At 60.9% G+C, this 56,959-nt stretch carries 54 protein-coding genes, 2 tRNA genes and 1 pseudogene (1 of these 57 cut by a window edge); 26 read left to right on the top strand and 31 right to left on the bottom strand.

The annotated features are described in order from the left end of the window. The 10 genes from tig to BMZ91_RS16120 form a co-directional block, all read right to left on the bottom strand. Positions 1–648 carry the beginning of a trigger factor gene (tig, locus tag BMZ91_RS16165; protein WP_092841106.1) on the bottom strand. The gene continues 684 nt to the left of window position 1, outside the view, so 648 of the gene's 1,332 nt are visible here — the first part of the coding sequence; the start codon lies at positions 646–648; the stop codon falls past the left edge of the window. A 209-nt stretch (positions 649–857) separates the two neighbouring features. Continuing rightward, positions 858–1,460, bottom strand: coding sequence for an ANTAR domain-containing response regulator (locus tag BMZ91_RS16160; protein ID WP_092841104.1), 603 nt, complete (start codon positions 1,458–1,460; stop codon positions 858–860). A gap of 3 nt (positions 1,461–1,463) precedes the next feature. After that, the gene (locus tag BMZ91_RS16155) at positions 1,464–2,624 is read right to left on the bottom strand and encodes a transporter substrate-binding domain-containing protein (RefSeq protein WP_092841101.1); all 1,161 of its coding nucleotides are present in this window, start codon (positions 2,622–2,624) and stop codon (positions 1,464–1,466) included. 15 nt (positions 2,625–2,639) lie between these two features. Next, positions 2,640–3,761, bottom strand: a complete 1,122-nt coding sequence (locus tag BMZ91_RS16150; RefSeq protein WP_092841100.1) for an AAA family ATPase — start codon at positions 3,759–3,761, stop codon at positions 2,640–2,642. Positions 3,762–3,838: 77 nt separating this feature from the next. Continuing rightward, the gene (locus tag BMZ91_RS16145) at positions 3,839–4,882 is read right to left on the bottom strand and encodes an aliphatic amidase (RefSeq protein WP_092841098.1); all 1,044 of its coding nucleotides are present in this window, start codon (positions 4,880–4,882) and stop codon (positions 3,839–3,841) included. Between the two features lie 52 nt (positions 4,883–4,934). Beyond that, on the bottom strand, positions 4,935–5,636 hold the full coding sequence (gene urtE / locus BMZ91_RS16140; protein WP_092841097.1) for an urea ABC transporter ATP-binding subunit UrtE: 702 nt from the start codon (positions 5,634–5,636) through the stop codon (positions 4,935–4,937). Positions 5,637–5,639: 3 nt separating this feature from the next. Continuing rightward, entirely contained in the window at positions 5,640–6,368 is a 729-nt protein-coding gene (urtD, locus tag BMZ91_RS16135; protein WP_143076367.1) for an urea ABC transporter ATP-binding protein UrtD, read from the bottom strand. Positions 6,369–6,370: 2 nt separating this feature from the next. Then, positions 6,371–7,471, bottom strand: a complete 1,101-nt coding sequence (urtC, locus tag BMZ91_RS16130; RefSeq protein WP_092841095.1) for an urea ABC transporter permease subunit UrtC — start codon at positions 7,469–7,471, stop codon at positions 6,371–6,373. A gap of 11 nt (positions 7,472–7,482) precedes the next feature. Next, entirely contained in the window at positions 7,483–8,352 is an 870-nt protein-coding gene (urtB, locus tag BMZ91_RS16125; RefSeq protein ID WP_092841093.1) for an urea ABC transporter permease subunit UrtB, read from the bottom strand. A gap of 84 nt (positions 8,353–8,436) precedes the next feature. Beyond that, positions 8,437–9,681 (bottom strand): transporter substrate-binding domain-containing protein, encoded by a 1,245-nt coding sequence (locus BMZ91_RS16120; RefSeq protein ID WP_092841205.1) that lies wholly within the window; start codon positions 9,679–9,681, stop codon positions 8,437–8,439. Positions 9,682–10,158: 477 nt separating this feature from the next. On the opposite strand from BMZ91_RS16120, the gene BMZ91_RS16115 reads away from it, so the two are divergent. Continuing rightward, positions 10,159–13,356, top strand: a complete 3,198-nt coding sequence (locus BMZ91_RS16115) for a type 2 lanthipeptide synthetase LanM family protein (RefSeq protein WP_092841091.1) — start codon at positions 10,159–10,161, stop codon at positions 13,354–13,356. Positions 13,357–13,518: 162 nt separating this feature from the next. Here BMZ91_RS16115 and BMZ91_RS16110 read toward each other — a convergent pair whose 3' ends face one another. Both BMZ91_RS16110 and BMZ91_RS16105 read right to left on the bottom strand, forming a co-directional pair. Next, positions 13,519–13,776, bottom strand: coding sequence for a Nif11-like leader peptide family RiPP precursor (locus BMZ91_RS16110; RefSeq protein WP_092841089.1), 258 nt, complete (start codon positions 13,774–13,776; stop codon positions 13,519–13,521). A gap of 153 nt (positions 13,777–13,929) precedes the next feature. Beyond that, positions 13,930–14,013 (bottom strand) — tRNA-Leu (locus tag BMZ91_RS16105). 153 nt (positions 14,014–14,166) lie between these two features. Here BMZ91_RS16105 and BMZ91_RS16100 point away from each other — a divergent pair. Beyond that, entirely contained in the window at positions 14,167–14,661 is a 495-nt protein-coding gene (locus BMZ91_RS16100; RefSeq protein ID WP_092841087.1) for a Hint domain-containing protein, read from the top strand. A 206-nt stretch (positions 14,662–14,867) separates the two neighbouring features. On the opposite strand, the gene scpB is transcribed toward BMZ91_RS16100, so the two are convergent. The 8 genes from scpB to BMZ91_RS16060 form a co-directional block, all read right to left on the bottom strand. Continuing rightward, a complete protein-coding gene (scpB, locus tag BMZ91_RS16095; RefSeq protein ID WP_092841085.1) occupies positions 14,868–15,530 on the bottom strand; it encodes an SMC-Scp complex subunit ScpB in 663 nt (220 codons plus the stop codon). Positions 15,531–15,534: 4 nt separating this feature from the next. Next, positions 15,535–16,323: a segregation and condensation protein A gene (locus BMZ91_RS16090; RefSeq protein WP_092841203.1), complete on the bottom strand. Its 789-nt coding sequence runs from the start codon at positions 16,321–16,323 to the stop codon at positions 15,535–15,537. Beyond that, complete coding sequence (gene nagZ, locus BMZ91_RS16085; protein WP_092841083.1) at positions 16,316–17,344, bottom strand: beta-N-acetylhexosaminidase; 1,029 nt, start codon at positions 17,342–17,344, stop codon at positions 16,316–16,318. Before nagZ ends, BMZ91_RS16090 begins: the two co-directional genes overlap by 8 nt. Continuing rightward, on the bottom strand, positions 17,320–18,258 hold the full coding sequence (locus BMZ91_RS16080) for an SPOR domain-containing protein (protein WP_092841081.1): 939 nt from the start codon (positions 18,256–18,258) through the stop codon (positions 17,320–17,322). Before BMZ91_RS16080 ends, nagZ begins: the two co-directional genes overlap by 25 nt. An 84-nt stretch (positions 18,259–18,342) precedes the next feature. After that, entirely contained in the window at positions 18,343–20,088 is a 1,746-nt protein-coding gene (gene argS / locus BMZ91_RS16075) for an arginine--tRNA ligase (protein ID WP_092841079.1), read from the bottom strand. Between the two features lie 75 nt (positions 20,089–20,163). Next, positions 20,164–20,790, bottom strand: a complete 627-nt coding sequence (locus BMZ91_RS16070; RefSeq protein WP_092841077.1) for a hypothetical protein — start codon at positions 20,788–20,790, stop codon at positions 20,164–20,166. Between the two features lie 77 nt (positions 20,791–20,867). After that, positions 20,868–22,685: a cation:proton antiporter gene (locus tag BMZ91_RS16065; protein WP_092841075.1), complete on the bottom strand. Its 1,818-nt coding sequence runs from the start codon at positions 22,683–22,685 to the stop codon at positions 20,868–20,870. Positions 22,686–22,690: 5 nt separating this feature from the next. After that, positions 22,691–23,860, bottom strand: a complete 1,170-nt coding sequence (locus tag BMZ91_RS16060) for a deoxyguanosinetriphosphate triphosphohydrolase (protein WP_092841201.1) — start codon at positions 23,858–23,860, stop codon at positions 22,691–22,693. 79 nt (positions 23,861–23,939) lie between these two features. On the opposite strand from BMZ91_RS16060, the gene BMZ91_RS16055 reads away from it, so the two are divergent. After that, positions 23,940–24,263 (top strand): HesB/IscA family protein, encoded by a 324-nt coding sequence (locus tag BMZ91_RS16055; protein WP_092841073.1) that lies wholly within the window; start codon positions 23,940–23,942, stop codon positions 24,261–24,263. A gap of 149 nt (positions 24,264–24,412) precedes the next feature. After that, a complete protein-coding gene (gene xth / locus BMZ91_RS16050) occupies positions 24,413–25,195 on the top strand; it encodes an exodeoxyribonuclease III (RefSeq protein ID WP_092841071.1) in 783 nt (260 codons plus the stop codon). A 455-nt stretch (positions 25,196–25,650) separates the two neighbouring features. Here the strand turns inward: xth and BMZ91_RS16045 are convergent, their stop codons facing one another. The 3 genes from BMZ91_RS16045 to dksA form a co-directional block, all read right to left on the bottom strand. After that, complete coding sequence (locus tag BMZ91_RS16045; protein WP_143076366.1) at positions 25,651–26,571, bottom strand: porin; 921 nt, start codon at positions 26,569–26,571, stop codon at positions 25,651–25,653. 135 nt (positions 26,572–26,706) lie between these two features. Further along, positions 26,707–27,879: an FAD-dependent monooxygenase gene (locus BMZ91_RS16040; RefSeq protein ID WP_092841199.1), complete on the bottom strand. Its 1,173-nt coding sequence runs from the start codon at positions 27,877–27,879 to the stop codon at positions 26,707–26,709. An 89-nt stretch (positions 27,880–27,968) separates the two neighbouring features. After that, positions 27,969–28,424 (bottom strand): RNA polymerase-binding protein DksA, encoded by a 456-nt coding sequence (gene dksA / locus BMZ91_RS16035; protein WP_092841068.1) that lies wholly within the window; start codon positions 28,422–28,424, stop codon positions 27,969–27,971. Between the two features lie 158 nt (positions 28,425–28,582). Between dksA and BMZ91_RS16030 the strand changes: the two genes are divergently transcribed. The 4 genes from BMZ91_RS16030 to BMZ91_RS16015 all read left to right on the top strand — a co-directional run bounded on the left by BMZ91_RS16030 (position 28,583) and on the right by BMZ91_RS16015 (position 32,435). After that, positions 28,583–29,422, top strand: a complete 840-nt coding sequence (locus BMZ91_RS16030; RefSeq protein WP_092841066.1) for an AAA family ATPase — start codon at positions 28,583–28,585, stop codon at positions 29,420–29,422. A 282-nt stretch (positions 29,423–29,704) separates the two neighbouring features. Further along, positions 29,705–31,072 (top strand): DUF2927 domain-containing protein, encoded by a 1,368-nt coding sequence (locus tag BMZ91_RS16025; protein ID WP_092841064.1) that lies wholly within the window; start codon positions 29,705–29,707, stop codon positions 31,070–31,072. A 3-nt stretch (positions 31,073–31,075) separates the two neighbouring features. Further along, positions 31,076–31,243, top strand: coding sequence for a hypothetical protein (locus BMZ91_RS21525; RefSeq protein ID WP_092841062.1), 168 nt, complete (start codon positions 31,076–31,078; stop codon positions 31,241–31,243). Between the two features lie 7 nt (positions 31,244–31,250). Continuing rightward, positions 31,251–32,435, top strand: a complete 1,185-nt coding sequence (locus tag BMZ91_RS16015) for a vWA domain-containing protein (protein WP_092841060.1) — start codon at positions 31,251–31,253, stop codon at positions 32,433–32,435. A gap of 66 nt (positions 32,436–32,501) precedes the next feature. Here BMZ91_RS16015 and BMZ91_RS16010 read toward each other — a convergent pair whose 3' ends face one another. The 5 genes from BMZ91_RS16010 to BMZ91_RS15990 all read right to left on the bottom strand — a co-directional run bounded on the left by BMZ91_RS16010 (position 32,502) and on the right by BMZ91_RS15990 (position 38,138). Continuing rightward, positions 32,502–33,047: an RSP_2648 family PIN domain-containing protein gene (locus tag BMZ91_RS16010; RefSeq protein ID WP_092841057.1), complete on the bottom strand. Its 546-nt coding sequence runs from the start codon at positions 33,045–33,047 to the stop codon at positions 32,502–32,504. Then, the gene (locus BMZ91_RS16005) at positions 33,044–34,240 is read right to left on the bottom strand and encodes an RSP_2647 family RNA methyltransferase (RefSeq protein ID WP_092841055.1); all 1,197 of its coding nucleotides are present in this window, start codon (positions 34,238–34,240) and stop codon (positions 33,044–33,046) included. Before BMZ91_RS16005 ends, BMZ91_RS16010 begins: the two co-directional genes overlap by 4 nt. Before the next feature lie 45 nt (positions 34,241–34,285). Beyond that, entirely contained in the window at positions 34,286–34,921 is a 636-nt protein-coding gene (locus tag BMZ91_RS16000; protein ID WP_177193896.1) for a DUF6778 family protein, read from the bottom strand. 154 nt (positions 34,922–35,075) lie between these two features. Further along, positions 35,076–35,348, bottom strand: a complete 273-nt coding sequence (locus BMZ91_RS15995; protein ID WP_092841053.1) for a hypothetical protein — start codon at positions 35,346–35,348, stop codon at positions 35,076–35,078. A 3-nt stretch (positions 35,349–35,351) separates the two neighbouring features. After that, positions 35,352–38,138, bottom strand: a complete 2,787-nt coding sequence (locus BMZ91_RS15990) for a [protein-PII] uridylyltransferase family protein (RefSeq protein WP_092841051.1) — start codon at positions 38,136–38,138, stop codon at positions 35,352–35,354. A 79-nt stretch (positions 38,139–38,217) separates the two neighbouring features. Here BMZ91_RS15990 and BMZ91_RS15985 point away from each other — a divergent pair, with 79 nt between their 5' ends. The 3 genes from BMZ91_RS15985 (at position 38,218) to BMZ91_RS15975 (ending at position 40,128) form a co-directional block, all read left to right on the top strand. Beyond that, positions 38,218–38,688 (top strand): YbaK/EbsC family protein, encoded by a 471-nt coding sequence (locus BMZ91_RS15985; RefSeq protein WP_092841049.1) that lies wholly within the window; start codon positions 38,218–38,220, stop codon positions 38,686–38,688. An 81-nt stretch (positions 38,689–38,769) separates the two neighbouring features. Continuing rightward, positions 38,770–39,219 carry an RDD family protein gene (locus tag BMZ91_RS15980; RefSeq protein ID WP_092841195.1) on the top strand — a complete coding sequence of 150 codons (450 nt, stop codon included), beginning with the start codon at positions 38,770–38,772 and terminating at the stop codon, positions 39,217–39,219. Positions 39,220–39,297: 78 nt separating this feature from the next. Next, positions 39,298–40,128, top strand: a complete 831-nt coding sequence (locus BMZ91_RS15975) for an arginyltransferase (RefSeq protein WP_092841047.1) — start codon at positions 39,298–39,300, stop codon at positions 40,126–40,128. 6 nt (positions 40,129–40,134) lie between these two features. Here BMZ91_RS15975 and BMZ91_RS15970 read toward each other — a convergent pair whose 3' ends face one another. Next, positions 40,135–40,944 (bottom strand): protein-disulfide reductase DsbD domain-containing protein, encoded by an 810-nt coding sequence (locus BMZ91_RS15970; protein WP_092841045.1) that lies wholly within the window; start codon positions 40,942–40,944, stop codon positions 40,135–40,137. Positions 40,945–41,090: 146 nt separating this feature from the next. Between BMZ91_RS15970 and BMZ91_RS15965 the strand changes: the two genes are divergently transcribed. The 11 genes from BMZ91_RS15965 to BMZ91_RS15915 all read left to right on the top strand — a co-directional run bounded on the left by BMZ91_RS15965 (position 41,091) and on the right by BMZ91_RS15915 (position 53,243). Beyond that, a complete protein-coding gene (locus tag BMZ91_RS15965) occupies positions 41,091–41,645 on the top strand; it encodes a YqgE/AlgH family protein (protein WP_092841043.1) in 555 nt (184 codons plus the stop codon). A 55-nt stretch (positions 41,646–41,700) separates the two neighbouring features. Further along, positions 41,701–43,479, top strand: coding sequence for a sensor histidine kinase (locus tag BMZ91_RS15960; RefSeq protein WP_092841041.1), 1,779 nt, complete (start codon positions 41,701–41,703; stop codon positions 43,477–43,479). After that, positions 43,476–44,702 (top strand): sigma-54-dependent transcriptional regulator, encoded by a 1,227-nt coding sequence (locus BMZ91_RS15955; RefSeq protein WP_092841039.1) that lies wholly within the window; start codon positions 43,476–43,478, stop codon positions 44,700–44,702. The genes BMZ91_RS15960 and BMZ91_RS15955 overlap by 4 nt, the downstream gene beginning before the upstream one ends. Positions 44,703–44,953: 251 nt before the next feature. Then, positions 44,954–45,955 carry a DctP family TRAP transporter solute-binding subunit gene (locus tag BMZ91_RS15950; RefSeq protein ID WP_092841037.1) on the top strand — a complete coding sequence of 334 codons (1,002 nt, stop codon included), beginning with the start codon at positions 44,954–44,956 and terminating at the stop codon, positions 45,953–45,955. A 113-nt stretch (positions 45,956–46,068) separates the two neighbouring features. Further along, positions 46,069–46,749, top strand: coding sequence for a TRAP transporter small permease (locus tag BMZ91_RS15945; protein ID WP_092841035.1), 681 nt, complete (start codon positions 46,069–46,071; stop codon positions 46,747–46,749). Continuing rightward, the gene (locus BMZ91_RS15940; RefSeq protein ID WP_092841033.1) at positions 46,749–48,122 is read left to right on the top strand and encodes a TRAP transporter large permease; all 1,374 of its coding nucleotides are present in this window, start codon (positions 46,749–46,751) and stop codon (positions 48,120–48,122) included. The genes BMZ91_RS15945 and BMZ91_RS15940 overlap by 1 nt, the downstream gene beginning before the upstream one ends. Positions 48,123–48,378: 256 nt before the next feature. Further along, entirely contained in the window at positions 48,379–48,867 is a 489-nt protein-coding gene (locus BMZ91_RS15935) for a flavin reductase family protein (protein WP_092841031.1), read from the top strand. Positions 48,868–49,079: 212 nt separating this feature from the next. Further along, positions 49,080–49,952 (top strand): TIGR01459 family HAD-type hydrolase, encoded by an 873-nt coding sequence (locus tag BMZ91_RS15930; RefSeq protein WP_092841193.1) that lies wholly within the window; start codon positions 49,080–49,082, stop codon positions 49,950–49,952. A 112-nt stretch (positions 49,953–50,064) separates the two neighbouring features. Further along, positions 50,065–50,508, top strand: coding sequence for a MaoC family dehydratase (locus BMZ91_RS15925; RefSeq protein WP_092841029.1), 444 nt, complete (start codon positions 50,065–50,067; stop codon positions 50,506–50,508). A gap of 59 nt (positions 50,509–50,567) precedes the next feature. Continuing rightward, positions 50,568–51,536 carry a glycosyltransferase family 2 protein gene (locus BMZ91_RS15920; RefSeq protein ID WP_092841026.1) on the top strand — a complete coding sequence of 323 codons (969 nt, stop codon included), beginning with the start codon at positions 50,568–50,570 and terminating at the stop codon, positions 51,534–51,536. Between the two features lie 198 nt (positions 51,537–51,734). Further along, on the top strand, positions 51,735–53,243 hold the full coding sequence (locus BMZ91_RS15915; protein ID WP_092841025.1) for a DEAD/DEAH box helicase: 1,509 nt from the start codon (positions 51,735–51,737) through the stop codon (positions 53,241–53,243). 51 nt (positions 53,244–53,294) lie between these two features. On the opposite strand, the gene BMZ91_RS15910 is transcribed toward BMZ91_RS15915, so the two are convergent. Next, positions 53,295–54,602: an ATP-binding protein gene (locus tag BMZ91_RS15910; protein ID WP_092841023.1), complete on the bottom strand. Its 1,308-nt coding sequence runs from the start codon at positions 54,600–54,602 to the stop codon at positions 53,295–53,297. A gap of 40 nt (positions 54,603–54,642) precedes the next feature. On the opposite strand from BMZ91_RS15910, the gene BMZ91_RS15905 reads away from it, so the two are divergent. After that, positions 54,643–55,575 (top strand): MBL fold metallo-hydrolase, encoded by a 933-nt coding sequence (locus BMZ91_RS15905; protein ID WP_092841021.1) that lies wholly within the window; start codon positions 54,643–54,645, stop codon positions 55,573–55,575. A 59-nt stretch (positions 55,576–55,634) separates the two neighbouring features. Continuing rightward, positions 55,635–55,709: transfer RNA gene (locus BMZ91_RS15900), tRNA-Asn, on the top strand. A gap of 152 nt (positions 55,710–55,861) precedes the next feature. Here BMZ91_RS15900 and BMZ91_RS15895 read toward each other — a convergent pair. After that, positions 55,862–56,326 (bottom strand): hypothetical protein, encoded by a 465-nt coding sequence (locus BMZ91_RS15895; RefSeq protein WP_143076365.1) that lies wholly within the window; start codon positions 56,324–56,326, stop codon positions 55,862–55,864. 69 nt (positions 56,327–56,395) lie between these two features. Between BMZ91_RS15895 and BMZ91_RS21520 the strand changes: the two genes are divergently transcribed. Both BMZ91_RS21520 and BMZ91_RS15885 read left to right on the top strand, forming a co-directional pair. Further along, complete coding sequence (locus BMZ91_RS21520; RefSeq protein WP_177193895.1) at positions 56,396–56,644, top strand: hypothetical protein; 249 nt, start codon at positions 56,396–56,398, stop codon at positions 56,642–56,644. 73 nt (positions 56,645–56,717) lie between these two features. Next, positions 56,718–56,959, top strand: a pseudogene (locus tag BMZ91_RS15885) (IS256 family transposase); the annotation flags it as partial.

The raw sequence follows: 56,959 nt of genomic DNA, 5'->3' as shown, positions 1-56,959 counted from the left end.
GGCCTTTTCTTCTTCGGCCTTCACACCGACCAGCTGTTCCTCGAAACCGGGGATAAAGCTGTTCGAGCCGATCACCAGCGGGTAATCTTCGGCGCTTCCGCCTTCGAAGGCTTCGCCGTCAACCTTGCCGACAAAGTCGATCACTACCTGGTCACCGTCTTTCGATTTCACGCCGGCCTTGCGGTCTTTGAAGTCCTGCGCGCTTTCGGCCAGATTGGCCAGCGCCTCATCAACCGCCGCATCGTCGGCTTTCACCACCAGACGCTCAAGCTTGATGGTTTTCAGGTCCATTTCCGGGATCGGCGGCAGGGCTTCATAGCTCATCTCGACTTCGACGTCGTCGCCTTCTTTCCATTCCTGATTGGTCATTTTGACATCAGGTTCAAACGCCGGGCGCTCCTGTTTTTCTTCGAAATGCTTTTTCATGGCGTCATCGACGGTTTCTTGCATGGCTTCACCAAGCACACGATCGCCAAATTGCTTTTTCAAAAGTGCCAGCGGCACCTTGCCTTTGCGAAACCCTTTCATCTCGACATCGGGTTGGGCTTCTTTCAGCTTTTCCATTACCTTGTCGTCAAGATCTTTCGCCGACAGGGTCATCTTGTAGCTGCGCTTTAGGCCTTCGTTCAGGGTCTCGGTGACCTGCATTGTTCGTCCTCATCCATTGCAATCGGGCCGCGGAGGCGTCCGCAGCGGTCAAAATCAGGGCTCGTTCTAGGTGTGCGGCGCGGGGCTTGCAAGCAGAGTCTTGTCCGCGCGCCCCCGGAACCCGGTTTTGCGATGCGGATCGCGGAAACAAGGCCGCGCATCATCCAAAGCGGCGCGCGACAGAATGCCAGCCGTTTCAAATGGCGGCTTCAACTGTTCCCGATATTGCGCAGGATACCATCCGCGTTGATGATCGACTGTGCGATCTCCAGGGTGGTGGTGCGCTTGGACATCGCCTGTTTACGAATGACGCCGTAGGCCTCCTGGTCGTCGATGCCGTGATGACGCATCAGGATGAATTTCGCGTCGTTTATCTTTTGCAGATTGACCACACGGTCACGCATTTTGGCCAGATCCTTGCGAAACCGCAGCTGTTCGGCCCAGTAGCGTCGCGCCATCAGCATGCTGCCAAGGACGCCCGTCGCACGCACGGGCTTGGTCAGCATCGCATGCGCCCCGATCTCGAAGATCGACTCCAGCGTCGATGGGTTTTCATAGCCGATCAGGGCAATCACGGTGGGCGGCTCGCCCCCGGCGCTATTCAGAAAGCTCTTGATCCGGTCTACCGGCTGGTCTGTGACATCAATAAAGACCAGGTCGAATTTCTTTTGGAGTGTTACAGGGATCGGCCAGGCATTTTCACAATTGCATCCGATGCGGTTTACCTGTTGTAACAGATCATCCCCGCTGCGGTCACGTTGGTGGACAACAAGTGTGTTCAGATCCCTCAGATCCTGAATGAAATCACTCATATGTCATACCGGAAATTGCTTAACCTTCTGTGTCCTGAAGTTCCAATCGTGAATCTTCGGGTAGACCAAATAAGGATCGGGCTTGATCGCGCGCCGTAGTTTGTTTTCTATGATGAACTCTCCCTGTTCGTCCACCCGTGCTATGCGCGATTGCAGGTAGGTATGGTTGTTGTCCGGGTCGATCTTGATCTGGCCCTGGGGGGCGTCGAATGTGGCCCCCAACAGCGCCTCGTGCAGACGATCCGCGTCCATCTCGCCGACCTCTTCAAGAGCGGTGGCAAACAGGTGCATCTGGCTATAGGCCGCCTCACAGCAGCTGGTGACATCACGAACCGAGCCAAACTTGGCGTTGTAGGCTTTCAGAAACTTGCGATTGGCAGGCGAGCTTATGTTGCGAAAATAAGGCGCCGCGGTGATATGCCCAACGGCGGCCTCGGGTCCGATCGCTGCAATTTCGGCCTCGTTGGTGGTCAGACTGGCAATCGGGCATATGCGCCCATCCCCCCCGGCTGCATGATAGGCGCGGTAGAAATCAATGCACATCTGGCCAACAACGGTAGAAAAGATCGCATCGGGCTTCATCTCGACAATCTCGCGGGCCACCTCGGCGAACCCCTCTTCGTCCACGTCGAAGCCATAATAACGCTCTCCAATAACCTCGCCACCGCCCTGACGCAGAACATTACGCATCACGCGATTGGATTCGCGTGGGTAAATGTAATCTGAGCCCACAAAGAAAATGCGCTTTCCGAAAGCACCCATCAGATAGTTGGCCAACGGCACGCTGTTCTGATTGGGGGTTGCGCCACCATAGATCACATTGGGCGAATATTCGAAGCCCTCATAAAGCGTGGGATAGAAGAAAAGCGCATTTCGCCGCTCGACCACCGGCAGCACCTCTTTGCGTGACGACGACATGTAACAGCCAAAAAGCGCGGTGATCTTATCGTCAACGATCAGCCGTTCGGCCATTTCTCCATAACACGACACAACAGAGTCGGGATTGTAACTGATCGGCTCGATAGAGCGGCCACGCACACCGCCGGCCGCATTGATTTCATCAATGGCCAAGAGAGTACCGTTGAGCTGTGACTGCTCAATAATCGAAGTCACGCCCGACGTCGAAAAAAGGACTCCGATTTTCCAGCTCTCTTGAATGCTCACCAAAGCTTTCCCTTTTCAAACATGAGTAAAAACAATCCGGTCGCCAATACGATCCGCAGCCAGCCTTACGGGTCCGGTCGCGTCGGGGTATCCGTCTTTTTCACTTGGCTCCAGCAGGAAGGTGGCCAAGGGGAATTCAAGATGCCGACGCATGGCCCGCCGCAACCCGCGTGCGCCAAAGCGTTTATCATATCCCGTTTCGGAAAGTAAATCTCGGACTGCATGATTGATGGTAACGACAACACCATGCCGTCGCAATCTTCGGTTGAGCCGTTCGAGTTCGACATCGACAAGACTGGGGATCGTGTCGCGGTCGATCCAGTTGAACGTATCCACATGGTCAATGCGGTTGACGAATTCGGGTGGAAACCGTTCCAGCAGGCATTTCATGACGATGTCATGCGCCCGCGTGCGGCGGTCCTTGACCTTGCCTGTCAACTTGGACAACAGACCACCCCGCTTATCGTCAAGCGCCATCAACTCGCGCGCGCCCAAGTTGGATGACATGAAAATGATGGCATTGCGGAACGAATAGGTCCGTTCGCCCGAGGCGACCGTGAGCAAACCGTTGTCAAACACGTTGAGCAGAGCCAGAACCACTTCGTTACTGGCTTTTTCCAGTTCGTCGAACAAAACGATGCCCGGCAGGTTGCGCGTCCCTTCGATCTTTTCCTGATCGAGGATCGTGGTCCCCTCCTTTGATCCGACATAGCCTGGCGGCGCGCCGGTAAATGAGGCGGCGTAATGTTCCTGCGCCAGAGTATTCATATCAATTCGGCACATGGCATCGGCATCGCCATAAAGCGCGCGTGCGACCGTGCGCACGGTTTCCGTCTTGCCAACCCCCGTGGGGCCGCAAAAAAGCAGCGATGCAAGTGGCTTGCGCGGATCGCCGATATCGGCGCGCACAACCTTGAGAATATCGAGAACCTCGTCGATGGCGCTGTCCTGACCGATGATCGAGCTGCGCAATTCCCGCTCGACAACCGCCATGTCGAATGAAAACCGTGAATTCAGAAAACTGGCCGTCGTCGCCCCGTTTGTATGTCTGATGTCACGCGTGTTCTCATCGGCAAGGGCGCTTTTGAGTTGCTGATCTCGTTGCACGGCTTGCAAACGGTCTGTCATGAATGGCATCTGCGCGATCCTTTTGTCCTGTAGTCTTGCCTATACGGCGCGGCACTCGTTGGCACCGCGCCGTCCAGCGAAAGCCGTCAGCCGGCCTCTTTTTCCTTGGCCCCTGTCGGCAGGCTGCCGACGGGACATTGCGCAACGCCGACCGTATCGCGGGTAAACGCCTGTACATCCTCTCGGGTTTTCTCGGCATCGTTCACCCAGTTGCGATAAAACTCGAACGGGCAGTCCGCCACACCCTTGTCTCCGTCGCCCGAGTTGTGCATTCCGGTATATCCGCGATGCAACAGCTTGAAGAGATGGTTCTGCGACTGATCATTCTGACGCGCGTCGCGAATTTGAGAGACCGAAAGCTGAGCATACTGAACGCCCATTTCCTCGGTTCCACATTCGCCCAGGGTGCGCCCGTCAAAGCCGATGAGCGAGGAATGGCCAAAATAGCTATAGACCCCGTCGAAGCCGGACGCGTTGGCAACCGCAACATAGCAGTTGTTCGCCCAGGCCATGCACTTGGCCATTGTGATCTGCTGTTCCTTGGCTGGATACATGTAGCCCTGGCACCGCACGATCAGCTCGGCACCGCGCATCGCGCAATCCCGCCAGATTTCGGGGTAATTACCATCATCACAGATGATAAGGCTGATTTTCATCCCCTTGGGGCCGACGGCCACATGGGTGCTGTCGCCGGGATACCACCCCTCGATCGGACACCAGGGCAGGATCTTGCGATAGGTCTGTACGATCTCGCCCTTGTTGTTCATCAGGATAAGGGTGTTGTAGGGCGCCTTTTTGGGATGCTCTTCGTGACGTTCGCCAGTCAGCGAAAAGACCCCCCAGACATTGGCCTTGCGGCAGGCGCGGGCAAAGACCTCGGTCTCGTCGCCCGGGATGCTGACGGCCGTCTCCATCATCTCGTCGGGGTCATACATGATGCCCTGAAGGCTATATTCGGGGAACACAACCAGGTCCATGCCCGGCAGACCCTGCTTCATGCCGATGATCATGTCGGAAATCTTCTCTGCGTTCTCCATCACCTCTGCCTTGGTGTGCAAACGCGGCATCTTGTAGTTTACGACCGCAACGCCGACTGTATCGTCGCTGCTCGAAATATCTCCATGTCTCATGTCTTGTCCTTTCCTGTTGACGGGGTTGATTGCGGTAAGTGGGCCTGCGTTCTCAGAACGTCAGGTGTTCCTCCACGACGGAGTCTGTCAGCTCGGCCGAGGTGCCGTTGAGAACAACACGTCCCTTGTCGAGCACGAGAAAGCGGTCGGATGCGGCACGCGCGAAGGGCACGTTCTGTTCGACCAGAATGACGCCAAGGCCACGTTCTCGATTGAGCTGTATGATTGCATCCTCGATCTGCTTGACGATGTTTGGCTGGATACCCTCGGTGGGTTCGTCCAGGATCAGGATCTTGGGATCCATGGCCAGAGCGCGCGCGATGGCCAGTTGTTGTTGTTGCCCGCCCGACAGATCGCCACCCCGGCGCGAGATGAACTCGCGCAGGATCGGAAACATGTCGAACAGATAGTCGGGAATGTCGCGCTTGCCGTCCGGTCGGGCGAATGTCCCCATCAGAATATTCTCGCGCACGGTAAAGCGGGGAATGATCTCGCGCCCCTGCGGGATATAGGCGATGCCTTTTAATGAGCGCTGCGGGGTGCTGCATTTCAACAGGTCGGTTTCGCCGAATTTCAGATCCCCCTCGCACCGGTCGGTCAGGCCCATGATGCTCTTGAGCAGGGTCGTTTTACCCACGCCGTTGCGCCCAAGCACCGACAGGAATTCACCCGGTTTAAGGTCAAACGACACCCCCTGAAGAACCGGGCTTTTGCCGTAGAATGAGTAAAGATTGGTCGCGGTCAGATTTTCCATCAATCAGTGTCCCAGATATGCGGTCTTGACCGCCTCGTTCGCCTCGATTTCCTGAATCGTGCCTTCTGCCAGTTTGGACCCCTGGTTCATGACGATGATCCGATCCGCCACCGTGCGGACGAAGGACATGTCGTGCTCAACCACGATCAGGGTATGATTTGCGCTAAGAGACCGGAAAATCCGGGCCGTGCGTTCCGTCTCCTGGATGGTCATGCCGGCCGTCGGCTCATCCATCAGGATAAGGCGGCTGTCCTGCGCAATCAGCATGGCGATTTCCAACCACTGCGTTTCGCCATGCGACAGATTGCCGGCCGGTTCGCCCATCTTGTCTTGCAGCCCGACAAGGTCGAGTATGTCCTGCATTTTCGAGCTGCGCCGGATCGCCGGATGGGTCAAAGCGTGCCAGATTCCGGGTTTCATCGAGCGCGCGACCGACAGGTTTTCGGCCACGGTCAGCTCTTTGTAGACGGACGGCACCTGAAACTTGCGGCCAATGCCGAGGCGCGCCCGCTGGAATTCCAACATCCGGGAAATCTCGGTATCCTGAAACCGGATCGAGCCGCCGGTCGGCTGCGTTTTGCCGCAGATCAGGTCCAGCGTCGTCGACTTTCCGGCGCCGTTGGGCCCCAGCAGGCAAAGTATTTCGCCCTGCGCGACATCGAAGTCCATGCCGTCCACCGCGCGCAGGCCACCGAACGTCACCTGCAAATCTCTGACTTGAAGCTGTGACATGCTCAACTCTCCTGCTTTGGATTGAGGGGGGTGTCGAAAGGCAGGGCCTCTTTGGTCGAGGCGGGTTTGCGTCGCAAAGCGCGCCCCGCATCGACGAGCAGGCCGTAAATGCCGCGCGGCATGAACATGACTACCACTAGGAACATCACGCCGAGGATCATGTGCCAGCCTTCGACGAAAACGTCTGACAGGCGCCCTTCGGCCAGGTTCACGAGGATCGCCCCGACAGCGGCAGCGAGAACGGATTCCCGCCCGCCGACGGCGCACCAGATGACGATGGCAAGGCTGAACGATACGCTCATGTAGGTGGGCGATGCGAATTCCAGCACCAACGCATAGAGCATCCCCGCCCATCCGGCGAGCCCCGCCGATATGCAGAAAATGACCGTCTGATAGTTGGCGACGTTATAGCCGAAATACCGCGTACGCTCGGCATCCTCACGGATGGCGCGCAGGACCAGCCCGAATTTGCTATGCGTGAGGTAGAGGCCGAATATCAGGGCCGCCATAAGGCACCCGCCGACCATGTAGTAGAAAGACACGCTGTAGATATCAATCTTCCAGCCGAAGAGAACCAGCTGCGCCAGCCCGGTCAGCCCGTTCTGACCGCCGGTCAATCCCTGTTGCTCGATCACCAGCAACTGGAACGCCACGAGAAAAGCCAGAGTGATGATGGCCACGAAGACCCCGGCGATGCGTGCGCGGAACATGAAGATCGCGATCAGCCCGCCCACCGCCGCCGGAATCAGAAGCCCGGCCAGCAAGGTAAAGGTCAGCGATTGAAACGGGCCCCAGATCAAAGGCAGCGTTTCGACGTTGTTCCAGCCCATGAAATCCGGCAGGCCGTCGCCGCTGGCCTTGAGTTTGAGGTGCATCGCCATGGCATAAGAGCCCATGCCGAAGGTCGCCGCCTGCCCCAGGTTCAACAGGCCCGTCGTGCCCCACGACAGCGCCAGCGCCATCGACACGATGGCAAGGCTAAGGTAGCGCGAAAAGGTGTTCAACTCGAAGCCGTCATAGCTGAACAGGGCCGGCACACCGAACAGGATCACCCCGGCAAAGAGGGTCAGCCCGATAATGTCATATGATAGTTTGGTGTTCATCCGCTCGCTCCTCAGTGGCGTATATCGGAAGGGAAAAGACCGCGCGGACGGAACCGGATCAGCAGGATAATCCCGGCCAGAACAGCGATCCGCCCAAGCGTGTCGTTGATCACGATCGAGAACAGTGCCGTGACCTCACCGATCAGCAACGCGGCTGCGGCTGTGCCCATCAGGCTGCCCAGACCACCAACGATCACCACCAGGAAAGCATCCACCACCAGCCCCGTGCCCATCGTCGGGATCGTGCTGAAAAGTGGCGTGATAAGTGCGCCCGCGATGCCCGCCAGCCCCGCGCCATAGGCGAAGGTGACGGAATAGACATTCTTGGCCTCAATCCCGTAGCATTCTGAAATGCCGCGATTTTGAATAACCGCGCGTAGCTTCATCCCGAATTCGGTCCGGGTCATCAGCAGCCATGTGGCCCCAAGGACCATGATCGAGAAGGCGATCACGAAAAGACGGTAGTTGGACATCACCAGAGCGCCAATCTCGATATTGCCCGACAGCCAATGCGGCCCGCTCACGAACCGCGAGTCCGCCCCCACGCCAAGCCGGACGGCCTGTTGCAGGATGATCCCAATGCCCCAGGTCGCCAGAATTGTGTCGAGCGGCCGGGTATAGAGGCGTTGCACGATGACTTTCTCTATGATCCAGCCGACCGCAGCGACGGCGACAAAGACCAGCGGCAGCGCGGTGACAACGCCAAGCCCGGCATAGGTCTGAAGCGCCCAGGTTGCATAGGCCCCGAGCATCACGAATTCGCCATGCGCCAGGTTGATGACGCCCATCGTGCCGTAAATAATGGCCAGACCTAGCGCGATGATCAGCAGGATCGACGCGATGCTTAGCCCGGCAAAGGCCTGATTAAAGACTACGTCCATCGGACAGCCCCTCCGTTGGTCCGGCTCGATCTGCGAGCCGGACGCTGTTGGTTTTTCAGATTTCAGATGCAGAGTGGTCGGCGGTCAGGACTTGACCAGCCCATCACCAGTACAGTCCTGCCCCGGATAGGCCGCATAAGGCTTTGGTGTGATCCGCCCTTCGGATTGCAGAATGACCTTGGCCTGCCCATCAGATTGCCACTGGCCGACCTTGGGCCACAGATGGGTGTGCAGGTTCGGATCAATAAGAATTTCGCCCTGCGGGGCCATCATCGACATGCCTACCGCCGCATCGCGGATCGCGGTCGGACTAAGGTTGGCCGGGTCGAGCTTTTCAAGCGCGGCCTTGAACTGATAGATTTGGAAATAGGCCGCCTCGCTGACGAAGTGGGTCACGCTGTCGGCCCCATACCGCGATTTATAGTTCTCGACGAACCGCTGGTTTTCGGGCGTGTCGTTGCTCATGAAATACGGCGCCGAAGAAAAGTGGCCTGCGGCGGCATCGCCGCCGATCGCCTTCACCTCGACCTCGGAGCGGGTCAGGCTACAGACCGGCATCTTTTCAGGATCGAGTTCCGCCGCGCGATATTGACGCGCAAAGGCCACGTCAGAGTCGCCCACGAGCGTGGAGAAAATCACATCCGGCTCTTGCGCACGGATACGGTTGATCACCGAACTGAAATCCGAATGACCCAGCGGCACATATTCCTCATGTAAGACTTCGCCGCCCAGCTCGTTCAGAAGGATGCGGCAATAGTTGTTTTCTTCTTTTGGATATACGTAGTTGTTGCCGATCATATAAATCCGCTTGCCGAAATTCTCGACCAGCCACGGCAGCAGAATATCTTGCTGTTGGTTGGGCACCGCACCGCCATACATCACGTTGCGCGAGCATTCGCGCCCTTCATAGAGCGTGGGATACCAGTAAAGGTTTTCGCGTTGCTCGGTAACCGGCAGTACCGCCTGACGGCTGGCCGAGGTATAGGATCCAAACACGCTGACGCATTTGTCGCGTATCATCAGACGCCGCGCGCGGTCGGAATATGTCGCCGGATCCGAAGCTGGATCTTCAATGATCGCGCGCAACTGTTTGCCATGGACACCGCCGGCCGCGTTGATCTCGTCAATCGCCATCAGGGCTGCATCGTGCAGAGTATGCTCCACCACGGCCACGGCCCCGGTAAGTGAGAACAGCAGCCCCACCGGAATGTCATCACCCGCCGCATATGCGCGACCGGCACCACTTAACAGGGCCGGCACGGACAACCCACCGGCCAGCCCCATTGTGCCGAAGGCGCCGGCATGCCCCAGAAATTCTCGTCTCTTCATTTTCATTCTCCCTGTTTTTTGATGAGCACGTCATTTTTGAACGCAAAAAAAATAGCTCCCAATCACAGTCGGAACTGCGATTGAGAGCTATTTTGCTCTTATAAATTTCGAACTCGCATTTGAGCTCCATATAATCCTTCACGGAGAATAAAATTATTGCAAGATAATTTTTTCATTTCAGAACAGTGAGTTATAAAATTTCTCATACCAGCCCAACCAAAAACACCCAAAGTCTTACCCCGAAAACCTTATGCCTGAGCAGCCCAGGATTGACGCGATGTGCCGAGGCCTCTGCGCATGTGCTGTCGACCCGCCCCTTTTGCTACAGGCCTCTGGGAAACAGGCATGACCCTGGAGGATAATGACCGCAGGTTGGGGCGGAATTCTTTGCTATTGTCAAAGCGACCGCGCTGCGGCCATTCTAAAATCAGGCAACGGGCTTTGCCTGGTAAATGAATTTGCTGAAAGACCGTCATTTTGTCTCAAACTGCGCATTGGAGTGATCTCTGGAAGCAGGCTATTGCCCCTGACGAGCCGCATAAATTGCAACGCAGGCTTGCCTGGGACAACCTGACAGAGGACGAATTTGAAACGTGGCTGCAAGGGATTTCCACCTCGCGCGACGATGAACCCATTGGCTGGCAGCAGGCCTTGCAGGAGTGTTCCGAAGCGCTCAGATCGTCGTGGGACATGCCATTGCTTCCGGTCGAACATGGTATGGATCGCCCCTTCGTGGATCTTTGGTGGCCAATCCGCTGTCGCGCTGTAGCGCATCTTGAGGATGCGTTTCGATCAGGCACCGGACGCCTTGAAGTCGCCCCCCTGGCCTTTGGCCAGCTTGCCGACGCCCTGCTTGACCGCCTCTGTTCGATCGCAGATCAGGTGTTGTGGGATAGTTTCAGCGCTGACCGCGGTGCCGGTGCGATGTTGATGGCACATCTCGGTGCCGCAGAGGATGCATCCCGTGCCCTCGCGCGTGACCACTATGAGGCTTTCATCCGGCGACATCGGCGCGATGGGCTGACGGAACTGTTGGCCGAATTTCCCGTGCTCGGCCGGTTTGTCGGCACGGCCTATGCCCTTTGGTTTCAGGGGTGCATCGAAATGCTTCAGAGGATCTGCGCCGACCGCGCCGTTCTGAACGCGAAATTCGCGGTCCCGACCGACCTGCCGCTCAGCGCTGTGAAACAAGGGCTGAGCGATCCGCACAATGGCGGGCGGGCGGTGGCCGTTCTGAGCTTTGCCGCGCCGGATGCGGCGCCAGTCAATCTGGTTTACAAGCCCAAGGATATGGGGGTGGATGCCGCCTATCAGGCGGTGTTGTGCGATCTCAATGCCAATAGCGACCTCGCGCCGCTGCGCACGCTCGTCATTCATACCGGCGATGGCTATGGATACATGGAATATGTCCCGCATCGCTTCTGCGCCGATAACGACGAGCTTGATCGCTTCTATACGAACGCAGGACGGCTGACCGCCCTGTTGCATCTTCTTGGATGCACGGATTGTCACTATGAAAACCTGATTGCCTGTGGCGATCAGTTGCTTTTGATTGATACCGAAACACTGCTGGAAGCGGAGCTTCCCGATCATATCGGCGCGGCGTCCTCTCACCCCGAGGCCGCCATCCCATCGGACCTCTGGAAGCGGTTTGACGGCTCGGTACTGCGGTCCGGTTTGATGCCGCAATGGATGTTCGTCGGTGGCGCGCGCCAGCCAATGGACATCAGTGCCCTGGGCATCGCGCCGCCCGACAAGGCTGAAAAACTCGCTGACGGCTGGCTGGGGTTAAACACTGACGGGATGCTGCCCGGTCGCGTCCCTCGCCTTGCCGAGGTTCCCACCAGCCTCCCGGTGGGTGTCGGTCAATCCAACCCCTTCAGTCGGCATCTGGATGCTTTCACCGGCGGTTTTTCGACCCAATGCCATGCCCTGAGCGGTCTGCGAGAGCGTTGGTTGGCAACCGATGGGGTGCTATCCCTTTTCGCGGACTTGCCCCGCCGGATCGTGTTGCGCGCGACACGGGTTTATTTTGCCATCCAGCGCCAACAGCTGGAGCCTGCGGCCCTGCGGTCTTCCTGCGCACAGGCCATGAAACTCGAACAACTGGCGCGCAGTTTTCTGCTGGCGGAAACCAGGCCCCTGCACTGGCCTGTTTTTGCGGCAGAGGTGCAGCAAATGCAGCAGCTCGATATTCCTTTTTTCACCCATAAAATCGATGGGCATGCCCTGACACTCGGCGCCACGGGGCAAAGTCTTCCCGGCTTTATTCGGACAAGCGGCCTGAGAGCCGCCTGTGACCGTCTGCTAAACCTGGATGCGGCTGAGATTGAATTTCAACTCCGCCTGATCCGTGGAACCGTAGAGGCGCATCAGGGGCGGTCACAAACAGAGGCCGCAGCCGGTCCAGAACACGTCGATGACCCGCTTCTGGCGTCAAAGGCATCTTTCCAGGACGCCCGGGAACCTGTCAGACGGATTGCCGAGAGGCTTATGGAGTTGTCGATCCGCGACCCGCGCGGAGATGTGGAATGGCTTGGACTGGATCTGGGAATCGATGGCAAAAGCTTTTCCTATCGCCCCGTGGGCCCTTCGCTCTACAGCGGGTCAATCGGTGTCGCCTGCTTGCTGCATACGCTCCGGGCGCAGTCGGTCCCGGTGGCCAACGCAGACACCGTTTCGGCAGCCATCCTGAAACCGCTGCGTGATCTGGTTGATCAGTCAACCGCAGATGGCCAGAGACGTTGGTGGCGGGATCAGCCGCTTGGGTTGGGCGGTTGTGGTGGTATCCTGCTGGCTCTGGTGCAGCTTGGAGAACAGCGGATTGCACAAAGGCTGCTCGCGGCGGCCCTGCCGAAATATATCGAGGCAGACCGGCAACTGGATGTGATCGGCGGATGCGCGGGCTTAATCGGACCGCTGTTGACACTTGGCACCGAGCAGGCCGTTCAGATGGCAATCCTGGCTGGTGATCAGTTGATCGCGCGACAAAGCGGGCATGGCGCATGGAATTCACCGTCAAAGCACCCTCCGCTCCTGGGGTTTTCCCATGGCACCGCCGGATATAGCGCCGCTTTGGCACGGCTGCATTGCATGACGCAGGAGCCACGATTTCGTATCGCTGCCGCCAAAGCCCTGGCTTATGAAAGGGCGCATTTCAGCACGGAAAATGGCAATTGGCCTGACTTCCGATCGGTTCGCAAAGACGGCGATGCGCCGCATTTCATGGTGGGGTGGTGCCATGGCGCCCCTGGCGTCGCTCTGGGGCGCGCCTGCTTGTGGGGCACTGCGCTTTGGGATGAACACTGTGCGGAGGAGATCGCGATTGCCTTGAAGACCACAGTGGAAAAGCGATCCCTGCGTGCAGATCACCTTTGTTGTGGCACCTTGGGTCTGATGGTTGTTTTAGACGCCCTTGCAACTGGGCCCTGGCCGATCGAGCATGGCCTGCGGTCCCATTGCATCGAGATCGCAGCCGCGCATCGCCAATCGGCCTTACGGCGTTCGATGTCTGATCCTGTCGCCTTGAGGTGTTTTGATACCAATGACGGAAGTTTGACCTTGCCGGGTTTCTTCACCGGGTTGAGCGGAATGAGTCTGGCCCTGCTTGAGGACCGGCAATCCCGGGCTGCTGTTTCACAGCTCATCAGTGCAGGGCTTTGGCCTGATCTGTGACAGGTTTGTTCATAACTTGATCTGGCACCGAGGGCCAAGCGCGCCGCACCCGCGCGGTGCGGCAATCGTTACGCGCCACCTTTGATAGCGAACAGCCCCCGGTCATGCCCCGCAAGAACAGCACCCTGCGCGTGCAGGCGTTTCTGGCGTGTCAGCCGATTGTCACTCGCAGTCCTTGCACAAGCTGATCCCGGTCTTGACGGTGCCGGTACTCGCGCAGCAGCCTTCCAACTCCCATTCCGAAACCTCCATCTGTGCCTTTTTCACCAAATCATCAGCGGAAAAATCAAATCCCATCTGCTTTGCGGCAACGACCACAGAGTCAAGCGTGTCGGTCCCGACGAGGTTTTGCTTGAGGGCTGGATTTGCCTTTACGGCATCAATGAAAGAGCTGAGTTGATCTTGCGTTATTTGGGTCATTTTAAAGAGTCTCCATGAAATATAGGGCAATGATTACCACAATTCACGGTCAATGTCATCACTGGCGCCAACGCTGGTGGATCGCGCATTGCGCCGCAGTGCCCTCGCACCGGAACCAACCTCACGTCGCCAAAACAATAGGTCAACTGAAAATGGTGCGGGTGAAGGGACTCGAACCCCCACGCCAAAGGCGCCAGAACCTAAATCTGGTGCGTCTACCAATTCCGCCACACCCGCACTGGCGCGGTATCTAGCAAAGCCTTTCACCAGATGCGAGGGGAAAATGAGCCAGATGCATCAACTTGGTAAGGCAAAAAAAAGGCAGGACATTAACCCATTCTTGCCATATTATGGTGTCAAAACTGAGGCAGTAACAAAGCGAGAAACGCCATGAAACCGAAAACGGTCGGGCGCTCGGACGGCACAATTGCCGTCATGGCCCCCATGACTCCAGCTGGCCTTGCGGCCGATAGCATCATTCTCACACTCGATGGTGAAAAGCGCGTCGGCGATATTCGCCCCGGCGACCGGGTGATCACCCGCGATAGCGGCATGGCCGTGGTCAAGCGGGTCGATACGCGAACCATCACCACCCGCGCCGTGCGGATCAAGGCCGGATCACTTGGCCATACCCGGCCCGAGCGTGACGTGACCCTGCCGGCCGATCAACAGATCCTGGTGCGCGATTGGCGGGCCAAGGCGCTGTTCGGGGCGACCCAGGCGATGGTGCCTGCCGCGCGGCTGGTGGATGGCGAATTCGTCACCCTGATCGAGGAATGCGAGATGACGCTTTACACTCTCGGGTTTGATCGCACGCATGTGCTTTACGTGGATGGCCTCGAACTGGCCAGCGAAACACTGCGCCCTCTGGCAAAAGCCGCCTAGATATTCAGTCCCGGCATCTGATGGGTTGAACCGAGGTTGAATCTGTCCGGCTCTGTAACGTAGCGGCAGCTTGAATCGGATGCCCCTGCCGGTGAATACGGTATGGATCTTGTTTGGAACAGCACTGATCAGGGCTTCGAGGAAAGCCGTGGTCGTTCCGCGGGTCGCACCATCACTAGCCGGGATCAAACACCTGGCGGCGGCGATCAATCCTCGAACAACTCGTTCTGCCCCTCGGCGGTTTCCTCGGCGCTGTCTTCATCGCCCTCGCCCATTTGCGGCATAAGCCCCGGCGGCGGGCGGTTCTCCAAAAGCCCGGCCGCGCGCAGCTCTTTAAGCCCTGGCAGATCGCGCGCCGATTCAAGGCCGAAGTGATCGAGGAATTCCTGTGTCACCACAAAGGTCACCGGTCGCCCCGGCGTCATCTTGCGCCGTCCGAACCGGATCCATTCCATTTCAAGCAATTGATCGACCGTGCCCCGGCTCACCGAGACGCCGCGAATTTCCTCAATCTCGGCGCGGGTGACGGGTTGGTGATAGGCGATGATCGCCAATGTCTCGATCGCCGCGCGCGACAACTTGCGGGTCTCGACGGTTTCCCGGCTCATCAAGAACCCAAGATCTGGCGCCGTGCGCATCGCCCAGGCATCGCCGATCTTGACCACCCGCACGCCGCGCCCCTCGTAGCGTTTGCGCAGATAGACAAGCGCCTCGGCCGGGTCAGAGCCATGTGGCATCCTCGCCGCAAGCTCTTTGGTGGTCACCGGCACGGCACTGGCGAAAAGGATCGCTTCGACCATGCGCTCCTGTTCGGCAATCGGCGGGGCCTCGAACAGGCTTTCTTCTGTTTTTACATCATCTTGCGGCATGATCTTAATCTCTCCGGCGCAGCTCGATCGGTGCGAATGCATCTGATTGTCGAAGCTCGGCACGCCCCTCTTTCACCAGTTCAAGCGAGGCCGCGAAGGTCGAAGCGGTGGCCGAACGACGCCGCGCGGGATCGGTGGTGAACCCGTCGGGCAGATAGGTTGAAATATCGGTCCAGGTGCCCGCATAGCCGATCAACCCGCGCAGCCGATCAAGCGCCTGTTCCATGGTGAAAATCGCATCGCGGTCCATCACGAAGGGGCGAAATTCGTCGCGGGTGCGGATGCGGGCATAGCCCTGCATCAGATCGAGAAGAGTCGCGGAATAGGTCACGCGGCGCAGGCGGGTCACGTCTTCGGGCAGGCCACGGGCGAAGAAATCGCGCCCAAGGCGATCACGCCCCATCAGGCGCGCGGCGCAATCGCGCATCGCCTGCAATCGCTCTAGCTGAAACGCCAGATGCGCGGCAAGCTCTTCGCCCGATGGCCCCTCTTCGTTCGGGTCCGGCGGCAACAACAGCCGCGATTTCAGAAAGGCGAGCCAGGCCGCCATCACCAAATAATCCGCCGCCAGTTCAAGTCGGAGCGCCTTGGCCTTTTCCACGAAGGTCAGATATTGCCGCGCCAGTTCAAGCACCGAAATCTTGCGCAGATCGACCTTTTGGGTGCGGCTCAGCGTCAGCAACAGATCAAGCGGGCCTTCAAACCCGTCGACATCGACGATCAGCGCCTCGGCGGCCAGCCGTTCGGCCACCTCGCTCGGCTTGTCCGCGTCGCTAAAGTCGTTCTCAGTCATCCACATGCCCGTTTATCAGCGCGTCAAGCTTTGCCGATAGGGCCGGAATGTCAACAGAGTCGGGGGTTTTGCGCGCGCCAAGGGCGCGTTCTGCGCGGCTTTGCGCGACCTCGGTCATACGCCCGGCGGCCTCGGCCACCTCGCGGCGCTCCTCCAGAGTGCCGTTGCAATGCAGGATCACGTCACAACCCGCCTCGATCGAGGCGCGCGACAGATCCGTCAGCGAGCCGCGCAACGCCTTCATCGAAATGTCATCGGTCATGATCAGCCCGTCAAAGCCGATCTCTTCACGGATCAGCCGCATCATCCGCGCCGAGGTGGTGGCGGGGTGCGGATCAATCGCGGAATAGACCAGATGCGCCGTCATCCCCAAAGGCAGGTCATTGAGCGCGGCAAACGGCGCGAAATCGGTTTGCGACAACAGGTCATGGGGCGCATCCACCATCGGCAAATCGAGATGGCTGTCGACCTGCGCGCGGCCATGGCCGGGGATATGCTTGAGCACCGGCAGAACACCGCCATCAAGCAGGCCATTGGCCACTGCCCGCCCGATGCGCGCGACGGTGTCGGCGTCAAATCCGTAACAGCGGTTCTGCAAAAACGGATGGGTGGCGGGGCCGGCCACATCGACCAGAGGCGCGCAATTGCTGTCGATGCCAAGGCTGTGCAATTCATCCGCAATCAGGCGATAGCGCAGATACATCACCGCTTCGGCGTGTTCACCTGCGGCCTTGACCTGATCAAGCGGCGCGGGCCAATCGCGCCAGGTCGGGGCGCGCAGGCGCTGTACGCGCCCGCCTTCCTGATCAATGGTGATCGGGGCCGCGCGCCCGACCGCGTCGCGCATCTCGGCGCAAAGCGCGCGCACCTGTTCAGGGCTGTCGATATTGCGCGCGAACAGGATAAAGCCAAACGGATCAGCCTCGGCAAAGAACGTCTTTTCCTCTGTGCTCAGGCGCAGGCCTTCGGCATCCAGAATGGTCGCGCCAAAGCGTGTCACCGGGTGACCACCGGGATGCATTCGGCGCGTTCCGCCACGAGCGCAGAACAGAACCGGCGCGCTTCGCCAAGATCGGCAAAGCCCATAGCCCGCAACCGATAAAAGGTGCGTCCGCCACTTTCAGCACGCTGAATAACACGTTGTTTTCCCTCAAGGAAAACACCAAACTTGACCAACAGACGATCCCATTCGCCGCGTGCCACCTCGGGGGAATCAAACGCGCCCAATTGCGCCAGGCGGGTGCCGACGGCGATCGTGTCGGGGTTCACTTCGGCGGCCGGGGCCGATTGCGCGGCGGCCACGGCCAGGGCCACCGCCTCGGGGACGCTGGTCAATTTCGCCGGGCGCAGACGTGGGCGCAGGGATGTGCCTATACCCCCTTTGACGGGGGCCGGTGCGGCAATTTCTTCGGGTTCCGGCGTGACGGCGGGCGCCTCTTCCAGGCCGGAAATCGGCGGTACACCTTCGGTAAGCTGCTCGACCAGAGTGCTGATCGCGGCATTTTGCACGGTTTCCGGTGGTGCGGTCGGATCGCTTTCCCCGGCCTCCGCCATGGGTGTCGCTTCGGCCTGTTCTATCTCTGCGGCGGTCGCCGACGGCACATCCTCAAGCGTCAACTCAAGCGGCGGCGGGGCCAGCACAAGCCGGTCAGCCGGGGCCGCAGCGGTGCCTTCGGCGGCGACATTGTTCACCGACAAGCCCTGGTGCTGGGCCGCGCTCCCGCCGGGATCGGCGGGTTGCACCCGCATCGGCCCTTCGGCGGCGCGCACCACCGGCACACCGGAGACGTCGCGCACAAGAAGTTTGTAGCCCCAGCCCGCAACGCCAACAATCAGCGCAAGCGACAAGGCCGCGCCCGTAAAATTCGTCAGTTTAACAAGGACATTCGCCCGATCCGGCGCAGCATTATACTGCGCATCCTGCATCTGTGCCATGGTCCGCCTCTTTTTCACCGGCGATACATAGCCGCCGGGGAGTTGATGATCTGCCTCATCCCCGGCGTCTGCCTGTGCGATTTGTTACCGCATCTCTTCAGCCGGAGTGACACCAAGAATACCAAGACCTGCGGAAATAACAACGGTTACGGCACGCACAAGGGCGATTTTCGCCTGTGACGTGGCCGGATCACCGTCTTGCAGGAATCGCAGGCTGGCATCGTCATGGCCACGGTTCCACAAAGCGTGCAGATCGCTGGCCAGATCATAGAGGTAAAACGCCACGCGATGCGGCTCGTTGGTGCGCCCGGCAATTTCCACAAGACGCGGCCATTCAGCCAGCTTTCTGGCCACGTTCAATTCCGCCTCATGGGTCAGGATCGACAGATCCGCCGCCGCAAGGGCCGCATCGCTCACGTCAATCCCGGCCTCGGCGGCCTTGCGCAGCACCGAATTGACCCGCGCATTGGCGTATTGCACGTAAAACACCGGATTGTCCTTGGACTGTTCCAGCACCTTGTCGAAATCGAAATCAAGCGGCGCGTCGTTCTTGCGCGTCAGCATCACAAAGCGGGTCACATCGGCGCCCACAAGATCGACCACATCGCGCAGGGTGACAAAGGTCCCTGCCCGCTTGGACATCTTGAACGGCTCGCCATTCTTGTAAAGCTTCACCAGTTGGCAGAGTTTGATATCAAGCGGCACGCGCCCGTCCGACAAGGCGCTGACGGCGGCCTTCATCCGTTTGACATAGCCACCATGATCGGCGCCAAGCACGTCGATCAGCATGTCAAAGCCACGGTTGACCTTGTCAAAGTGATAGGCAATATCAGGCGCGAAATAGGTCCAGCCGCCATCGGATTTCTTGACCGGGCGATCAACGTCATCGCCATGCGCGGTGGAGCGGAACAGCGTCTGTTCGCGCGGCTCCCAATCGTCGGGAAGCTTGCCTTTGGGCGGCTCAAGCACGCCCTCATAGATAAGCCCCTTGGCATCGAGCGCCGCAAGCGCCGCCTCGATCAGACCGGTGCCATACAGCGATTTCTCGGAATAGAACACGTCCATTTCCACGCCAAGCGATTTAAGATCGGCGCGGATAAGCGCCATCATCGCCTCGGTGCCGAAATTGCGCACCTCGTCAAGCCAGACTTCTTCGGGCTGATCGACATAGGCGGCGCCGACCTTGTCCTTGAGGGCCTGACCGACCTCGATCAGGTAATCGCCGGGATAGGTGCCATCGGGAAAAGCCACCGCCGTGCCATGCGCCTCAAGATAGCGCAGATAGACCGACCGCGCGAGCACATCGACCTGCGCACCGCCATCGTTGATGTAATATTCGCGCGTGACCTCATGGCCGGTGAAATCAAGCAGGCTTGCCAAAGCATCGCCAAACACCGCGCCACGGGTGTGGCCCACATGCAGCGGGCCGGTGGGGTTGGCGCTGACGTATTCGACATTGACGCGCTTGCCCTGCCCCATGTTCGAGCGGCCAAAATCCTTGCCCGTGCCAAGGGCTGCGCGGGCAACATCATGCCAGAGCGAGACCGCCAGCCGCAGGTTCAAAAAACCCGGCCCGGCCACCTCGGCGCTGGTGATGCGCGCGTCCTTGGCCAGAAGCGCGGCAAGCGCCTCGGCAATCTCGCGCGGTTTGAGGCCCGCAGGCTTGGCCAGAACCATCGCCGCATTGGTTGCCATGTCGCCATGCGCCGGATCGCGCGGCGGCTCGACCGTGACATTGGACAGATCAAGCCCCTCGGGCAGGCTGCCCCCGGTCTGCATCTGGGCCAGGGTGTCAAGCACGAGGCTGCGGATATCGGTAAACAGATTCATCGGATGTTCCTTGCTGCGTTGCGCGCTGGTTTACCACTGACAGCCGGGGCGTCAATCGCCGGATCAATCACCGGATCAATCGCCGGGCGCGCAAACCGTCAGAACCGACCCACAGGCCCCGCCCGCCCCGGCGCGATCAAGATACAGCGCCGCCAGCAAAAGCGCGCCAGGTGCGCGCCGCGTCGGCGCCATCTTCGGATCGGATTTATCCAGACGCAGCGCGTTGATCGCAAAGCCCGTGCCCATCTCAGCCTGCATCAGGGGGGCAAGATCCCCCAGGGCCGAGCGATAGGCATGGTGTTCGGCCGGGGCGTTGCCTGCGGGCATGTCATAGACCAGCAGAACCTTGCCCTTGCCGCACCGCAACCCCTGCGCAAGCGCGCGCGTGAGCGCCGGGATACTGGCGATCGCCGCGCCGAGCCGGGTTGGATCGCGCAGCGCCTGAAGGTGGATCAAAAGATCTATCGGTGTGTCCTGCCAGATATCGCCCAATTCCTGGCACTGGCGGGGGCGCAAAACATCAAGCCGCAGGGTTTCTATCCGGCCCGGATTCAGGCGGGCCAGCGCGATGTTGCGCTCTTCATCCCGGTCAATCGCGATCACCCCCGCACCGGCGCGGGCAAAACCGCCCGCCAGAGTAAGGCCTGCCGCGCACCCCGCCGACGCAATCAGAACGGTTTTGCCGGATGCATTGCCTTGCACGCTTAAATTACCACCTCAGAACCCCTAACGCGCAATCGTTAACACTCTGACAGTATCCGTTCAACTTTGCCATTTGGTTAAGCCGGTTTTTCCTTGCGTGGCGGAGAAAGCGCCAGAACCCGGTGCCCCGCGGCCCATTTTGGCTTGGTCTCGTCGGTGATGAACGACAGCGCGCCTGAACTGTGAAACTCCGCCACGACCACCGCATCGGGGTTGTCGGCTTGCCAGTCGTCAAAACCATAGCTGTCGCTCAGTGTGGTGGTGCGCACGCTCCAGCCCTCGGTCATGCGTCGGGCAAGCGCGTTATACCCCAGATCGCCGAGAATGATGCGCCCGCCAAGACTGGCCGGCAGGGCATGGCGGGCATATTCCTGTTTGGCGCGCTTAAGCTGAAAGACGTTGTCACGGCCAAATTCCGGGGCAAGGTCGGTCGCGACCAGCGTGTTATAGGCGTCATTGTCACTGATCGCGAGAATGCGGCCGAAATTCATGATCTCGACCCCGTGTTCGGCCGCCTCGGAGAGGATATCGCCAAAGAACGTCGGCACGCCGGCCTCGCGCGCGCTGCGCAGATGGCTGCGGTTCGGATCGCTGATCAGGACCGGCACCTCAAGCGCCTGAAGCGCTTTGCCAAGCGAGGTGGCAAATTGCGAGCCCCCGGTGATGATGACCCCCGGCGTGCCCTGTCCGGCAAGGCCCAGAAGCTGCCCCATCGGGCGCAGCGAAAAGCCGTGCAACACCACCGTCGCCGCCACCAGCGCAAAGGCCAGCGGCGTCAGCCGCGCCGCATCCTCAAAGCCAAGCGCCACAAGGCGTTCGCCAAACAGCCCCGCCACCGCCACAAGAACCACGCCGCGCGGGCCAGTGAAGGCCACCAAAAGGCGCTCGTTGAGTGGCAGTTTTGTTCCGATCAGCGAAAGCAGCACTGTCAAAGGGCGCACCAGAAGGATCGTCACCACCACGAAAAGCGCGGCGCGCGCGTCCAGAAGCGCAAGCGCCTCCATATTCATCGAGGCCGCCAGAAGGATGAACACCCCCGAAACCAGCAGGACCGTCGCATGCTCCTTGAAACGGCGCAGCTCGGCATAGCTTGGCAGGTTGGCATTGGCGATATAGACCCCCATCATCGTGACGGTCAAAAGCCCGCTTTCATGCAAAACCGTGTCTGAAAGGGCAAAAACCCCCAGCAAAACGGCGAAAAGCACCGGCACTTTCATGTATTCGGGGACTTTGCCATCGCGAAACACCCGCGACAGCCCCCAGCCCGCCGCCAGCCCGAGCGCCACCGCGATGGTGATGCCGCGCGCCATTGCCCAGACCGCCGAAACGGCGGTTTCCGAGGTGTTGAGCACCAGCACGACCTCGAACGCCAGAACGGCAGCGAGCGCGCCGACAGGATCGTTGACGATGGCCTCCCATTGCAAGAGTTGCGCCGGGCGCCGGGCCAGGCGCGCCTGACGCAGGAGCGGCGCAATCACCGTCGGGCCGGTGACGATCATGATGCCGCCAAACACCGCCGCGACGCCCCAGCCAAGCCCGGCGGCGTAATGCAACGCCAGCGTCGAGCCAAGCCAGCCCACTGGCGCGCCGATCAGCACCAGCCGCCAGACGCCTTCGGCGGCGCCGCGCAGGCTCTGGATATTGAGGGTCAGACCGCCCTCGAACAGGATGATCGCCACCGCAATCGCCACCATCGGGCCCATCAGGGGGCCAATGTCGCGCGCCGGATCAAACAGGCCAAGCCCCGGCCCGACCGCAAGCCCCGCCAGAAGCATCAACACGATGGCCGGCATGCGCAACCGCCAGGCCAGCCATTGCGCCCCGACCCCCAGGGCGCCCACGAGCGCAAACACCATCACCGGCGACAAGGCCCCGGCCTGCGATTCGATTGCCATGATCGCTAGTCTCTCCCTCGCTCGCCGGGGCCACCCGGACCGCCCAACAAACGGGCGTGCTGTTCAAGGGCAAACCGGTCGGTCATCCCTGCGATATAATCACTCACCAGCCGCGCCAGGGCCGTCTTGTCGGTGGCCCGCGCCACGTCATCGCGCCATTCCGGCGGAAGATAGCGCGGCTGTTCCAGATAAAACGGAAACAGGTCACTGACAACGCCATGGACCTGCTTGCGCATCTCGTTGACCGAGGGCGCGCGATACATCCGGGCATAGAGAAACTTGCGGATCTGTTGCAGATCGGCCCAGAGAGCGGGCGAAAAGCGGATCACCGCGCGGCCCAGATGGCGCACCTCGGCAGCACTTGCGGGCGCGGCGCGGGCCAGCTCGGCGCGCGAATGCTCGATCACATCACCGACCATCACGCCAAACACCCGGCGCAGGGCCTCATGACGGCGGCGCGTGGCATCAAGACCGGGATAGAGCCGGTCAACCTCGCCATAACAGGTCCCCACGATTGGCAAGGCAGCGATTTCATCATCGTCAAACAAACCTGCGCGCAACCCGTCATGCAGATCGTGATTGTTATAGGCGATATCATCCGACAGCGCCGCCACCTGCGCCTCGGCATTGGCATGGGTGTCAAGCTCAAGGTCATGGCGCGCATTATATTCGGCCAGGGCATAGGGCAGCGGCCCGGTCACCGGGCCGTTGTGCTTGGCAATCCCTTCCAGCGTCTCCCAGGTGAGGTTGAGCCCGTCAAATTCGGCGTAATGGCGTTCCAGAGTGGTGACGATACGCAGAGCCTGGGCGTTGTGATCAAAGCCGCCATAGGGTTTCATCAACGCATCCAGCGTATCCTCACCCGCATGGCCAAAGGGCGTGTGGCCAAGGTCATGGGCAAGCGCCACCGCCTCGGTCAGCTCGCCATTGAGGCCAAGCGCGCCCGAAATCGTGCGCGCAACCTGTGCCACCTCGATCGAATGGGTCAGGCGGGTGCGGAAATAATCGCCCTCATGTTCGACAAACACCTGGGTTTTATGCTTGAGGCGGCGAAAGGCGCTGGAATGGATGATCCGGTCGCGATCGCGCTGAAACGGCGAGCGAAACGCGCTTTCCTCCTCAGTGACAAGGCGGCCACGAGTCTGGGCCGGATCAGAGGCGTAGCAGGCCGTCATCATGAGTATCCTTGTCGACAGTTCCTGTCGTCCATATATTGCCCTGTAAGAGATGTCTAATACCAGCCCGGAGACCAAAATGAACCTGCCCCCGAAAGTGACCCAACGCGCCTTTGCCCGCCTCGCCGAAATCGGTGCGGATCAGCAGGGCAGCGCACTTCGCATCGCGGTTGAGGGCGGCGGCTGTTCCGGGTTTCAGTATGACATCAAGCTGGATCAGCCCGGCGCGGATGATCTTGTGCTTGAAGGCCAGGGTCAGAAAGTGGTGGTCGATAGCGTGTCATTGCCGTTTCTGGCGGGTGCCACGATTGATTTCAGCGAAGAACTGATCGGCGCACGCTTTGTGATCGAGAATCCGAATGCCAGCAGCTCTTGCGGCTGTGGTGTTTCTTTCTCGATGTAAATCAACATCCTGAAGGACAAAGCTAAACCAAGCCGCTTGTCGCGCTCTGGCGTGCGCGCCGCGCGTATGGGGCGCTCTGACCGCAGCAATCCGCTTGTCAGCCGCCCGGCACTGGGCGATAGAGGGGCAAAGCAGACAGGGGAGCACCCATGAAAATCGCCAGCTTCAACATCAACGGGATCAAGGCCCGGATCGAGGCCCTGCCCGCCTGGCTTGATGAGGCCGAGCCGGATGTCGCCCTGTTGCAAGAAATCAAATCCGTCGACGAAAATTTTCCGCGCGAGATCTTCGAGGACCGGGGCTATAACGTCGAAACCCACGGTCAAAAGGGGTTCAACGGGGTAGCGATCCTGTCCAAGCTCCCGCTTGAGGATGTCAGTCGCGGCTTGCCGGGCGACCCGGAGGATGAACAGGCCCGCTGGATCGAGGCGACGGTGATGGGCGACAAGACGGCGGTGCGGGTCTGCGGGCTATATCTGCCCAATGGCAACCCGGCGCCGGGGCCGAAATATGACTATAAACTGGCCTGGATGGAACGGCTGCGCGCCCGCGCGCAGGGCCTCCTGGCCAGCGAGGAACCGGTGGTGATGGCGGGCGATTACAACATCATCCCCCAGGATGAGGACGCCGCCCGCCCAGAGGCCTGGCGCAAGGATGCGCTTGCCCTGCCCGAGAGCCGCGCCGCGTTTCGCCGCATCCTGAACATTGGCTTTACCGAGGCGTTTCGCGCCCGCACGCAGGGGCCGGGGCATTATACCTTCTGGGATTATCAGGCCGGCGCGTGGAACAAGAATGACGGCATTCGCATTGACCACTTCCTGCTAAGCCCGCAGGCCGCCGATCTTTTGACCGATTGTCAGATCGACAAGGATATCCGGGCGCGCGAAAAGCCGTCGGATCACGTGCCGATCTGGATCACGCTGGACGCCTGAGACAATCATAGCGCCCGTGACGCCTGCGACAGGGACGGCATTACCGTCAGTCATTGCCCACCTGGTGGGTTATATTCGTTGATAGCTCAGTCGACCATCCCTGTGGCCCCTCCGATATGCATCAACAACAGATATGCGGACGGAGCTGCCGTTGATCAAGTTGGGCAGAGCGCGACCGCGGGTGGGCATGTGCAACAGTTTTGACGGGCATTTATATGGTGCCACAGCTTGCCGCGTTCTGTCCTGAGTTCAACGCCGCAAAAGAGCCCGCCCATGGGGCGGTCGTGCTCTGCCCGGCGGGCTACGCCCTTGATTCCGGGCGGGGATAACAGTCACCTTGGGCTCGAAGTGGTCATTTACCCTCCCGCACACAAGCCAAAAGGCGCGTCGATCTAACGGCGCGCCTTTTGTTTGTTTTACCCGACAGGTGGCATGTCCCCTGCCCTGACGATCACTCAGAACGCTGAATCAACCAGCGTTGAGAGCGCGTTGTGACGCGGGGCCATCGCAGAGCGGCTGACGCTGTTCAAAGGCGTCGTGCTTGGGCGGTTGCCAAGCGGCAGGGTCACGCTCAGGCGAAGGGTATCCACATCGGTGTTTGCGCCGGGCGCGCTCAGATCGGTGCGCGACAGTTCAAGCGAGACGGCGGCCGGCAGGCGGCTGATCTGTTGCAGGTCATAGCCGACACCAACCCCAAAGGTCGTGGCATCAATACCGCCGGTGTTAAAATCAACATAGCTCAGCCCGCCAAAGCCGGACCAGCCGTTGCCAAAGCCATAATCGCCGCCGATGCCATACGAGTCGATCTCAAGATCGGGGCCGGGACCGGACACATCGCTGCGCATCACGTGACCGCCAATGCGGGCTTGCGGCGAGACCACGTACCGCAGGTTCAGGCCGTAATCGACCCAATCCACCCCCGGCGCCAGATCAGGCGAGGTTTCGGTCATGCCAAGAAAGCCCTCGGCGCCGAATGTATCGTTCACATACCCGAGCGACCCACCATATGAAGTGGCATCGAGATCGCGGGAAAATGAGCCGAAATCCAGGTTTGCATAATCAAGATAGCCGCCGACGACCACGCCGTTCAAAAACTGATAGTTCAGGGTTAGACCAAAGTCAGAGGCAGACAGATCGTTGCTTGTGCGGTCTTCGTCCACGTTCTTGAACGAGCCGTAAAAGCCGATGTTGAAACTGTTGTTCAAGGCAATGTTGCCAACCCCGTCCAGTGACAGGGTCGAGAGATCGCCCGCCGGCCCCGAGACCGACGAGGCGCCGTATCCAAGGGTAAATGCACCGCCCGCGTCCTGCGCACAGACGGCAAGGGGCATAGCAGCAAGCGCAGCCCCCATGATCATATTTGATTTCATAGACATAGACCGCTCCTCATGGCTTTTTTTATTGTTCCCTCCTTGTGACGAATCCGCGCGCAAAAAGCAATGCAGACGCAGCTGCAAAGGGAAGTATTTACGGCGTTCACACGTATAAGTGACCTGTCTTCTCCGGGCGGATTACGCCGGGATTTGCGTCACGTCATGGCCGTAAAGCCAGTCGAACTGACGCATCATCCGGATGGGCGCCAGGGCCCCACCAGCGCGCAAAGCGGTATGGGCGGCCCAACGTAGCGGCGGGAAAGACAGGTGGTATTTCCAGGCGTTGCGATTGGCAGCCTCGACCACCCGGCGCACGCGGGCCTCGCGGCGGGTCTGATAGCGGGCAAGTGCCTCTGGTACATCCGCGCGCGCCGATAGCGCATCGGCCAGAACCCAGCCATCCTCAAGCGCCATTGACGCCCCCTGCGCCATGAACGGCAGCGTCGGATGCGCCGCATCGCCCAAAAGCGCGACATTGCCCGCCTGCCAGACCGCTGCGACCGGGTGGCGGAACAAACCCCAGAGATGCACCTCCTGTACCGCGTCAAGCATGGCGCGCACCTCGGGGCAGAAATCGCCAAAGGCGGCGCGCAGGGCATCGGGATCGTCTTTCTGACTCCAGCTTTCGGCGGCCCAGGCGGCCTTTTCCTGCACCGCGACGATGTTCAAAAGCGTGCTGTCGCGCAACGGATAGCTGACCACATGGCGCATCGGCCCCATGTGAACGCGTGCCTCGGGCCCGCGCCCGCCGGGATTGGGGATCGTCGTGCGCCAGGCTACCTGACGGGTGAAGAACGGCGCCGATGTCCCATTGAGCGCGACGCGGGCGCGCGAATGCAGCCCGTCGGCGCCGATCACCAGATCCGAAACGAGCGTTGCGCCATTGGCCAGCTCTACCTTTGGACGTGCGCCGGGGGTGACGCCGGATACCTTTTGCAAAAGCCGGATCTTCACACCCGCCGCCCGCGCGCCCGCCGCCAGAATCTCGATAAGATCGGCCCGGTGAATGAAGTAGTAATCGCCGTTTTCCAGCGCCCCGAGATCAAGGCGCACCACCTCGTGGCTGCGGTAATCACGCAGGCTGACCGCCTTGGCCTGAACCGCCCTCCGGCGCAGCGCGTCCCCAAGACCGAGCGCACGCAAAACCGCAAAGCCATTGGGGCTTATCTGAAGACCGGCCCCGACCTCGGAAATTTCAGCGGCCTGTTCAAGCACCGTCACATCAGCCCCGCGCAGGGCACATGCGCGCGCCACGGCGAGACCGCCGATACCGGCCCCGATGACCGTTATGTTGAGTCTGTCCAACCCCATAAGGCCCCCTTTGAACCGAAACGCGCCGGGGATAAAGCCCCGACGCGCCATTTCGTGAAAATCCTCTGTGCGCCGCGGCGCCCCCGGCCCTAGTCGTCGCGGTGAACTTTTTCGCGGCGCTCGTGGCGCTCTTGCGCCTCAAGGCTCATGGTGGCGATCGGGCGTGCATCTAGCCGCTTGAGGCTGATCGGTTCGCCGGTCACTTCACAATAGCCATATTCGCCCTGATCAATCCGGCGCAACGCCGCGTCGATTTTGGATACAAGCTTGCGCTGACGATCCCGCGTGCGCAACTCAAGCGCGCGGTCGGTTTCTTCGCTTGCGCGATCGGCCACATCGGGGATGGCACGGGTGCCATCCTGAAGGCCTTCGATCGTTTCGCGGCTGCCTTCAAGAAGATCTTCGCGCCATGCCAGAAGCTTGCGGCGAAAATATTCTGTCTGGCGGTCATTCATAAACGGCTCGGTTTCAGCCGGCCGATAATCTTCGGGCAGAAATACCTCTGCTTTCATGGTGCTCCCCTCAGCAAGGCCAATGTCAGGCATGATAATCTCCTAAGACAGGTGGCGCCCCTGCGCGGTGATCTACACCCGCCTTGACGGATTGTCACTAGGCAATCACACGCCATTGATGTGATTTGTCGGACAATCTAGGGTGTCCCGAATGACTGGCCCCAACCGCCGCAAAAAGGACGAAAAAAACGATGAAATTTGAAGGCACCGACGCCTATGTCGCCACCGATGATCTAACCGTGGCGGTCAATGCCGCCGTAACGCTTGAGCGCCCGCTGTTGGTCAAGGGCGAACCCGGCACCGGCAAAACAGAGCTGGCCCGTCAGGTGGCGCACTCGCTTGGCATGCGTCTGATCGAGTGGAATATCAAATCGACCACCAAGGCGCAGCAGGGCCTTTATGAATACGATGCCGTAAGCCGGTTGCGCGACAGCCAGCTTGGCGACGCGCGCGTGCATGATGTGAAGAATTATATCAGGCGCGGCAAGCTCTGGGAGGCGTTTGCCTCTGACGACAAGGTGGTTTTGCTGATTGATGAGATCGACAAGGCAGATATCGAGTTTCCCAATGACCTGTTGCAGGAACTCGATCAGATGGAGTTTCACGTCTATGAAACCGGCGAAACCATCAAGGCGCGCAACCGTCCGGTGATCATCATCACCTCGAACAATGAAAAAGAGCTGCCGGATGCGTTTTTGCGGCGCTGTTTTTTCCACTACATCCGCTTTCCCGATGCCGACACGATGCGCAAGATCGTCGAGGTGCATCATCCGGGCATCAAGGATGCGCTGCTTACCGCCGCCCTGACCCAGTTTTTCGAGCTGCGCGAACAGCCCGGTCTCAAGAAAAAACCCTCGACCTCCGAGGTGCTGGATTGGCTCAAGCTGATCCTCGCCGAAGACCTGAGCCCTGAGGATCTGCGCCGCGACGGGGCCAATGCCTTGCCCAAGCTGCATGGGGCGCTGCTCAAGAACGAACAGGATGTGCATCTGTTTGAACGGCTGGCCTTCATGGCGCGACGTCAGCGTTGACCTGCGGCTTTGGGACCGGCTGTTTCGGGGCAGGAATCAGGGCCTCGAAACACCGGTTCCGCACGCCTGAATTTCATTTGCCACAGTTTTGCCGTAAACGCTCCTTACCCAGAACAGGATGAGCATCAATTCTCCCCCTGACCCGGCCATGGCCGTGGCAGCACCAAGGTGTGATTTGATCCCAAAGCGATCACGCCTATGCTTGCTCGACCAAACCGATGTTTGGCCCCTCGCATCTGTGGCGAAGGGTCTATTGATGATAGAAAGAATTTCGGGGGCCTGATGCGTCGTGTAATTTTGCCAATTTGTCTGCTGCTTGGCGCCTGTGTGCCGGGGCGATACAACGAAATGCCGACCCGCGCCGCGATGCAGCAGGAAAGCACCATGCCGCCGATGAAGTCGTTCTCGGCGCCGCGTCCCCTGCCGCCGCAACGCTCGAACCGCGACATTCAGCGCGATTTCCTTGATCTCAGCTTTCAGCTTGAATCCGGTCGGATGCTGCAACATCTGTCGCGCTTTGAAGGGCCGATCACGGTGCAGGTCACCGGCCAAGCCCCGATCACCCTTATCCCCGACCTCAACCGCCTGTTGCACCGGCTGCGCACTGAGGCCGGGATAAACATCAGCCGCGTCAATGACAGCGGTGCCAATATCACGATCGAGGCGGTAAGTCGCGATGATATTCGCCGCAGCCTGCCCAAGGCGGCCTGTTTCGTGGTGCCCAATATCTCTCGCCTCTCGCAATACCGGGCGGCGCGCAACACCCGCCTGACCGATTGGAGCCAGCTTAAAGAACGTAAGAAAATCGCCATTTTCGTGCCCAACGATTCAAGCCCGCAAGAGGTGCGCGATTGCCTGCACGAGGAATTGGCACAGGCGCTTGGGCCGCTCAACGATCTTTACCGCCTGAACGACAGCGTGTTCAACGACGACAATGTGCATGCGGTTCTGACCGGCTTTGATATGCTGATCCTGCGTGCCTATTACGCGCCGGAATTGAAGAGCGGCATGTCGCGCCGCGAAGTTGAGGCCCGCCTGCCCGGCATTCTGTCGCGGCTGCACCCCAGTGGCGATCATGTCGCCCCGCGCTTTGCCGGCTCGACCCCGCGCGCCTGGATCGAGGCAATCCAGACCGCCCTTGGGCCGGGAAGCCGCCCCAATCAGCGTCGCGCGGCCGCCCAGGATGCGCTGCGCATTGCCAGGGCCGTCGGCTGGACCGACCACCGCCGCGCATTCAGCCACTTTGCACTTGGTCGCCTGACCCAGGCCAGCGACCCGGATTTCGCCCAGGATCAGTTCGTTGCCGCCGAACAATATTACAAACGCAATCCCGGCACCGATCTTCACCGCGCCTACAGCGCCGCGCAACTTGCCGCCTATGCCATCAGCCAGGGGCGCGGCGAAGATGCGCTCATGCTGCTTGGGCCCCACCTTGGCACCGCAGAACGCTATGAAAACGCCGCGCTTTTGGCCACGCTGATGATGTTGCGCGCCGAGGCGCTTGACCTGAGCGGGCGGGTCGCAGAGGCGCGCAGCATTCGACTGGACAGTCTGGGTTGGGCACGATACGGCTATGGCGCAGATTGGGCGGTGCGTGCCAAGCTGAGAGAAGTAAGCGCGCTCAGCCCGTTAAAAGGACCGAACGGGTAAGATATGATCGTTATTTTCGGGGCAATTCTGGGCGCTGTCACAGGCGCGCTTCTGGCGCGGCGGCGCAAGGGCAAGCTGGCCGATATCCTGCAATATGGCTTTGTCTATGCGCTTATGTTCGCGCTTGTCGGCCTGTTCGTGACCTTGATCATTCACCGCAACGCCCTTTAAAAGCGCGATGTTCCTGCCATTCTTCGAAAACCTCAGAAAAGCCGGCCTGCCGGTCTCGCTGCGCGAATATCTGACCTTTCTGGAAGCGATGCTTGCCGGGCTTGTCACCTATGACGTCGAGGGGTTCTATTATCTCGCGCGCAGCGCCATGGTCAAGGACGAGCGCCTGATCGACCGCTTTGACCGCGCTTTTGCCGCCAGTTTCGACGGGCTCGAAACGATCAACGCCGACGACGTTCTGAGCGCTGTCGATCTGCCAGAGGAATGGCTTGAAAAGCTCGCCGAAAAGCATCTGAGCGCCGAAGAGCGCGCCGAGATCGAGGCGCTTGGCGGCTTTGACAAGCTTATGGAAACGCTCAGGGAGCGTCTCAAGGAACAGCAGGGCCGCCATCAGGGCGGCAGCAAATGGATCGGCACCGCCGGCACAAGCCCGTTTGGCGCCTATGGCTACAACCCCGAAGGTGTGCGCATCGGTCAGGACAAATCGCGCCACCAGCGCGCGGTCAAGGTCTGGGACAAGCGCGAATTTCGCAACCTCGACGACAATGTCGAGCTGGGCACGCGCAACATCAAGGTCGCTCTCAAACGCCTGCGCCGATGGGCCCGCGACGGCGCGGCGGACGAGCTTGACATGGATGGCACGATCCGCGCCACCGCCGAGCATGGCTATCTTGACGTCAAGACCCGCCCCGAGCGGCGCAATGCGGTCAAGGTGCTGTTGTTTCTTGATGTCGGCGGCTCGATGGATCCGCATATCAAGGTGGTCGAAGAGCTGTTCAGCGCGGCGCGCGCCGAATTCAAGCATCTGGAATATTATTACTTTCACAATTGCCTCTATGAGGGCGTCTGGCGCGACAATCGCCGCCGCTGGGATGCCCAGATCCAGACGCAAGAGGTGCTGCGCACCTATGGATCCGATTACAAATGCATTTTTGTGGGCGACGCCAGCATGTCCCCCTATGAAATCGCCTATCCGGGAGGCGCCAATGAGCATTGGAATGCCGAATCCGGTCAGGTCTGGCTAGAGCGGGCGCGCGCGCAATGGCCGGGCAATCTCTGGATCAACCCGGTGCCGCGCAATCAGTGGGATTACACCCATTCGATCGGCATGATCCGCGATATCTTCGAGGATCGGATGGTGCCGATGACGCTTGAAGGCCTCGATAGCGGCATGCGCGATCTGGTCCGCTAGAAACACGCCAATAGCTTCTTCTTGGCAAAAATACTCAATAGCGCCACGCATCCGCCAGGCCCCGCCTCAGACGGTCGAGAGCGCCTTGGCCAGACGCGGCAGACGCGCCTTTTTCAACAGCGGTCGCATCTCCCAGTTGGCGTTGGACAGGCGGATCGCCTCGGCCAGAACGCGGTCGGCAACATCGCTGACAAGGCCCGGCTGTGCCACCCATATGCCATGCAGAAAGCTATCGGGATCGGCGCGCCACAGGCCCTCTTCAGCCAGAATATTGCGCGGGAAATCTCGGGCATTGAGGGTGATGATCCCATCGGCCGAGCCCGCAATCGCGGCCGCCAGAACATGGGTATCGGTCGGGTCCGGCAGCCAAAGCCGCGCCTTAAGCGAGGGCGCATAGGTGACCTGCGCGCCGGGCCAATTGGCGGCCATCATCACCGCCTCGCTCTCTGCCTGGGCAAGGCCCTCGGGGCCAAGCCTGGCCGCCGCATGTTGCCACTCCGCGATGATGCGCGCCGACCAGAGCGGGGTAAACGCCCCGGCCCCGGCCACCCCCAACAGCATCTGGCGCATGACGGTGGGATAGATCACGCAGGTATCAAGCAACACCTTCATAGGCGATAGAACAGCGCCTTCAGATAGCCGCTTTCGGCAAGCTGCGGGTGCAGCGGATGATCCGGCCCGGCATAGCCGGTGTGGATCAGCGGCCCGGCGCGCCCGGCCCGGCCAATGCCACGGCTCGATGCGGCGCGAAATTTCGAGAGGTCGGCGGCATGCGAGCACGAACAGACGCCCAGAAAGCCATCCGGCGCCACAAGTCCGGCCGCAAGCCTGGCCACCCGCTCATAAGCGCGCAGCCCCGCCTCAAGCGACTTCTTGTTGGGGGCAAAGGCGGGCGGATCACAGATCACCACGTCAAACCGTGCCCCCTCTTCGCCAAGCGCGGTGAGCACGTCAAAGGCATCGCCCTTGCGGGTTTCAAACCGGTCCTGCATGCCCATCTGCAACGCGCCCTGCGCCGCCAGCGTCAGCGCGGGCTCAGAGCCATCAACCGCCAAAGCATGCTCGGCCCCCGCCGCCAATGCCGCCAGAGCAAAGCCCCCGACATGGGCAAAAACGTCCAGCACCCGCGCGCCCTTGGCCAGACGGGAGGCAAAGGCATGATTGGGGCGCTGATCAAAGAACAGGCCGGTTTTCTGCCCGCCGGTCAGATCGGCCATATAGATCGCGCCATTCATCGGCACCGCGACCGGGGCCTCGGGCGCCTGCCCGAGCAAAACGGCATGCTCTTCGTCAAGCCCCTCAAGGACGCGCGCGCGCCCCGAGGCGTTTTTCAGAACGGTGGTGACGCCGGTCACCTCGACAAGCGCCGCCACCAGATCCGGCAGCACCCCCTCGGCCCAGGCGGCATTGGGTTGAATGACGGCGATATCGCCAAATCGGTCGATCACGATCCCCGGAAGGCCATCGGCCTCGGCATGGATCAGGCGATAGTGCGGCGTGTCGTAAATCCGCTCGCGCATCGCATGGGCGCGCGCAAGCCGCGTGCGCAGCCACTCATGATCGACCCGCGCGGTGGCATCACGATCCAGCATGCGCGCCATGATCTTCGAGGCCGGGCTAACGGCGACAAGGCCCAGAGGCTCTCGATTGCCGTCCTCAAGCACGGCGATGGTGCCGGGGGCAAGGGCGCGCGTGCGCCGGTCGGTCACAAGCTCGTTGTCAAAAACCCAGGGCGCGCCGTGGCGGATTGCGCGGGCGTGCACTTTGGGCAGGAGGCGGATAACGGGATAAGGGGACAGTGTCATACTGTCCCCTTACGCGGTTTGTGATGGATTGGAAAAGGGAAAAGATCAGAGCTGGTTCAAAGCACCGATCAGACCGGTCGCCTCGGCGTGATGGCCACCGGGACCCTGAAGTTCCTCGCGGATCACTTCGGAAATCTGATGGGTGATGCGCGCCTTTTGGGTCAGGCCCTTGCGCTCGGCATTGATCGCATGCTGGCCACCATAGGCCTTGAAGTCGGCCTTGACGAATCTCGGCTCGCCGTAGGCTTCGCCGGTTTCCGGGTTGCGCAGGATGAATTTGAACTGCACCGCATGCACACCGCCGATTGTGTAACGCGCTTTTTCGCTCAGGGCGTGAAAACGGGTGACGATGACATCAAGGACCGCCGGAACGGTGCCGTGATCCATCTCTGCGACGCCCTTGTTCAGGCCCGCTTCAAAGATCGCCTTGACCTGTGCGTGACGATCACCAAGCGGATCTTCGCGCCAGACGATGTCGCCACCGGGGTAATAGCGGTTTGCCTCTGATACCCTCAGGGATTTGGGCACCGAAACATGCACGGCTTTGATATCAAGCGAAAGCGGCGCGGCTTGCAGGACCGGGCTTTCCAGCGGCGCGTTGCGGGTGGCTGTGTCACCCGAGGCGCAGGCCGACAGGCCAAAACCAAGCAACAGAGCGCCGATCAAACGAAAATATGTCATGTCTCTCTCCACGGGATGATACCCTTTGTTGCATTTGAGGGTGCTGGAGAATTGAGGCACATTTTAGACAAATTCGGTGCAATAGCATGATGCTTCTGAGGCTGCCGCAGTCCGTTCTGCCGCAAATGATGCGGAGCATCTTGCTGCTGTGGGGTCAGCTTTCGCGTGGCCGTGACCGCCATCCGCCCCGGCGGCGCGGGACGGAGATGGCGCGGGTGCCGTCCCTCAGCACCTCGGTCATCGGGTGCTCGGGGTTGTCGGGCGCATAGCGCGCAATCATGACCCCAATCGCGGCCTGTGTGTCCTGACCATCGGGCAAGGACAGTGCCCAATCCAGAAAGATCGAGCGGCATTCGGCGATAACGATACCCTCGATGCGATAGGCCTCGCGGATAAGGCGTTTGGGGTCAAGCGGGTCGCGCTGCATCTGTCACACCTTCTTTGGCAGCCGCTCAAGCGCTGCGTCGATCACACCGGCGGCCCGTTTACACCTCGCCCCAAGGTGGGCCTCAAGCCCCGGCAAATCCTCCTCGCCGGTTTCGCGCAAAAGGAACGCCGCGCCGCCCTCGCCCATCAGGGCCGGATCAAGCGGTTTGTCGCTGATCAGCCGCGCCACCATCTGTACCTGCCAACAAAGCGCATAGGCGCGTTCCAATGCATCCCTGTCAGCGTCATCCAGCCAGCCGATTGCGACACCCCCGTCAAAGCCCGAGGCGACATCGCGCGCGCCCTGCCCCGCCATCAGTGTGCCGGCCTGAGCAATCAACTCAAGCTCCATCAGGCGGCCGGGGCCAAGCTTGGCATCCCAGGGGCCTGCGGGCGCCTTGGCGGATGCGATGCGGCCCCGCATCTCGATCAGTTGCGCCAACACCGCCTCGGGCTCGCCCTTGTCGCGCAAAAGGGTCTGGCGAAACGTCTCGACATCGCGCGCGAGGCCCGGCTCGCCCGCAAGCACCTGCGCGCGGGTCAGCGCCAGATGCTCCCAGACCCAGGCATCGGTTTTCTGATACTCCTGAAACGACGGCCAGCTTGTGGCGACCGGCCCCTGATTGCCCGAGGGGCGCAGGCGCATATCGACCTCGTACAGGCGCCCTTCGGCCATCGGCGCACTCAGCGCGGTGATCATCGCCTGCGTCAGGCGCGCGTAATAGGGCCGCGCGGCCAGCGGGCGGCGCCCATCAGATCCCTCGACATCGCCCGCGTCATAGATCACGATCAGATCAAGATCGGACCCCGCATTAAGCCGCGACGCCCCGAGCGATCCCATGCCAAGCACCACCGCGCCGCGCCCCGGCGGGGCGCCATGCTTGGCGCTGAACTGCTCCATCACCAACGGCCAGACCCCGGTGATCACCGCCCGCGCGAGATCGGCGTATTGTGCGGCGGCGGCCTCGGCGTCACAGAGCCCGCGCAGATGATGCACCCCGATGCGGAAATGCCATTCCTTGCGCCAGCGGCGCAGCGCATCAAGCGCGCGCTCGTAATCGGCCTCGGGGCCAAGGCGCGCCGAAAGCTCTGCCTCAAGCGCCGCCTGTCCCGGCCAGGGCGCAAAGAAATCGCCCGCGATCACCGCGTCGAACACATCTGCATTGCGTGACAGATGCGCCGCAAGCGCAGGCGCAATGCCGACAATATCGACCAGCAGATCAATCAGCTGAGGGTTGGCCTCGAACAGCGAAAACACCTGCACCCCCGCAGGCAGGCCCGCCATAAAGCCGTCAAAGGCCAAAAGCGCCTCGGTCGGGTTCGCGGTGCGCGCAAGCCGGGCCAGAATATCGGGCTTGAGGCGCCGGAAGATCTCGACCGCGCGGGCCGAGCGCAGCGCCGGATAGCTGGGCCAGCGGGCGATCACCTCACCGTCAAGCGCCTCGGCGGCGTCGGTGGCCTCTGGCGTCTCTTCGGGCTTGAAAAATTCCTCGATCAGATCGTGCACCGCATTCAGTCGGCGCAAAATCTCGGCGCCAAGCTCATCGCTCTCGCGTCCCATAAAGGCGGCAAGGCGGTCAAATTCCGCGTCTGAGCCGGGCAAGACATGGGTCTGGGCATCGCGCAGCATCTGCAACCGGTGCTCGACCTCGCGGTGAAACCGGTAATTTTCGGTCAAAAGGTCCACGGCCTCTTGCGGCACCCAGCCTTTTTGCGCCAGGGCCGCCAGCCCCTCAATCGTGCCACGCAGCCGCAGATCGGCGTCGCGCCCGCCTGCGATCAATTGCCGGGTCTGGGTGAAGAACTCGATCTCGCGAATGCCGCCCCGGCCAAGCTTCATGTTGTGGCCCAAAAGGCAAAGCGCGCCGCCAAGACCCTTATGCTCGCGGATGCGCAGACGCATGTTATGGGCATCCTCAATCGCCGCGAAATCCAGATGTTTGCGCCAGACGAACGGCTTGAGCGTGGCCAGAAACCGCAGCCCTGCCGCAATGTCGCCCGCGCAGGGCCGCGCCTTGATATAGGCCGCGCGCTCCCATGTGCGCCCCAGGCTTTCGTAATAGGTTTCGGCGGCGGTCATCGCCAGACAGACCGGCGTCACGCCGGGATCGGGGCGCAGCCGCAGATCGGTGCGGAAGACATAGCCCTCGGCGGTGCGATCGTTCAGCATCGCCGCCATCTTCCGGGTCGCACGCACAAAGGACGCGCGCGCCTCGTGATAGTCATCCGGCTCAAAGCGGCCCTCGTCAAACAGGCAGATCAGGTCGATATCCGAGCTATAGTTAAGCTCATGCGCGCCCATCTTTCCCATGGCCAGCACCACCATGCCGCCCGCCGTCTCGATATCCGCCTCGCTCATCCCCGGAAGCTTGCCACGGCGGATTTCGGCGCCGACAGCGGCCTTGAGGGCGAGATCACAGGCAAGATCGGCAAAGTCGGTCAGGTGCCCGGTGACCATCTCAAGCGGCCAGACACCGGCCAGATCGGCGAGGCCCGTCAACAGCGCCACGCGCCGCTTGCCCTGACGCAGAGCATCGCCAAGCGCCTCGCCGGGCGCCTCGCGCAACCCCGAAAACAGTCGGTCAAGCGCCGCTTCGGGGTCATCGAACGCGGAGCTGATCCAATCGCCCTCGCGCAGGATCAGCGATTTCAGAAACGGGCTTGAGCCGCCTGCCCCGGCAATCAGATCGCCCAGGGGCTCTGGCAGGTCGGGCAAGGCGGCGCGCGCCTCATCCCCTTCTACGGGATCATAGGCGCGGGGCGAACGGGTGATGCGGTCAATGAAATTCATCGGCTTAGTGATACAAGGCGCGCGGGGCTGGTCAATGGCAGACAGAGTTGGAATACTGTGAAAAAACCGGGGGAGGATTATGAGCAAAAGCCTGAAACGTGTGCGCCGCGCGCTTGTCGAGGCGGGTCTTGAGATCGAGCCGGTCGAGACCGGCAATGCAACCACGGCGCAAATGGCGGCCGATCTGGTCGGCTGTGCGATTGATCAGATCGCCAAGTCGATCATCTTTCGCGGCCAAACCAGCGGCGCGGCGCTTTTGTTCGTGACCGCAGGTGGCAACCAGGTGGATGGCGCGCGCGCCAGTACGCTTGCGGGCGAACCACTCGGCAAGGCCGATGCGGCGCTGATCCGCGCGCAGACCGGCTTTGCCATTGGCGGTGTGTCGCCGGTTGGCCACCTGACGCCGCCGCGCGCCTTCTTTGATCCGCGCCTGATGGCGTTTGACATGGTCTGGGCGGCGGCCGGTACGCCACGCCATCTTTTCGCCATTGCGCCGGACATCCTGTTGCGGATTTCGGGGGCCGAGCTTGGCCGCTTTAGCGCCGACTGAGCGCCCCGCCCTCTTGCAAACGCCCCGCCGGATGCCAACCTTAAGCCCATCACCATCCCTTGAAGGACCCGTATGGCCGATATGAGCGACATAAGCTGGCACCTGCCCAATCCCGCGACACAGCCCGAATTTTATGCCGATGTGCCCACCAAGCGCCTGCTTGCCTTTGTGGTCGACACGGTGGTGATCATCGCGATCAGCCTTGTCATCGTGCCCTTCACCGCCTTTACCGGATTGTTCTTTTTCCCGCTGCTGATGGCGGTGGTCGGCTTTGCCTACCGGGTGGTGACGATTGCGCGCGGCTCGGCCACCTGGGGCATGCGCCTTACGGCGATCGAATTTCGCACCGCGACGGGCGAGCGGTTTGATCTGGGCATGGCCTTTTTGCATACCTTCGGTCTGACCCTGTCGTTCATGCTGCCGCTGTTGCAGGTGATTTCCATCGTTTTGATGCTGACATCCGCGCGTGCGCAGGGGCTAAGCGATCGCGTGCTGGGAACCGTCGCAATCAACCGCCGCGCCGCCACGTAACCCGCGCACGAGAACCCACTTGGCGGGGCGCTAGATCATTGTTATCGTCAGGCCATATCAAGCCGGACCACGGAATACATGCGTCACACTCTTCCCATCGCGCCCCAGTTTTATGTGACGGCGCCGCAACCCTGCCCCTATCTGGCGGGGCGGATGGAGCGCAAGCTATTCACCGCGCTTCAGGGCGACGGCGCGCAGCGGTTGAATGATGGGCTTTCCAAGCAAGGGTTCCGGCGCTCGCAGAACGTTCTTTATCGTCCGTCCTGTGCCGATTGTGCCGCGTGCCTCTCGGCGCGCATCAATGTGGCCGAATTCACGCCAAGCAAAAGCCAGCGCAAGACCGCGCGGCGCAACAGCGGCCTGACGCGACGGGCGACATCGCCCTGGGCCACCGAAGAGCAATACGCGCTGTTTCGCCGTTACCTTGAAACCCGCCACGCCACCGGCGGGATGGCGGATATGGATACCTTCGAATTTGCGGCCATGGTCGAAGAAACCCCCATTCGCACCCGCGTGGTTGAATATACCGATGCGACCTCTGGTGATCTTGCGGCGGTGTGTCTGACCGATATCCTCGATGACGGGGTCAGCATGGTCTATTCGTTCTACGAGCCCGAGATGCAGAATGCGTCGCTTGGCACCTATGTGATTCTCGATCACATCCAGATCGCCCGCGAAAACGACCTGCCCTATGTCTACCTCGGCTATTGGGTGCCCGGCAGCGACAAGATGGGCTATAAGGCCGGGTTTTCCGGTCTTGAGGTCTATGCCGGCAACGAATGGCAGAGGATGCGCGCGCCAGAAGATTATAGCGCCCATGCAAATCCGCAAGTGAATGATCCGATTGCAGAGCAGGTGGCCAATATCTCATTGCCCGATGGGCGCCCGTTGCGGCCCAAGACCGTCTGAGACGGATTATCCCGCCGGACAGCCCCGGATATCAACCGCATCGCCGCTGCTGAGCACCGTGATCCGCAGCCCCGAGCGGTTCAGCGCAAAGCTATGACCCTCGGCGTGGAAAACCTCGGCCTCGGCGCGCAGACGATTGCCGTTGCGCGACATCACCGCCTGCGTCACCCAGAGATCGGGATTGTCGGTTTCCAGAACGGTAAGCTCGTTGGCGCCCATCTGCTCCATATCCACCTCGGCGAGGATGGCAAGCCCGCCCTTTATCGGCGTCACGCGACAAACGACACGGCCAACCCCGGCCTCTTTGGCGGTATAGGGGCGCGAGGCAAGCGCGGCGGCGATCTGAGGGTCGGGGCGGGTAACGCCGCTTGGAAGATCCTGTGCGATCTTCAGGGTGACAGGCACGCAGATATCGCTGCAAATGCCGATCTCAAGCTCGGCGGCAAGATGGATGGGCTGCTCGGCTCTTGCAGGGTTGATCCGGATCGGCAAGACCAGAGAATGCTCATAGCCGATGGTGCGCATGCCGCTGGTCACGGTTTGCACCGGCGTCGGCCATTCCACCGTCACATCGGCCAGATTGCGCGATCCGCTCCAGTTGAAGCGCGGCGGAATGCCCGCCTCGCCCGGCGCGCGCCAATAGGTTTTCCAGCCGTCTTCCAGCACGAATTTCAACGCGGCCATATGGGTGCCGTCGGCCATGGTCCAGCCCGGCAGGATGGTGACCTCTGCCATGTCATCAATGGATTGGGCGGACGCCGCATGCACGCCAAGCGACAGGGCCGCAACGAAAAAGAGGAAGAACGCTTTAATCATGCACCTGAAATGGGCCACTTCGCGGCGAATGCCAACTCACTTTCCAGAGAGAATTATGAGCGTGGCGTTAATGCCGCGCTTGCACAGAGGCGTCGCGATGCCCATTCTCGTATAAAGACAAAGAGGTGCCTCACTTGACCGAGAATATGGATCTGACCGGAAAAATCCTGATTGCCATGCCCGATATGGGCGATCCGCGCTTTGGCAATGCGGTGGTCTTTCTGTGCGCCCATTCGCCCGAGGGGACGATGGGGTTGATCGTCAACAGGCCGACACCGGATTTGAAGGCGCGCGACCTGTTTGAACAGCTCTCGATCACGATCGGGCATGACGCGCGCGAATTGCCGGTTTATTTCGGCGGCCCGGTGGAGCATGGGCGCGGGTTTGTCCTGCATGATCGGGGATACAACTCGGCGATCTCGACGCTGAATGTGAACGCCGATTTTGCGATGACGGCCACGCTTGATATCCTTGAGGATCTCGCCGACGGGCGCGGCCCGGCAAAGGCTCTTCTGGCGCTTGGCTATGCCGGCTGGGGACCAGGACAGCTTGAGGCGGAACTTGCGCAAAATGGCTGGCTGACCTGCGACGCGGATCACGAACTGGTGTTTGACACCCCCGATCCGGACAAGTGGGAAGCCGCCCTCGAACGCCTTGGCGTGTCACCGCTGATGCTGTCCTCTGAGGCCGGGCACGCCTGACCCCCCGCGTTTTGGCGCTTTCCAAGGGCCGCGCGGCGCTGATAGATTGGGCCGCATGTCGCGCACACCGCCCTCAAGTCTGATCATTGTGCCTTTCGTGCTTGTCGTCGCCCTGATCGGCGGCACCGTCTGGCATTACGGCTATCGTCAGGCGCTTGATCAACTTGAGCGGCGCGGCACGGCGGATATGTCTTTGGTGCTGGGCGGGCTGGTTTCCGATCTGCAACGCTACCGCGATCAGGCGGTCGCTCTGGCCGGGCATCCAACCCTGACCGCCCTGAGCGGCCCCGGCACCCCGCATCAACAGGACGCGGCGCGCCGTCTTCTGGTGGCCGCTGCCGACCGGACCGGAGCCACCGCGCTGTTTTATGTCGATGCCATGGGCGATGTTCTTGCCGGATCAAAGGCGCACGCGCCCGAAGGTCTTGCCCGCTCAGAGTATTTCACCCGTGCGATGGATGGCGCGCTTGGCACCGCGCATGGGCTTGAGGGCGCGGCCAGGCGGCGGGTTTTCCAATTTGCCGCGCCCTCTTTTGCCAGCAATGGCAAGGTTCAGGGCGCGCTTGTGGTCCTTGCCGATGCCGAGAACGTCGAATTCGGCTGGCGCGGGTCACAGACGGCGGTGTTTCTGGTCGATGACGATGGCCGGGTGTTCATGTCGAACCGCTCGGAACTGCTCGGCTGGCGCGGGGTGCCCGGCGATGAAATGCTGATTCCGCCCGAGGGGGCGCCGATCAGCTTTGCCCGCCAAAGCGTCGGCCCGCATGAAATCTGGCAGGTCGATCTTGGTCCCTACCTTCCCAAACGCGCGCTGCAACTGGGGCAGGCATTGCCGCGCATCGGCATGACCGGGGTGGCGCTTGTCAATGTGGCCCCTGCCCGCCAGATCGCGGCACTTCAGGCCGGCGCGGTGGCCGGGGTGCTGTTGTTCTTTGGCGCTTTGCTTGTCCTCACCCAGGAGCGGCGGCGCAGCCTGGCACGCGCCAATGCCCAGCTTGAGGGCCGCGTCGCCGAGCGCACCGCGACCCTGACCCGGACCAACCTTGCCCTGCGCCGCGAAGTGCGCGAGCGCCAGGAGGCCGAGGCCGCGCTCAAGCGCGCCCAGGCCGAGCTTGTGCAGGCCGGCAAGCTGCGCGCGCTTGGCCAGATGAGCGCCGGCATCAGCCACGAGTTGAACCAGCCGCTCATGGCGATCCGGCAATTCGCCGCCAATGGCGGCGCCTTCCTGCAGCGCAAGGAACCCGAGAAAGCCGCCGAAAACCTTGGCCGGATTGACGAGATGGCCCACCGGATGAGCCGGATCATCCGCAACCTGCGCGCCTTTGTGCGCAATGAAAACGAGCCGATGGGACAGGTCGATATCGTGCAGGTGATCGAGAGCGCGCTTGAGATGACCGGCGCACGGCTGCGCAGTGCCGACATCGAGGTTGTCTGGCAGGCGCCCGCCGCCCCGGTCTGGGTGCGCGGCGGCGAGGTACGCCTTGGCCAGGTTCTGATCAACCTGATCACCAATGCCGCCGATGCAATGACCGATAGCGATCTGAAACGGCTTGAAATCACACTCAAGGATGGCGCGCCGGTCACCGTGCGCTTGCGCGACACCGGCCCCGGCATCGAAGAGCCGGAAAAGATCTTCGATCCGTTCTATTCCACCAAACTTGTCGGGGCTGGCGACGGCATGGGCCTCGGGCTGTCGATTTCCTACGGACTTGTGCAGAGTTTTGGCGGCAAGATCAGCGGCGCCAATACCGGCAGTGGCGCGGAATTCACCGTCGAACTTGACCCGTGGGCCGATGCCGCCCTGCCCGCAGAGCAAAGAGAGGGGGCCGCATGATCCGACAGGTTCTAGTGGTGGATGATGACCGCCCGGTGCGCGAGGCCCTGGCGCAGACGCTTGAGCTGGCCGATTACAGCGTATGCGCGGCGGGATCATTCATCGAGGCCAAAGACCATATCACGCCCGAGTTTGACGGCGTGATCTTGTCCGACATCCGCATGCCGGGGCGCGACGGGTTTCACCTTCTGGCCCATACCCGCGCGCTTGACGACGAATTGCCGGTGATCCTGCTGACCGGCGAAGGCGATATACCGATGGCGGTCAAGGCGATGGCGCAAGGGGCGTTTGATTTCCTCGAAAAACCCTGTGCGCCCGACGCGCTTATCCCGGTGCTGGAGCGGGCGATAAAGAACCGCGCGCTGGTGCTGGAAAATCGCCGCCTCAAGGCGCAGCTTGAAACCGGCGATCCGGCTGCGCGGATGCTGTTTGGCACCTCGCAACTTGCCGAAGACCTGCGCGCGCGGGTGCGACAGGCGGCGCGCGCGGGCACCGAAGTGCTGGTGACCGGCCCGGCAGGCGCAGGCGTTTCAAAGGTGGCCGAGGTCATCCATCACATGTCGCCCGGCGCGGGCGGGCCCTATGTGAAACGTGCCGCCGCGACACTTGATCCCGGCGCGCTTGAGACGGCGTTTCAATCGGCCCTGGGCGGCAATCTGTTCCTTGATGAAATCGGCGCCCTGCCCGCCGAGGCGCAATATACACTGCTTGAGCGTCTTGAAGATGGCGACAGCGCGCGCCTGATCGGTGGCAGCACCGCCGATCTGTCGGCTGCGGTCGAGGCCGGGCGCTTTAACGCCGACCTTTTTTACCGCCTTGACGTGATGCGTGTGCGTATTCCCGCCCTCTCCGAGCGCCCCGAGGATATTCCGGTGCTGTTTCGCCATTACGTGGCGCAGGCGGCGGAACAGGCCGGGCTGACGCCGCCCGACATTGACCCCGATCGCCTTGCTGCGCTGATGGCGCAGGATTGGCCGGGCAACGCGCGCTCTCTGATGTCGGCGGCGATGCGCTTTGTGCTGGGCATGCCCGATGACGGTGCCGCCACCGATCTTGGCCTCAGCGATCAGATGGCGCGGGTCGAACGCTCTTTGCTGATCGCGGCGCTCGGGCGGCAAAACGGCCGTGCCTCAGAGGCGGCAAAGGCGCTCAAACTGCCGCGCAAGACGTTTTACGACAAACTCGCGCGCTATGGGATTCGCCCCGAGGATTACCGCCGCTGATCGCGCCGATCATTTGTGCGGAAAACCGCACAATGTGGCGACACCTCGTGCGGTTTTCCGCACACCGTGCGCAGAGGCGATCAAGCACCACATCGCCTTTGTCGTGCAACCCTATGAAAATGGTTAAAAATCCGGCGCATTGCGCATTTTCCATACAATTGCTTGAGGCCACGCACGCTTTCTCTCACGATATGGTTACCGCGCGCTTTTGAGCGCTGCGCAGACCAGTCTCAAAATGGGAGGAGACCCGAATGAAATTTTTGACCGCTGCCGCCTCGGCACTGGCCCTGACCGTGGGTGCCAACGCGGCAATGGCCGCTTGCGACGATGGTGAAATCGTCGTCAAGTTCAGCCATGTGACCAACACCGACAAACACCCCAAGGGCATTGCCGCCTCGCTGCTTGAAAAGCGTATCAACGAAGAGATGAACGGCACGATGTGCCTTGAGGTGTACCCGAACTCGACCCTTTACAATGACGACAAAGTGCTCGAAGCCATGCTGCAAGGCGATGTGCAACTGGCCGCGCCGTCGCTGTCGAAGTTCGAAAAGTTCACCAAGCAATTCCGCCTGTTCGACCTTCCGTTCCTGTTCTCGGATGTGAATGCGGTTGACGCCTTTCAGGCCTCTGCAACCGGCCAGGGCATGCTCGATTCGATGCAACGCCGTGGTCTTCAGGGTCTGGCCTATTGGCACAACGGCATGAAACAGATGTCGGCCAATGTACCGCTGATCGAGCCCTCGGATGCCGATGGCCTCAAGTTCCGGGTTCAGTCGTCGGACGTTCTTGTGGCGCAAATGGCCGCCATCGGCGGCAGCCCCCAGAAAATGGCCTTCTCCGAGGTGTATGGCGCGCTGCAACAGGGCGTTGTCGATGGTCAGGAAAACACCTGGTCCAACATCTACGGCAAGAAATTCTTCGAGGTTCAGGACGGCACGACCGAAACCAATCACGGCATCATCGACTATCTTCTGGTGACCAGCGTTGATTGGCTCGACAGCCTTGACCCGGCCGTGCGCGAGCAGTTCCAGACAATCGTCAAGGAAGTGACCGACGTGCGCAACGCCGAATCCTCCAGGGTGAATGCCGAAGCCAAACAGGCGATCATCGACGCCGGTGGTGTTGTGCGACAGCTGACCCCCGAACAGCGGACCAAATGGGTTGAAGTCATGAAACCTGTCTGGGACCAGTTCAAAGGCGACGTTGGCCAGGAAAACATTGACGCGGCCGTCGCGTCAAACTCGAACTCGTAATTCGGGTTTAACCAGTACGACCCTTGGCAACAAAGGTCTGTGTCTGCATCGGGCGGGTTTAAAAGACCCGCCCGAAGTGTAAGCAATAACAACAAAATCTGGGAAATGGGACGATGAAGCACAAAGCTGGGCTAATCGACAATATCGAGGAATCGATCATTGCCGCGCTTCTTGGGCTGATGACCATAATCACCTTCGCCAATGTCGTGGCGCGGTATGTATTCAACTCAAATATTCTCTGGGCACTGGAATTGACCGTGTTTCTTTTCGGCTGGCTCGTGCTTCTGGGCGCGTCTTATGCGGTCAAGAAACACTCTCACCTTGGGGTGGATGCGGTTCTGAACATGACCTCGCCGCCGGTGCGTCGCATTCTGGCGCTGATCTCGGTCACGGCCTGTCTGCTGTTCTCGCTGCTGCTGTTGAAGGGTGCCTATGACTATTGGGCGGTGTTCGCGGATCTGCCCCCCACCTCGGGGCGCTGGTTCCCGACCGGGTTTGACATGACCGCCCGCAGCCAGAGCTTTTACGAGGTGCAGGATGTGCCGATGCTCGGTGTGTTTCGCTTTCTCGAAGATATGATCAACTATGGCGACAGTTATGAAAAGCTGCCCAAGGTGGTGCCTTACATCGTTCTGCCGATTTCGGCGGTGCTGCTGGTCCTGCGCTTTTCACAGGTCGCAGTGCAGATATGGAAGGGCGAGGTGGATCGCCTTGTCGCCTCGCATGAGGTCGAAGACGAGCTTGATGAAATTCGCAGCAGTCATGAGCGCGAAACCCGGGAAGGACCGCGATAATGGACGTGCTTTTGCTCTTTACGATGGTCGTTACCCTGCTTTTGATCGGGGTGCCGATTGCCGTCTCGCTCGGTCTGAGTTCGACCCTGTTCCTGTTAATCTATTCCAACAGTTCGCTCGGCTCGGTCGCGGGCACCCTGCTTGAGGCCTTTGTCGGCCATTATACCCTGCTTGCGATCCCGTTCTTCATTCTTGCCTCAAGCTTTATGACCACCGGCGGCGTGGCGCAGCGGATCATCCGCTTCTCAATCGCCTGCGTGGGGCATTTGCCCGGTGGTCTGGCGATTGCGGGCGTGTTTGCCTGTATGCTGTTTGCCGCCCTCTCGGGCAGCTCGCCCGCCACCGTGGTCGCCATCGGTTCTATCGTGATCGCGGGCATGCGTCAGGTTGGCTATAGCAAGGAATTCGCCGCCGGTGTGATCTGTAACGCGGGCACGCTTGGTATCCTCATTCCGCCGTCGATCGTGATGGTGGTCTATGCCGCCTCGGTTGATGTTTCGGTGGGGCGGATGTTCCTGGCGGGCGTCATTCCGGGCATCATGGCGGGGTCCATGCTGATGATCACCATCTATGCCATCGCCAAGATCAAGGGCCTGCCGCAAGGCGACTGGAAAGGCTGGGGCGAGATCTGGACCTCGGGGCGCGAAGCAGGCTGGGGCCTGTTCCTGATCGTGATCATCCTTGGCGGCATCTATGGCGGCATCTTCACCCCCACAGAAGCGGCGGCGGTCGCGGCGGTCTATTCCTTCTTCATCGCCTGTTTCGTCTATAAGGACATGGGGCCGCTGTCGGCCTCTGACGGCAGTTCGATAAGCCTGATGCGCAAACCACACGCACTCCTGACCGCCTTTGTCCATCCGGATACGAAAAAGACCCTGCTGGATGCGGGCAAGCTGACGGTCACGCTTTTGTTCGTGATCGCCAATGCGCTTATCCTCAAGCATGTTCTCACCGATGAACAGATCCCCCAAAGCATCGCCAACGCCATGCTGAGCGCGGGCTTTGGTCCGGTGATGTTCCTGGTGATGGTCAATGTGATCCTGCTGATCGGCGGGCAGTTCATGGAGCCCTCGGGCCTTCTGGTGATCGTGGCGCCGCTGGTCTTTCCGATCGCGATGGAGCTGGGCATCGACCCGATCCACCTTGGCATCATCATGGTGGTGAACATGGAAATCGGCATGATCACCCCGCCGGTCGGCCTCAACCTCTTCGTGACATCGGGCGTGGCCGGCATGCCGATGATGGCGGTGGTGCGCGCCGCGCTGCCGTTCCTCGCGGTGCTCTTCGTGTTCCTGATCATCGTAACCTATGTGCCCTGGATTTCGACGGTCCTGCCCAATACCTTCATGGGCCCCGAAATCATTACCAATTAGCGCCGCCCGCCTCGGCGGGCTTGAAAACATCGCACCACGCAGGCCGCAGCTTGCGTGGTGTTTTTCAATTCAAGCTCCGACATCCGCCGTCTTGTAACAAGAACCGGCAACAGGGTTTGAAAGCTCACCCTCCCTGCGCTACATGGCCCTGTCAGGAGAAATCCTTTACCCTGCCACATTTCACCGATAACCATGGGTGCCGCCCATCCCGGACAGGAGAGCATCGCGTGACCACAAAGCCCCAAAGGCACCAGCCATGAGCGTTGATCGCGACGTCTTTCTCGCCGCCATGCGTCAGGTTGCGGCCACGGTCACGGTTGTCACCACCGATGGCCCGGCGGGGCGCGTCGGCGCCACGGTAAGCGCCTTCACCTCGCTCACCGCCGACCCGCCTTCGGTGCTGGTCTGCCTGCGCTCCGATAGCCGGATCGCGCGCGCCGTCATCGACAACCGCGCGTTTTGCGTCAATGTCCTGCCCGAAGACGCGGTTGATGTGGCGCGCGCCTTTGCCGGCCCCTCGCCCGACGACCCCGGCGACCGGTTTTGCAACCTCGCGGTGAGCAATGGCGCCCAGGGGCCGATCCTGCCCCGCGCCACAGCCTTTTCCTGCGCCCTGACCGATCAGATGATCCATGGCAGCCACGCGATCTGCATCGGCAGCGTCCTTGAACTCGCAAATGCCGGGGAAAAACCGCTGACCTATCTCAGCGGCGGATATCACATCGTGCGCCCGCACAAGACCTAGAGCAGGTCGCGTTCATTCGACTTCACGCGACACGCTCTGACGTATTGATTTCGCATGTTCGGCAAGCTCAAAACCGGTGCCCACTTTTGAGCAACATGCTTTATGCGCGCCCTGCTCTTCTTCTTGGTCCAAATACTCATATCGCCGCCGCTGGCCAAATCGGGCTGCGCCTGCCATATCTCGCGCGACATTTGCCAAGCCGGAGCGCGCCCATGACCAGCATCATCCCCTCTCTCGCCGAGATTTCCCCGCATTACGACGCCCTTTTCGTCGATCTCTGGGGCTGTGTGCATGACGGGGTGCGCGCCTTTCCCGATGCTGTCGCGGCGCTTCAGGCTTACCGCGCGAGTGGCGGCATTGTGGTTTTGCTGACCAATTCGCCGCGCGCCCGCCACGGCGTCGAAAAACAGCTTGTCGGCTTTGGTGTGCCCGATGACGCCTGGGATACCATTGCCACCTCGGGCGACAGTGCGCGTGCCGCGATGTTTCGCGGCGTGGTCGGCGAAAAGGTGTATTTCATCGGCGAGGACCGCGACACCAGGTTCTTTGAGCCGCTGCACCTGATCGAGAACCCCGTCGATATCCAGCGCGTACCGCTGGATGAGGCCGAAGGCATCGTCTGCGCCGGGCCGTTCGATCCCGCCGCCGACCCCGCCGAGATGCGTCCGCAGTTTCTATATGCCAAACAAAAGGGGATGAAACTCCTCTGTGCCAATCCCGATATCGTGGTGGACCGCGGCGAGACCCGCGAATGGTGTGCCGGCGCACTGGCCCGGCTCTACACCGAAATGGGCGGTGAAAGCCTCTATTTCGGCAAGCCGCATCCGCCGATCTATGATCTCGCCCGCCGCCGCCTGGCAGAGCTTGGCCGCGATGTCGAAGACGCCCGCATTCTGGCGATCGGTGACGGGATTCTGACCGATATCGCCGGGGCCATGGGCGAGGATATCGATTCTCTTTTCATCACCGGCGGCCTTGCCGCACAGGAGACCAAAACGTCGCAGCACCCCGACCCGGAGGCGCTAAGCGCTTACCTCACAAAAGAAAACGCCTCTCCAAGCTATGCCATCGGGTTTCTACGCTGACAGAAAAGGCTTGATTTTTCTGCGGCTGCGAAGTAATAAAATTCCAATAAGGGCACTTTAAACGCCTTAATATTACGCACCAAGCAACGCAGCACACCACCCGGAGGGGCGCATGTTGGATAATATGCCACGCGGCACGATCTGTATCGAAGACATTGAAATGGGCATGACGCGCCATCTGCGCAAAGTTGTCACCGACCGCGACATCGAGATGTTCGCCGAGGTCTCGACCGACCGCAATCCGGTGCATCTGGACGATGAGTATGCCCGCGACACGATCTTTGAGGGTCGCATCGCCCATGGCATGCTGACCGCCGGGCTGATTTCGGCGGTGATTGGCGAGCAATTGCCCGGTCATGGCACGGTCTACATGGGGCAAAGCCTCAAGTTTCTCGGCCCTGTGCGCCCTGGTGACATGGTCCATGCCGAGGTTGAAGTGATCGCGATTGACCACGGCAAACGCCGGGTGCAGCTTGATTGCCGCTGTCTGGTGAACGGCAAGAAGGTATTGATCGGCGAAGCCACCGTTCTGGCGCCGTCGCGCAAGTTCGACTAACGCTCTCCGCGCGGTCTTTGGCCCTTGCGCCGCCCCCGGCGTGACCGCATTCTGCGCCCATGACAAAAACACCCACCTGGGGCGTTGTGGCGACCATCAAGGCGCCTGCCCGCGATATTCTGAGCTTTGCCGCCCATCACCTCGACCTGGGGGCGCATCGCGTCCACGTCTATCTTGATGCCCCCAACGAGGCGGCCGAGGCCGCCCTGCGCGCACATCCCAAATGCCGGGTGATTCTGTGTGACGAGGGCTATTGGCGCCGTCGTCGGCGCAAGGGTCGCCCCGATGCCCATCAGCCACGCCAGAGCCTGAACGCCACCCATTGCCTGAACCGGCGACCGCAGGTGGATTGGCTGGCTCATATCGACGTTGACGAGTTCCTGCTGCCCGACAGGCCGCTGTCGGCGCAACTGGCCGCCCTGCCCGCCGAGACGCTGAGCGCGCGCGCCCGCCCGATCGAAGCCCTGGCGCCGGACCCCGCCGATCCGCCGCAAGACGGGCAGCAATGGTTCAAATCCTGCGCCCGGTTTCAAGGCCGCCGCCGCGAGGAAACCAATGATATCTATCCAACCTTCGGGCCGCATCTGAATGGCGGCTTTGTCAGCCATGTCGCGGGCAAGGTCTTTGTGCGCACCGGGCTTGAGAACATAAGCCTCCGGATTCACAACGCTTTTGTCGACAATGTGATGGATGACAGGCCGGTCGAACTCGCCGAGACGCGACTCTGTCACCTGCACGCCCCAAGCTGGGAACACTGGCAATCGGCCTATGCCTATCGGCTGCGGCATGGATCGTACCGCGAGGGGTTAAAGGCGGCGCCGATGATCGATGGCGCCGGGCTGAACATGCATGCACTGTTCTCATTGCTTGAGGCGGATGGCGGCGAGACCGCCCTGCGGCGGTTCTTTGACGAGGTCTGCACCGCCACGCCGGACCTGCGCGCACGCCTCGCCGCGCATGGCCATCTGCATAGCGTGGCCCTTGATCTTGACCGGAAACGCGCGCTGCATTTCCCGGACCACGTGTAATTGTTGCCGATCTGGATACAATCAAAGCAGTGACCCTGCGCTTTGTCGCCACTTCTGCGCATTGCATTGACCACCCCCCCCATATTCAGGTAAGTGCAAGCCACCGGATCACCCATGTGGAGAACCACAGGCCCAAGAGGGGCCCGACCCGGCATCATACGTGCGGGCCAGGATTGTGTCCGTAAATCGCGGATACACATGACCAAATTTTCAGATCTGAATCTTAATCCCAAAGTCCTCAAAGCTGTCGAGGATGCAGGATATGAAACCCCGACCCCAATTCAGGCGGCGGCGATCCCCCCTGCCCTTGAAGGTCGCGACGTTTTGGGCATTGCCCAGACCGGCACCGGAAAAACCGCAAGCTTTACACTCCCCATGCTGTCGCTTCTGGCACGCGGTCGCGCGCGCGCGCGGATGCCGCGCAGCCTTGTGCTCTGCCCGACGCGCGAGCTGGCCGCGCAGGTGGCCGAGAACTTTGAAACCTATTCAAAACACCTCAAGCTGACCAAGGCGTTGCTGATTGGCGGGGTGTCGTTCAAGGAACAGGACAAGCTGATCGACAAGGGCGTCGATGTGCTAATCGCCACGCCCGGTCGTCTTCTGGATCATTTCGAACGTGGCAAGCTGTTGCTGACCGGCGTTCAGATCATGGTGGTGGATGAGGCCGACCGCATGCTTGATATGGGGTTCATTCCCGATATCGAGCGCATCTTTTCGCTGACGCCCTTTACCCGCCAGACGCTGTTTTACTCTGCCACCATGGCGCCCGAGATCGAGCGGATCACCAACACCTTTTTGTCTTCGCCCGTGCGCGTCGAAGTGGCCCGTCAGGCCACTGCCTCTGAAACGATCGAGCAGGGCGTGGTCATGCTCAAGGCCTCGCGCCGCGACCGTGAAGCCACTGAAAAGCGCAATCTTTTGCGCGCGCTGATCGACCGTGAAGGTGACAAATGCACCAATGCCATCGTGTTCTGCAATCGCAAGGTCGATGTCGATATCGTGGCCAAGTCGCTGACCAAATACGGCTATGATGCGGCCCCCATTCACGGCGATCTCGATCAAAGCCAACGCACACGCACGCTGGATGGATTCCGGGCCGGCGATCTGCGGTTTCTGATCGCCTCGGATGTGGCTGCGCGCGGCCTCGATGTGCCCGCCGTCAGCCATGTGTTCAACTTCGATGTGCCAAGCCACGCCGAGGATTACGTGCACCGGATCGGCCGCACCGGGCGCGCCGGGCGCGATGGCAAGGCGCTGATGATCTGCATTCCGCGCGATGAAAAGAACCTCGGCGCGATCGAGGATCTGCTGCAAAAGCCGATCCCGCGCATCGACAACCCGTTGCAATCGGGCGCCGCACCGGAAGCCGAGACCGAAGCCGCCCCCGCACCCGAGAAGAAAGCCGCCAAACCGCGGATAAGCCGCCGGTCGAAGAAATCCGAAGAGCCCAAACCCGACGCAGCGGTTGCAAATGCAGATGCCGCAGCCAAGCCGCAAGAGGCGCCCGAGGCTCCTGTGACGGCCAAAGAGGCAACACCAGAGCCACAGCACGCCACGCCCAAGCCAGAGCGCAAAGAGCGCACGTCGCGGCGCGGCGGCGGGTCTGATCGCGGGCGTCAGGATCAGGGTGGCGGCAAGGTCACCGGGATGGGCGATCATCTGCCCGGCTTTATCGCCCTGAGCTTTGACGAGCGGCGCACGCGCTAGGACGTCAGCGCGCCAGCCTGAAAGGGCTGGCTAGCCCCCCACCCCTTGGCCCTAGCGGGCAATCACGATATCGGCCTGCAATCCGCCAAGGTGATCGCTTTCCCCAAGACGCAGGGTGCCGCCATGGGCGCGCGCCACGTCCAGAACGATGGACAAGCCAAGCCCCACCCCGGTGCCGCGGTTCTGATTGCGTGCGGGTTCCAGCCGCGCGAAGGGCTTGACCGCCTCTTCGCGGCTTTCGACGGCAATGCCCGGCCCGTCATCCTCGACCCGGATGCGCAGCGACTTTTCGGTCAGCACAACGGAAACCTCGGCGCGGCTGCCATAGCGGACTGCGTTGTTGATCAGGTTTTCGACCGCACGGCGGATGCTGCCGATGCGCAGGCTGATCTCGCCTTCGCCGCTGGTCTCGGTGAGGGTCACATTGACCTGGCTGCGCTGTGCATCCTCGACAATCTGACGGACAAGGGCGATGGGATCGACCGGCTCTGCCTCGCCCTCCTGGGCGCCGCGCGCAAAGGCCAGAAACCCGTCCAGAAGCCGTTGCATATCCTCGACATCGCGCAACATCGGTTCGGCCTCTTCCTCGTCCAGCATGGCAAGGCCAAGCCGCAGCCGCGTCAGCGGTGTGCGCAGGTCGTGGCTGACCCCCGAGAGCATCAGCGTGCGTTGTTCAATCTGGCGCTCGATCCGGGCCCGCATGTCCAGAAACGCGCCGCCCGCCGCGCGCACCTCAGCCGCACCCGTCGGGCGATAGGGCACATGGCGCCCGCGCCCAAATGCCTCGGCGGCCCGCGCCAGCCGGGTGATCGGGCGCAGCTGTTTGCGCAGGTAGATATACGAAATGACGGTCATCAACACACCGAAAAACACCATGTTCACCAAGAGTTGGTGCGGCTGGCGCGCCGAAACCCGGCGTCGGTCAAACACCAGCTTTATGCCCTGCCCGTCGCGCAAGAAATACAGCCGCACCGCGCTGTCATCGGTCAGTTCGACCACCTTCAGATCGGGAAACGCCTTCTTGAATTCGCGGATCACAACAACACCCGAAAAATCATACCAACGGCGAAAATCGCTTTCCGGGATTTCCGCCTGGGGGATGACAGACAGGTTGATGTTCAGCGTTCTGGCAACCGGCTGATTGATCAGGGCCTCGGGCGGGCGCGTGCCATCGCCAAGCACCGCCACGATTTCACGGTTGACCGTCTCGGTCATCTGTTGCGTCACACCCTCGAAATGGCGTTGAATGAACACGATCGAAACAACAAGCAACAGCGTGACCACCGGCAAAAGCAGGAGCAGCGTTGCCCGCCAATAGAGGCTGCGGGGCACATAGGGTTTTAGCCAGCGTAACGACATTGCCCAAACCTAGCCCCCCGCGCAGAGAGAAGGAAGAGCCATGCACCTCCCCCAAGGCGAAAGGCCGGATTTTGGCCATGCAGATATGATCGGCCCGGATCTGCGCCGCATTCTGGCGCCCAACCCCTCGCCGATGACGTTCTGGGGCACCAATACCTATCTTCTCGGGCGGCGCAATCTGGCGGTGATTGATCCCGGCCCGGATGACCCCGCACATCTTGCCGCGATCCTTGACGCCCTGGAGCCGGGCCAGAGAATCAGCCATATTTTTGTGACCCATTCGCACCTGGACCACTCGCCGCTTGCCGCGCCTCTCGCCGCCGAGACCGGCGCGCCTGTGCTGGCTTACGGCGATGCACGCGCAGGCCGCAGCCCGGTGATGACCGCGCTCTGCGAGACCGGCGAGATTGGCGGTGGTGAAGGCGTCGACCACGGGTTTGCCCCCGACATTGCGCTTCTTGATGGTCAGGAGATCGCCGGTGATGGCTGGCACCTCAAGGCGCATTGGACACCGGGCCATTTTTGCAATCACCTGTGCTTTGAGAGCGGTGACGAGGTCTTTACCGGCGATCTGGTGATGGGGTGGGCAAGCTCGCTCGTCTCGCCGCCCGACGGCGATCTGACGCATTTCATGGCCTCCTGCGCGCGGCTCAAGGCGCTTGCGTCGCGCCGCCACCTGCCTGGCCACGGCGCCCCGATCGACACCCCCGCCGCGCGGCTTGACTGGCTGATCGGCCATCGCCGGGGGCGCGAGGCGGCGATTCTTGCGGCGCTTGATCAGGGCGCGCGCACGGCCACGCAAATCGCCCATGAGATCTATACCGACACGCCCGCAAAACTGATGCCCGCCGCCGCGCGCAACGTACTGGCCCATCTGATTGATCTCATGCAAAAATCCGAGGCTTTCCCGCAAGGCCCCCTGCACGCCGACAGCCGGTTCGCCCGCCCGACAGGGAATGATGCGCCAGGGTGAATTTTTTGTCACAATCCCTCTGGACCTTGCGAAACCTGATTGCTATACGGCCCAAGTGTTCCGGCGTAGCTCAGCGGTAGAGCAGTTGACTGTTAATCAATTGGTCGTAGGTTCGATCCCTACCGCCGGAGCCAAAATCTCACATAGAGATCAATGACATAAAGGCCGCTCTGTTGAGCGGCCTTTGCCGTTGTTCATGGCTCTGCAACAACTCTACAACATTGGGTGGTTCTGCAACGTGATTGGGCGGCCACCGAAGCAGCCGCCCGTTTGCCGCGATCTACTTTCACGCAGCGTTCGAGATTACTGGAATGCTCGCGATGGGGATGCGCACAAGGGCCGAGCCATCCATCTGCAAGACAAGGACACCAGTGTTACCGAAGTCATATGCGCGCAGGATGGTATTGACGAGTTCGGTCTGATCTTCGATGGAAGCAATGCCTTCCATCAGTTGGTCGTTGCCGACCACCTCCACCGCTGCTTTCACCTTCTCGACAACCGACGGATCCTCGTAGCCGCAGTCCCGCAGGCCGATACAGGCATCAATTAAATCGTCTGCGTCCTTCACTTCCGCCAGTCGTGCGAGTTGGCACTCATGCTCGGCGAGTGATCCGAAGTAGTCGTAATCATCATCTGCGTTGAGCATCTCAGTCACGCCGGGACTTGCGGCATGAGCAATAAGGTAGTCGAGATCACACCGGGCGACGTTGAACCGGTTAGCGGCGGCTTCGATCAGGGTTCTAATGGGCATTTGGTAGTCCTTTCGGATGGTTTGGGTTACGCCTTGTTGGCACGTCCTTTGTCACCGAAAGCGAGTTCCGTGGAAAAACAGCCAGTTCAAACTGAGTGTTTCGAGGAGGTCTTTCTCGACTACCTGCGCCTTCGCTTCGAGTTTGAACCACTCCCGCACTACGTCATGGCGGCTATGCACGTCTGCGACGAGAAAGGCCGGGACTATCCTGAGTTCGTGCGCGGGTTCATGTATTGGTTCGCGGATAGGTTCTTGTTCGACCTTGACCAGCAAGGCACCTTCCCAGCCCAGAGCCGAGCTATGCGGGAATTTGGGTGATGGCGTGATTTGAAGGGCGGCGTATCGTGGCAGGTGATCAAGCCAGCCAGAACCTCACGAGGAGCGATACGCCATGAATGAAGATACAACTATCCTGCCTTTTCGCCAATCGGAAATGATCTTGGATCCGCTGACAGAGCTTGCCCGTGACGGCGCGCGCCGGATGTTGGCGGAAGCGCTGAAAGCCGAAGCTGATGCGTTTGTCGCCAGTTTTGCTGAAGAGCAGCTGGAGGATGGCCGCCAGCGGATTGTGCGGCACGGATTTGGCCCTGAACGGCAGATCCAGACAGGGATTGGCGCTCTGGATGTCCAACG

Source organism: Roseovarius lutimaris (genome assembly GCF_900115165.1).
GTDB classification, from domain to species: Bacteria; Pseudomonadota; Alphaproteobacteria; order Rhodobacterales; family Rhodobacteraceae; genus Roseovarius; species Roseovarius lutimaris.
The sequence above is the reverse complement of the archived record's forward strand: the minus strand, read 5'-3'. Positions and strand labels throughout refer to the sequence as shown.

Coding starts and splice junctions, on each gene's coding strand:
- BMZ91_RS16160 (WP_092841104.1), bottom strand. CDS start 1,460: ATGAGTGATTTCATTCAGGATCTGAGGGATCTGAACACACTTGTTGTC.
- BMZ91_RS16150 (WP_092841100.1), bottom strand. CDS start 3,761: ATGCCATTCATGACAGACCGTTTGCAAGCCGTGCAACGAGATCAGCAA.
- BMZ91_RS16145 (WP_092841098.1), bottom strand. CDS start 4,882: ATGAGACATGGAGATATTTCGAGCAGCGACGATACAGTCGGCGTTGCG.
- urtE (WP_092841097.1), bottom strand. CDS start 5,636: ATGGAAAATCTGACCGCGACCAATCTTTACTCATTCTACGGCAAAAGC.
- urtD (WP_143076367.1), bottom strand. CDS start 6,368: ATGTCACAGCTTCAAGTCAGAGATTTGCAGGTGACGTTCGGTGGCCTG.
- urtC (WP_092841095.1), bottom strand. CDS start 7,471: ATGAACACCAAACTATCATATGACATTATCGGGCTGACCCTCTTTGCC.
- urtB (WP_092841093.1), bottom strand. CDS start 8,352: ATGGACGTAGTCTTTAATCAGGCCTTTGCCGGGCTAAGCATCGCGTCG.
- BMZ91_RS16120 (WP_092841205.1), bottom strand. CDS start 9,681: ATGAAGAGACGAGAATTTCTGGGGCATGCCGGCGCCTTCGGCACAATG.
- BMZ91_RS16110 (WP_092841089.1), bottom strand. CDS start 13,776: ATGACCCAAATAACGCAAGATCAACTCAGCTCTTTCATTGATGCCGTA.
- BMZ91_RS16100 (WP_092841087.1), top strand. CDS start 14,167: ATGAAACCGAAAACGGTCGGGCGCTCGGACGGCACAATTGCCGTCATG.
- scpB (WP_092841085.1), bottom strand. CDS start 15,530: ATGCCGCAAGATGATGTAAAAACAGAAGAAAGCCTGTTCGAGGCCCCG.
- BMZ91_RS16090 (WP_092841203.1), bottom strand. CDS start 16,323: ATGACTGAGAACGACTTTAGCGACGCGGACAAGCCGAGCGAGGTGGCC.
- nagZ (WP_092841083.1), bottom strand. CDS start 17,344: ATGCATCCCGGTGGTCACCCGGTGACACGCTTTGGCGCGACCATTCTG.
- BMZ91_RS16080 (WP_092841081.1), bottom strand. CDS start 18,258: ATGGCACAGATGCAGGATGCGCAGTATAATGCTGCGCCGGATCGGGCG.
- argS (WP_092841079.1), bottom strand. CDS start 20,088: ATGAATCTGTTTACCGATATCCGCAGCCTCGTGCTTGACACCCTGGCC.
- BMZ91_RS16065 (WP_092841075.1), bottom strand. CDS start 22,685: ATGGCAATCGAATCGCAGGCCGGGGCCTTGTCGCCGGTGATGGTGTTT.
- BMZ91_RS16060 (WP_092841201.1), bottom strand. CDS start 23,860: ATGACGGCCTGCTACGCCTCTGATCCGGCCCAGACTCGTGGCCGCCTT.
- BMZ91_RS16055 (WP_092841073.1), top strand. CDS start 23,940: ATGAACCTGCCCCCGAAAGTGACCCAACGCGCCTTTGCCCGCCTCGCC.
- xth (WP_092841071.1), top strand. CDS start 24,413: ATGAAAATCGCCAGCTTCAACATCAACGGGATCAAGGCCCGGATCGAG.
- BMZ91_RS16045 (WP_143076366.1), bottom strand. CDS start 26,571: ATGTCTATGAAATCAAATATGATCATGGGGGCTGCGCTTGCTGCTATG.
- BMZ91_RS16040 (WP_092841199.1), bottom strand. CDS start 27,879: ATGGGGTTGGACAGACTCAACATAACGGTCATCGGGGCCGGTATCGGC.
- dksA (WP_092841068.1), bottom strand. CDS start 28,424: ATGCCTGACATTGGCCTTGCTGAGGGGAGCACCATGAAAGCAGAGGTA.
- BMZ91_RS16030 (WP_092841066.1), top strand. CDS start 28,583: ATGAAATTTGAAGGCACCGACGCCTATGTCGCCACCGATGATCTAACC.
- BMZ91_RS16025 (WP_092841064.1), top strand. CDS start 29,705: ATGCGTCGTGTAATTTTGCCAATTTGTCTGCTGCTTGGCGCCTGTGTG.
- BMZ91_RS21525 (WP_092841062.1), top strand. CDS start 31,076: ATGATCGTTATTTTCGGGGCAATTCTGGGCGCTGTCACAGGCGCGCTT.
- BMZ91_RS16015 (WP_092841060.1), top strand. CDS start 31,251: ATGTTCCTGCCATTCTTCGAAAACCTCAGAAAAGCCGGCCTGCCGGTC.
- BMZ91_RS16010 (WP_092841057.1), bottom strand. CDS start 33,047: ATGAAGGTGTTGCTTGATACCTGCGTGATCTATCCCACCGTCATGCGC.
- BMZ91_RS16005 (WP_092841055.1), bottom strand. CDS start 34,240: ATGACACTGTCCCCTTATCCCGTTATCCGCCTCCTGCCCAAAGTGCAC.
- BMZ91_RS16000 (WP_177193896.1), bottom strand. CDS start 34,921: ATGACATATTTTCGTTTGATCGGCGCTCTGTTGCTTGGTTTTGGCCTG.
- BMZ91_RS15995 (WP_092841053.1), bottom strand. CDS start 35,348: ATGCAGCGCGACCCGCTTGACCCCAAACGCCTTATCCGCGAGGCCTAT.
- BMZ91_RS15990 (WP_092841051.1), bottom strand. CDS start 38,138: ATGAATTTCATTGACCGCATCACCCGTTCGCCCCGCGCCTATGATCCC.
- BMZ91_RS15985 (WP_092841049.1), top strand. CDS start 38,218: ATGAGCAAAAGCCTGAAACGTGTGCGCCGCGCGCTTGTCGAGGCGGGT.
- BMZ91_RS15980 (WP_092841195.1), top strand. CDS start 38,770: ATGAGCGACATAAGCTGGCACCTGCCCAATCCCGCGACACAGCCCGAA.
- BMZ91_RS15975 (WP_092841047.1), top strand. CDS start 39,298: ATGCGTCACACTCTTCCCATCGCGCCCCAGTTTTATGTGACGGCGCCG.
- BMZ91_RS15970 (WP_092841045.1), bottom strand. CDS start 40,944: ATGATTAAAGCGTTCTTCCTCTTTTTCGTTGCGGCCCTGTCGCTTGGC.
- BMZ91_RS15965 (WP_092841043.1), top strand. CDS start 41,091: ATGGATCTGACCGGAAAAATCCTGATTGCCATGCCCGATATGGGCGAT.
- BMZ91_RS15960 (WP_092841041.1), top strand. CDS start 41,701: ATGTCGCGCACACCGCCCTCAAGTCTGATCATTGTGCCTTTCGTGCTT.
- BMZ91_RS15955 (WP_092841039.1), top strand. CDS start 43,476: ATGATCCGACAGGTTCTAGTGGTGGATGATGACCGCCCGGTGCGCGAG.
- BMZ91_RS15950 (WP_092841037.1), top strand. CDS start 44,954: ATGAAATTTTTGACCGCTGCCGCCTCGGCACTGGCCCTGACCGTGGGT.
- BMZ91_RS15945 (WP_092841035.1), top strand. CDS start 46,069: ATGAAGCACAAAGCTGGGCTAATCGACAATATCGAGGAATCGATCATT.
- BMZ91_RS15940 (WP_092841033.1), top strand. CDS start 46,749: ATGGACGTGCTTTTGCTCTTTACGATGGTCGTTACCCTGCTTTTGATC.
- BMZ91_RS15935 (WP_092841031.1), top strand. CDS start 48,379: ATGAGCGTTGATCGCGACGTCTTTCTCGCCGCCATGCGTCAGGTTGCG.
- BMZ91_RS15930 (WP_092841193.1), top strand. CDS start 49,080: ATGACCAGCATCATCCCCTCTCTCGCCGAGATTTCCCCGCATTACGAC.
- BMZ91_RS15925 (WP_092841029.1), top strand. CDS start 50,065: ATGTTGGATAATATGCCACGCGGCACGATCTGTATCGAAGACATTGAA.
- BMZ91_RS15920 (WP_092841026.1), top strand. CDS start 50,568: ATGACAAAAACACCCACCTGGGGCGTTGTGGCGACCATCAAGGCGCCT.
- BMZ91_RS15915 (WP_092841025.1), top strand. CDS start 51,735: ATGACCAAATTTTCAGATCTGAATCTTAATCCCAAAGTCCTCAAAGCT.
- BMZ91_RS15910 (WP_092841023.1), bottom strand. CDS start 54,602: ATGTCGTTACGCTGGCTAAAACCCTATGTGCCCCGCAGCCTCTATTGG.
- BMZ91_RS15905 (WP_092841021.1), top strand. CDS start 54,643: ATGCACCTCCCCCAAGGCGAAAGGCCGGATTTTGGCCATGCAGATATG.
- BMZ91_RS15895 (WP_143076365.1), bottom strand. CDS start 56,326: ATGCCCATTAGAACCCTGATCGAAGCCGCCGCTAACCGGTTCAACGTC.